General features: G+C 71.6%; 53 protein-coding genes and 1 tRNA gene (2 of these 54 running past the window's edge). 41 read left to right on the top strand and 13 right to left on the bottom strand.

Annotation, left to right across the window (positions count from 1 at the left end; all coding sequences use genetic code 11):
* From ACFVDP_RS12760 to ACFVDP_RS12745, 4 genes are all read left to right on the top strand, one after another.
* Nucleotides 1-985: the 3' portion of a sensor histidine kinase gene (locus tag ACFVDP_RS12760; protein WP_383487675.1), read on the top strand. The gene continues 770 nt to the left of window position 1, outside the view; only the last 985 of its 1755 coding nucleotides appear in the window; its start codon lies off the left edge, out of view; the stop codon is at nt 983-985.
* Nucleotides 982-1620, top strand: a complete 639-nt coding sequence (locus tag ACFVDP_RS12755; protein WP_383488526.1) for a LuxR C-terminal-related transcriptional regulator — start codon at nt 982-984, stop codon at nt 1618-1620. Before ACFVDP_RS12760 ends, ACFVDP_RS12755 begins: the two co-directional genes overlap by 4 nt.
* Nucleotides 1621-1920: 300 nt before the next feature.
* The gene (locus ACFVDP_RS12750; RefSeq protein ID WP_383487672.1) at nt 1921-3108 is read left to right on the top strand and encodes a thiolase family protein; all 1188 of its coding nucleotides are present in this window, start codon (nt 1921-1923) and stop codon (nt 3106-3108) included.
* An 86-nt stretch (nt 3109-3194) separates the two neighbouring features.
* A complete protein-coding gene (locus ACFVDP_RS12745; RefSeq protein ID WP_383487669.1) occupies nt 3195-4712 on the top strand; it encodes a long-chain fatty acid--CoA ligase in 1518 nt (505 codons plus the stop codon).
* Between the two features lie 214 nt (nt 4713-4926).
* On the opposite strand, the gene argG is transcribed toward ACFVDP_RS12745, so the two are convergent.
* Nucleotides 4927-6354: an argininosuccinate synthase gene (gene argG / locus ACFVDP_RS12740; RefSeq protein WP_383487667.1), complete on the bottom strand. Its 1428-nt coding sequence runs from the start codon at nt 6352-6354 to the stop codon at nt 4927-4929.
* A gap of 166 nt (nt 6355-6520) precedes the next feature.
* Between argG and ACFVDP_RS12735 the strand changes: the two genes are divergently transcribed.
* Nucleotides 6521-7285, top strand: a complete 765-nt coding sequence (locus tag ACFVDP_RS12735) for a sulfite exporter TauE/SafE family protein (RefSeq protein ID WP_383487664.1) — start codon at nt 6521-6523, stop codon at nt 7283-7285.
* A gap of 4 nt (nt 7286-7289) precedes the next feature.
* Here the strand turns inward: ACFVDP_RS12735 and ACFVDP_RS12730 are convergent, their stop codons facing one another.
* Nucleotides 7290-9365 (bottom strand): MDR family MFS transporter, encoded by a 2076-nt coding sequence (locus tag ACFVDP_RS12730; protein ID WP_383487662.1) that lies wholly within the window; start codon nt 9363-9365, stop codon nt 7290-7292.
* A gap of 76 nt (nt 9366-9441) precedes the next feature.
* On the bottom strand, nt 9442-9930 hold the full coding sequence (locus ACFVDP_RS12725; protein ID WP_383487659.1) for a DUF309 domain-containing protein: 489 nt from the start codon (nt 9928-9930) through the stop codon (nt 9442-9444).
* Between the two features lie 129 nt (nt 9931-10059).
* Between ACFVDP_RS12725 and ACFVDP_RS12720 the strand changes: the two genes are divergently transcribed.
* The 8 genes from ACFVDP_RS12720 (at nt 10060) to ACFVDP_RS12685 (ending at nt 16847) form a co-directional block, all read left to right on the top strand.
* Nucleotides 10060-10133 (top strand) — tRNA-Pro (locus tag ACFVDP_RS12720).
* 182 nt (nt 10134-10315) lie between these two features.
* Nucleotides 10316-10834 (top strand): GNAT family N-acetyltransferase, encoded by a 519-nt coding sequence (locus ACFVDP_RS12715; protein WP_383487656.1) that lies wholly within the window; start codon nt 10316-10318, stop codon nt 10832-10834.
* Between the two features lie 150 nt (nt 10835-10984).
* Nucleotides 10985-12247 (top strand): flavin-containing monooxygenase, encoded by a 1263-nt coding sequence (locus tag ACFVDP_RS12710; RefSeq protein WP_383487653.1) that lies wholly within the window; start codon nt 10985-10987, stop codon nt 12245-12247.
* 12 nt (nt 12248-12259) lie between these two features.
* Nucleotides 12260-12706 (top strand): RidA family protein, encoded by a 447-nt coding sequence (locus ACFVDP_RS12705; protein WP_383487650.1) that lies wholly within the window; start codon nt 12260-12262, stop codon nt 12704-12706.
* Nucleotides 12703-13377, top strand: coding sequence for a DUF1028 domain-containing protein (locus ACFVDP_RS12700; RefSeq protein WP_383487647.1), 675 nt, complete (start codon nt 12703-12705; stop codon nt 13375-13377). Before ACFVDP_RS12705 ends, ACFVDP_RS12700 begins: the two co-directional genes overlap by 4 nt.
* Nucleotides 13374-14522, top strand: coding sequence for a M20 family metallopeptidase (locus ACFVDP_RS12695; protein ID WP_383487644.1), 1149 nt, complete (start codon nt 13374-13376; stop codon nt 14520-14522). The genes ACFVDP_RS12700 and ACFVDP_RS12695 overlap by 4 nt, the downstream gene beginning before the upstream one ends.
* Nucleotides 14519-15889 carry an MFS transporter gene (locus ACFVDP_RS12690; RefSeq protein WP_383487642.1) on the top strand — a complete coding sequence of 457 codons (1371 nt, stop codon included), beginning with the start codon at nt 14519-14521 and terminating at the stop codon, nt 15887-15889. Before ACFVDP_RS12695 ends, ACFVDP_RS12690 begins: the two co-directional genes overlap by 4 nt.
* Before the next feature lie 40 nt (nt 15890-15929).
* Nucleotides 15930-16847: a LysR family transcriptional regulator gene (locus ACFVDP_RS12685; RefSeq protein ID WP_383487639.1), complete on the top strand. Its 918-nt coding sequence runs from the start codon at nt 15930-15932 to the stop codon at nt 16845-16847.
* Nucleotides 16848-16875: 28 nt separating this feature from the next.
* Here ACFVDP_RS12685 and ACFVDP_RS12680 read toward each other — a convergent pair whose 3' ends face one another.
* On the bottom strand, nt 16876-17487 hold the full coding sequence (locus ACFVDP_RS12680; protein ID WP_383487636.1) for a TetR/AcrR family transcriptional regulator: 612 nt from the start codon (nt 17485-17487) through the stop codon (nt 16876-16878).
* Nucleotides 17488-17666: 179 nt separating this feature from the next.
* Here ACFVDP_RS12680 and ACFVDP_RS12675 point away from each other — a divergent pair, with 179 nt between their 5' ends.
* From ACFVDP_RS12675 to ACFVDP_RS12665, 3 genes are all read left to right on the top strand, one after another.
* On the top strand, nt 17667-19139 hold the full coding sequence (locus ACFVDP_RS12675; protein WP_383487633.1) for an aldehyde dehydrogenase: 1473 nt from the start codon (nt 17667-17669) through the stop codon (nt 19137-19139).
* Between the two features lie 50 nt (nt 19140-19189).
* On the top strand, nt 19190-20542 hold the full coding sequence (locus ACFVDP_RS12670) for an aspartate aminotransferase family protein (protein ID WP_383487631.1): 1353 nt from the start codon (nt 19190-19192) through the stop codon (nt 20540-20542).
* A gap of 135 nt (nt 20543-20677) precedes the next feature.
* Complete coding sequence (locus ACFVDP_RS12665; protein WP_383487628.1) at nt 20678-22177, top strand: APC family permease; 1500 nt, start codon at nt 20678-20680, stop codon at nt 22175-22177.
* 9 nt (nt 22178-22186) lie between these two features.
* Here ACFVDP_RS12665 and ACFVDP_RS12660 read toward each other — a convergent pair whose 3' ends face one another.
* On the bottom strand, nt 22187-22633 hold the full coding sequence (locus ACFVDP_RS12660) for a PPOX class F420-dependent oxidoreductase (RefSeq protein ID WP_383487625.1): 447 nt from the start codon (nt 22631-22633) through the stop codon (nt 22187-22189).
* A 104-nt stretch (nt 22634-22737) separates the two neighbouring features.
* Between ACFVDP_RS12660 and ACFVDP_RS12655 the strand changes: the two genes are divergently transcribed.
* Both ACFVDP_RS12655 and ACFVDP_RS12650 read left to right on the top strand, forming a co-directional pair.
* Nucleotides 22738-23580 (top strand): maleylpyruvate isomerase family mycothiol-dependent enzyme, encoded by an 843-nt coding sequence (locus ACFVDP_RS12655; RefSeq protein WP_383487622.1) that lies wholly within the window; start codon nt 22738-22740, stop codon nt 23578-23580.
* Between the two features lie 63 nt (nt 23581-23643).
* Entirely contained in the window at nt 23644-24102 is a 459-nt protein-coding gene (locus tag ACFVDP_RS12650) for a hypothetical protein (RefSeq protein WP_383487619.1), read from the top strand.
* On the opposite strand, the gene ACFVDP_RS12645 is transcribed toward ACFVDP_RS12650, so the two are convergent.
* Nucleotides 24050-25099, bottom strand: coding sequence for an aldo/keto reductase (locus ACFVDP_RS12645; RefSeq protein WP_383487617.1), 1050 nt, complete (start codon nt 25097-25099; stop codon nt 24050-24052). The two genes, ACFVDP_RS12650 and ACFVDP_RS12645, sit on opposite strands and share 53 nt — an antisense overlap.
* Before the next feature lie 139 nt (nt 25100-25238).
* On the opposite strand from ACFVDP_RS12645, the gene ACFVDP_RS12640 reads away from it, so the two are divergent.
* The gene (locus ACFVDP_RS12640; protein WP_383487614.1) at nt 25239-25676 is read left to right on the top strand and encodes a MerR family transcriptional regulator; all 438 of its coding nucleotides are present in this window, start codon (nt 25239-25241) and stop codon (nt 25674-25676) included.
* A gap of 155 nt (nt 25677-25831) precedes the next feature.
* Here the strand turns inward: ACFVDP_RS12640 and ACFVDP_RS12635 are convergent, their stop codons facing one another.
* Together ACFVDP_RS12635 and ACFVDP_RS12630 are read right to left on the bottom strand one after the other, a co-directional pair.
* Nucleotides 25832-26998: an acyl-CoA dehydrogenase family protein gene (locus ACFVDP_RS12635; RefSeq protein WP_383487611.1), complete on the bottom strand. Its 1167-nt coding sequence runs from the start codon at nt 26996-26998 to the stop codon at nt 25832-25834.
* 102 nt (nt 26999-27100) lie between these two features.
* Nucleotides 27101-28306: a CaiB/BaiF CoA transferase family protein gene (locus tag ACFVDP_RS12630; RefSeq protein ID WP_383487609.1), complete on the bottom strand. Its 1206-nt coding sequence runs from the start codon at nt 28304-28306 to the stop codon at nt 27101-27103.
* A gap of 297 nt (nt 28307-28603) precedes the next feature.
* On the opposite strand from ACFVDP_RS12630, the gene ACFVDP_RS12625 reads away from it, so the two are divergent.
* Nucleotides 28604-29515 carry an arginase family protein gene (locus ACFVDP_RS12625; protein WP_383487606.1) on the top strand — a complete coding sequence of 304 codons (912 nt, stop codon included), beginning with the start codon at nt 28604-28606 and terminating at the stop codon, nt 29513-29515.
* 117 nt (nt 29516-29632) lie between these two features.
* Here the strand turns inward: ACFVDP_RS12625 and ACFVDP_RS12620 are convergent, their stop codons facing one another.
* Nucleotides 29633-29995: a MerR family transcriptional regulator gene (locus tag ACFVDP_RS12620; RefSeq protein WP_383487603.1), complete on the bottom strand. Its 363-nt coding sequence runs from the start codon at nt 29993-29995 to the stop codon at nt 29633-29635.
* A 61-nt stretch (nt 29996-30056) separates the two neighbouring features.
* Here ACFVDP_RS12620 and ACFVDP_RS12615 point away from each other — a divergent pair, with 61 nt between their 5' ends.
* From ACFVDP_RS12615 to ACFVDP_RS12600, 4 genes are all read left to right on the top strand, one after another.
* The gene (locus ACFVDP_RS12615; RefSeq protein ID WP_383487601.1) at nt 30057-31166 is read left to right on the top strand and encodes an alkene reductase; all 1110 of its coding nucleotides are present in this window, start codon (nt 30057-30059) and stop codon (nt 31164-31166) included.
* 230 nt (nt 31167-31396) lie between these two features.
* Nucleotides 31397-32809 (top strand): family 2B encapsulin nanocompartment shell protein, encoded by a 1413-nt coding sequence (locus ACFVDP_RS12610; RefSeq protein ID WP_383487598.1) that lies wholly within the window; start codon nt 31397-31399, stop codon nt 32807-32809.
* Nucleotides 32810-32877: 68 nt separating this feature from the next.
* On the top strand, nt 32878-34128 hold the full coding sequence (locus ACFVDP_RS12605) for a family 2 encapsulin nanocompartment cargo protein terpene cyclase (RefSeq protein WP_383487595.1): 1251 nt from the start codon (nt 32878-32880) through the stop codon (nt 34126-34128).
* A gap of 16 nt (nt 34129-34144) precedes the next feature.
* Nucleotides 34145-35023, top strand: a complete 879-nt coding sequence (locus ACFVDP_RS12600; protein WP_383487592.1) for a geranyl diphosphate 2-C-methyltransferase — start codon at nt 34145-34147, stop codon at nt 35021-35023.
* Between the two features lie 65 nt (nt 35024-35088).
* On the opposite strand, the gene aztA is transcribed toward ACFVDP_RS12600, so the two are convergent.
* Complete coding sequence (gene aztA, locus ACFVDP_RS12595) at nt 35089-35832, bottom strand: zinc ABC transporter ATP-binding protein AztA (RefSeq protein ID WP_383487589.1); 744 nt, start codon at nt 35830-35832, stop codon at nt 35089-35091.
* Nucleotides 35833-35846: 14 nt separating this feature from the next.
* On the opposite strand from aztA, the gene aztB reads away from it, so the two are divergent.
* The 4 genes from aztB to aztD all read left to right on the top strand — a co-directional run bounded on the left by aztB (nt 35847) and on the right by aztD (nt 40237).
* Entirely contained in the window at nt 35847-36743 is an 897-nt protein-coding gene (gene aztB / locus ACFVDP_RS12590) for a zinc ABC transporter permease AztB (RefSeq protein ID WP_383487585.1), read from the top strand.
* A 37-nt stretch (nt 36744-36780) separates the two neighbouring features.
* Nucleotides 36781-38004: a hypothetical protein gene (locus tag ACFVDP_RS12585; protein ID WP_383487582.1), complete on the top strand. Its 1224-nt coding sequence runs from the start codon at nt 36781-36783 to the stop codon at nt 38002-38004.
* Nucleotides 38001-38945 carry a zinc ABC transporter substrate-binding protein AztC gene (gene aztC, locus ACFVDP_RS12580; RefSeq protein WP_383487579.1) on the top strand — a complete coding sequence of 315 codons (945 nt, stop codon included), beginning with the start codon at nt 38001-38003 and terminating at the stop codon, nt 38943-38945. Before ACFVDP_RS12585 ends, aztC begins: the two co-directional genes overlap by 4 nt.
* Before the next feature lie 89 nt (nt 38946-39034).
* Nucleotides 39035-40237 (top strand): zinc metallochaperone AztD, encoded by a 1203-nt coding sequence (aztD, locus tag ACFVDP_RS12575; protein WP_383487576.1) that lies wholly within the window; start codon nt 39035-39037, stop codon nt 40235-40237.
* Between the two features lie 100 nt (nt 40238-40337).
* Here the strand turns inward: aztD and ACFVDP_RS12570 are convergent, their stop codons facing one another.
* Nucleotides 40338-41000: an IclR family transcriptional regulator gene (locus ACFVDP_RS12570; protein ID WP_383488523.1), complete on the bottom strand. Its 663-nt coding sequence runs from the start codon at nt 40998-41000 to the stop codon at nt 40338-40340.
* A 213-nt stretch (nt 41001-41213) separates the two neighbouring features.
* Between ACFVDP_RS12570 and ACFVDP_RS12565 the strand changes: the two genes are divergently transcribed.
* From ACFVDP_RS12565 to ACFVDP_RS12515, 11 genes are read left to right on the top strand one after another with little or no spacing between them, the layout of a single operon-like run.
* Nucleotides 41214-41720 (top strand): nuclear transport factor 2 family protein, encoded by a 507-nt coding sequence (locus tag ACFVDP_RS12565; protein ID WP_383487573.1) that lies wholly within the window; start codon nt 41214-41216, stop codon nt 41718-41720.
* 46 nt (nt 41721-41766) lie between these two features.
* Nucleotides 41767-42636 (top strand): SDR family NAD(P)-dependent oxidoreductase, encoded by an 870-nt coding sequence (locus ACFVDP_RS12560; protein ID WP_383487570.1) that lies wholly within the window; start codon nt 41767-41769, stop codon nt 42634-42636.
* On the top strand, nt 42629-43435 hold the full coding sequence (locus ACFVDP_RS12555) for an SDR family NAD(P)-dependent oxidoreductase (RefSeq protein ID WP_383487567.1): 807 nt from the start codon (nt 42629-42631) through the stop codon (nt 43433-43435). The genes ACFVDP_RS12560 and ACFVDP_RS12555 overlap by 8 nt, the downstream gene beginning before the upstream one ends.
* On the top strand, nt 43435-44856 hold the full coding sequence (locus tag ACFVDP_RS12550) for an FAD-dependent oxidoreductase (RefSeq protein ID WP_383487564.1): 1422 nt from the start codon (nt 43435-43437) through the stop codon (nt 44854-44856). Before ACFVDP_RS12555 ends, ACFVDP_RS12550 begins: the two co-directional genes overlap by 1 nt.
* 41 nt (nt 44857-44897) lie before the next feature.
* Nucleotides 44898-46247, top strand: coding sequence for an MFS transporter (locus ACFVDP_RS12545; RefSeq protein ID WP_383487561.1), 1350 nt, complete (start codon nt 44898-44900; stop codon nt 46245-46247).
* A 53-nt stretch (nt 46248-46300) separates the two neighbouring features.
* On the top strand, nt 46301-47509 hold the full coding sequence (locus ACFVDP_RS12540) for a homogentisate 1,2-dioxygenase (RefSeq protein WP_383487558.1): 1209 nt from the start codon (nt 46301-46303) through the stop codon (nt 47507-47509).
* Nucleotides 47506-48396 (top strand): hypothetical protein, encoded by an 891-nt coding sequence (locus ACFVDP_RS12535; protein ID WP_383487555.1) that lies wholly within the window; start codon nt 47506-47508, stop codon nt 48394-48396. The genes ACFVDP_RS12540 and ACFVDP_RS12535 overlap by 4 nt, the downstream gene beginning before the upstream one ends.
* Entirely contained in the window at nt 48393-49595 is a 1203-nt protein-coding gene (gene fahA, locus ACFVDP_RS12530) for a fumarylacetoacetase (RefSeq protein ID WP_383487552.1), read from the top strand. Before ACFVDP_RS12535 ends, fahA begins: the two co-directional genes overlap by 4 nt.
* On the top strand, nt 49592-50344 hold the full coding sequence (locus ACFVDP_RS12525) for a CoA transferase subunit A (protein ID WP_383487549.1): 753 nt from the start codon (nt 49592-49594) through the stop codon (nt 50342-50344). Before fahA ends, ACFVDP_RS12525 begins: the two co-directional genes overlap by 4 nt.
* Nucleotides 50344-51003, top strand: a complete 660-nt coding sequence (locus ACFVDP_RS12520) for a 3-oxoacid CoA-transferase subunit B (RefSeq protein ID WP_383487546.1) — start codon at nt 50344-50346, stop codon at nt 51001-51003. The genes ACFVDP_RS12525 and ACFVDP_RS12520 overlap by 1 nt, the downstream gene beginning before the upstream one ends.
* Before the next feature lie 14 nt (nt 51004-51017).
* Nucleotides 51018-52493, top strand: a complete 1476-nt coding sequence (locus tag ACFVDP_RS12515) for a PucR family transcriptional regulator (protein ID WP_383487544.1) — start codon at nt 51018-51020, stop codon at nt 52491-52493.
* A 34-nt stretch (nt 52494-52527) separates the two neighbouring features.
* On the opposite strand, the gene ACFVDP_RS12510 is transcribed toward ACFVDP_RS12515, so the two are convergent.
* Entirely contained in the window at nt 52528-53676 is a 1149-nt protein-coding gene (locus ACFVDP_RS12510; protein WP_383487542.1) for an acyl-CoA dehydrogenase family protein, read from the bottom strand.
* A gap of 200 nt (nt 53677-53876) precedes the next feature.
* On the opposite strand from ACFVDP_RS12510, the gene ACFVDP_RS12505 reads away from it, so the two are divergent.
* Together ACFVDP_RS12505 and ACFVDP_RS12500 are read left to right on the top strand one after the other, a co-directional pair.
* On the top strand, nt 53877-55052 hold the full coding sequence (locus ACFVDP_RS12505; protein WP_383487540.1) for a CaiB/BaiF CoA transferase family protein: 1176 nt from the start codon (nt 53877-53879) through the stop codon (nt 55050-55052).
* Nucleotides 55053-55162: 110 nt separating this feature from the next.
* Nucleotides 55163-56524, top strand: a complete 1362-nt coding sequence (locus tag ACFVDP_RS12500; RefSeq protein ID WP_383487537.1) for an aminopeptidase C — start codon at nt 55163-55165, stop codon at nt 56522-56524.
* A gap of 51 nt (nt 56525-56575) precedes the next feature.
* On the opposite strand, the gene ACFVDP_RS12495 is transcribed toward ACFVDP_RS12500, so the two are convergent.
* Nucleotides 56576-56596, bottom strand: the 3' end of a protein-coding gene (locus tag ACFVDP_RS12495) for a benzaldehyde dehydrogenase (protein WP_383487535.1). 1437 nt of this gene lie beyond the right edge of the window; 21 of the gene's 1458 nt are visible here — the last part of the coding sequence; its start codon lies beyond the right edge, outside the window — the gene reads right to left on this strand; it ends in the stop codon at nt 56576-56578.

Raw genomic sequence — 56596 nt, 5'->3', positions numbered from 1 at the left:
GGTCGCCGTGCCCTTCGCCTTCCTTGCCGGTCTGCTCCGCATGCACCTCCAGCGCGCCGAGGTCAGCGGCCTCGTCATAGACGTCGGCACGGACCCCGATCCGGCCCGGGTGCGCGAAGCCCTCGTCCGCGTCCTCGGTGACGCGACGCTGCGCCTCGGCCTGTGGCGCGAGGAGAGGGCGGCCTACGTCGACGGGTCCGGCCGCGAGGTCGGCGCCGACGGCCCCGGGCGCACCCCGGTGCGCGCCGCCGACGGCCGTCCGCTCGCCCTGCTCCACCACGACCCGGCCCTCGACGACGACCCCGAACTCCTCGCGTCCGTCGCCGCCGCGCTCCGCCTCGCCCTGGAGAACGTCTGGCTGCGCACCCGCGCCAAGGACGTGGCCAGCCGGATCGTGCAGGCCGCCGACGCCGAGCGCGGACGCCTGGAGCGCGACCTGCACGACGGGGCGCAGGCCCGCCTGGTCTTCGCCCTCATGTCGGTACGACGGGTGCAGCGCGGCCTCGCCGAACACCCCGACGGCACACTGCGCGCCGCCGCCGACGAGGCCGAGTCGAGCCTGCGCCTGGCCATCGAGGAACTCCGCGGCATCGCCCAGGGCATCCACCCCGCAGTCCTCACCCGCGAAGGACTCGCGCCGGCCCTCAACGCCCTCGCGAAAGAGGCCGCGCTGCCCGTCGTCGTCGCCGCCGAACCGCGCCGCTACGCCCCCCTCATCGAGACCACCGCCTACTTCACCGTCTGCGAGACCCTGTCGAACGCCGCCAAGCACGCGGGCGCCCGCGCCGTCAGCGTCTCGGCCCGGCAGGAGGGCGACCGGCTCGTCGTCGAGACCGTCGACGACGGTGTCGGGGGAGTCGACACCGCCCACGGCACCGGCCTGCGCGGCCTCGCCGACCGGCTCGCCGCCGTCGACGGCGTCCTGCACATCGACAGCCCCGCCGGAGGCGGGACCAGGATCAGGGCGGAGCTGCCGTGCGCGTGATCGTGGCCGAGGACTCGGCACTCCTGCGGCAGGGCATCGTGCGGCTCCTCACCGACGAGGGGATCGAGGTGGCCGCGGCCTGCGGCGACACCGGGCCGCTGCTCGCGCTCGTCGCCGAGCACACCCCCGACGCCGTGCTCCTCGACATCCGGATGCCGCCCACCCACACCGACGAGGGACTGCTCGCGGCGGCCGCGATCCGAGCCGTGCACCCCGGCACCGGCGTCCTCCTGCTCTCCCAGTACGTGGAGACCACCTCGACCGTGCAGGCGCTGGCCCGCGACCCCGAGGGCTTCGGCTATCTGCTGAAGGAGCGGGTCGCCGACATCGACGAGCTGAGCGGCGCCCTCAAGCGGGTCGCGGCGGGGGAGACCGTCCTGGACCCGCTGGTCGTCACCCGGCTGATGGAGGCGCCCCGGCTGCCGGGGCCGCTCGACGACCTCACCGGACGCGAACGCGATGTACTGGCGCTGATGGCCGAAGGACGATCGAACGAGGCCATCGCACAGAAACTCGTCATCGGCGGCAAGACGGTCGAGACGCACGTCCGCAACATCTTCGGCAAGCTGCGCCTGGAACCCGATCTGCTGGAGCACCGCCGGGTCATGGCGGTGCTCACCTACCTGCGCGGCTGACGCCACGGCGTCGCTCAAGAGATCCCGGCTGCCCGCTCCGGAGACGACGCCCGTTCCCCCGTTTCCCCCGTGCTCCCCCGTACGTCGTCCGCGGAGCGGTGCCGGATCTCCAGACTAGGCAGCCGCGCGGCGCGGGACATCAGGGCCAGCCCTGAGATGTGGAATCCCACTTACCTCTTTGGTCACGGCATGCCCCTATTTGGTCACCCCGGACCTCTTCACAGTCGCCTCGACGCGGGTCTATAGTCCAAAACTAGCACTGCTAATTAACCGCGTTCCGGCTGTTCACTGGAGTTGACTGTGCGCCCCGTTCACTTCGCCGCCGCCCGCCGCACCCCGATCGGGAAGCTCCGCGGCGCACTGTCCTCCGTGCGGCCCGACGACCTCGCGGCGACGGTCGTCAGGGCGCTGATCGCCGACGCGCCCGCGCTCGACCCGGCCCGGATCGACGACATCTACTGGGGCGCCGCGAACCAGGCGGGCGAGGACAACCGGAACGTCGCGCGGATGGCCGCCCTGCTCGCGGGCCTGCCCGAGACGGTGCCCGGCGCGACCGTGAACCGCCTGTGCGCCTCGGGCATGGAGGCCGTCACCGCCGCCGCCCGCACGATCGCCGCGGGCGAGGCCGACGTCGTGCTCGCGGGCGGCTCCGAGTCGATGAGCCGCGCCCCGTTCGTGCTGCCGCGCCCCGACGAGGCCCTGCCGCACACGATGCAGACGTACGACACCCGGCTCGGCTGGCGCCTGACCAACCCGAGGATGAAGGACCTGCACGGTGTCCTCGCGATGGGGGAGACCGCCGAAGAGGTCGCCGACCGGTACGGCATCTCGCGCGAGCGCCAGGACGCGTTCGCGCTCCGCAGCCACCAGAGGGCCGCCGCCGCCCGCAAGGACGGCCTGTTCGACGCCGAGATCCTGCCCGTCACCCGCCCCGACGGCGTGGTCGTCGACGCCGACGAATGCATCCGCCCCGATACGTCGCTGGAGAAGCTCGGCGGGCTCAGGCCCGTGTTCCGCAAGGGCGGTTCGGTGACGGCGGGCAACGCCTCGCCGATGAACGACGGCGCCGCGGGCCTGCTGCTGGTCAGCGAGGAGGCCCTGGAGGAGTTCGGGCTCGTCTCGCTCGGCCGCTATGCCGCCGGCGCCTCGGCCGGAGTGCACCCCGACGTCATGGGCATCGGCCCGGTCCCCGCCACCCAGAAGGCGCTGAAGCGCGTCGGCTGGACGATCGCCGACATCGAGGAGGCCGAGTTCAACGAGGCCTTCGCCGCCCAGGCCCTCGCCTGCGTCGACGGCCTCGGCATCGACCCCGACCTCGTCAACCCGACCGGCGGCGCCATCGCCCTAGGCCACCCGCTCGGCTGCTCGGGCGCCCGCATCCTCACCACGCTTCTGCACCGCCTGCGCCGCACCGGCGCGGCCCGCGGCCTCGCCACCATGTGCGTCGGCGTCGGCCAGGGCAGCGCGGTCCTCGTCGAGCGCGCCTGAACGCCCGCACCCCCAAGGGCCCGAGGGCCCCACGACCTGGTTCACCGCAGCACCAGAGTTCAGTACGGAACGGAGCACCACCCGCCATGGCAACCCTCTCCCTCGCCGCGATCCTCGCCGAGAACGCCCGCCGCCGTCCCATCAAGGTCGGCCTCGTCGAGGGCGAACTGCGCCTCACCTTCGAGGAGTTGTGGCTCCAGGCCCGCAAGCAGGCCGCCGCCCTGACCGGCCTCGGCGTCCGCCCGGGGGACCGGGTCGCCCTGATGGCACCCAACACCGCCGAGTTCCCGCGCGCCTACTACGCCGCGCTCGCGGCCGGCGCGGTCGTCGTCCCCGTCCACCTGCTGCTTTCCGCGGAGGAGGTCAGCCACGTCCTGAAGGACAGCGGCGCGACGGTGCTGCTGTGCCACCCGGCGCAGGCGGCGGTCGGCGCGGCGGCCGCAGAAGCGACCGGAGTCCGCATGCTGACGCTCGGCGCGAGCGGCGACCTGGAGCAACTCACCTCCGCCGCCGAGCCGTTGACCTCGTACGTCACCCGTGAGGCCGACGACCCCGCCGTCATCTTCTACACGAGCGGCACCACCGGCGTCCCCAAGGGCGCCGAGCTGACCCACTTCAACCTCGTCATGAACGCCACGGTGTCCGCCTTCGACGCCCACGACGTCGCCGCCGACGACATCGCGCTCGGCGCGCTGCCGCTGTTCCACGCCTTCGGCCAGACCGTGTCGATGAACGCGACCTGGCGCGCGGGCGCGACCCTCGTCCTGCTGCCGCGCTTCGACGCGGCGCGCGCCATCGACCTGATGGTGACGGAGAACGTGAACACGTTCCACGGCGTCCCCACCATGTACGTGAACCTGCTCGCGGCGGCGCCCGCCGCGGACAGGCTCCCCGACCTGAAGATCTGCGTCTCGGGCGGCGCCTCACTGCCGGTGGCGGTCCTCGAAGGCTTCGAGAAGGCGTTCGGCGCCACGATCTTCGAGGGCTACGGCCTGTCGGAGACGTCCCCCGCGGCCGCCGCCAACCAGCCCGTCTTCGGCGCCCGCCCCGGCACGATCGGCCACCCCCTGTGGGGCGTCGACGTGGAGATCGCCCGCGCGGAGGTGGAGGACCGGGTGGAGCTGCTGGCCTCCGGCGAGCTGGGCGAGGTCGTCGTCCGCGGCCACTGCGTCTTCACCGGCTACCTGGGCCGTCCCGAGGCCACCGCGGAGGCCCTGGTGGACGGCTGGTTCCGCACCGGCGACCTCGGCACCAAGGACGCGGACGGCTACCTGCGCATCGTCGACCGCAAGAAGGACATCATCATCCGCGGCGGCTACAACGTGTACCCGCGCGAGGTCGAAGAGGTCCTCATGCGCCACCCCGCCGTCGGCCACGCCGCGGTGATCGGCCTCCCCGACGCCGTCCACGGCGAGGAGATCTGCGCGGTGATCGTCCCGAAGCCGGGCGAGACCCTGGACACCGCCGCCGTCAAGGACTGGTCCAAGAACCACCTCGGCAAGCACAAGTACCCCCGCCGCATCGAACTCACGGACCAACTCCCCCTGGGCCCGAGCATGAAGATCCTGAAGCGAGAACTGAGGGCGACCTACAGCGCCCCGTAAGGGGCGCGGGGAACTGCGCGAGCAACCCCAGGGAACCGTGAGCCGCGAACGAACGGGTCCACCCGCCCCGTCAGGGGCGCGGGGAACTGCGCGCTCAGCCACACCCAACGCGCACTCGCCGACGCAACAGCCGAACCCACCCCCGTAGGCGCAAAAGAGGACCGGGCCGACACCTCCCAGTGCCGACCCGGTCCTCCCTGCTGAACCGACGGAGTCAGTCGGTGCCGAATTCCATGGCGGCCCGGTCCAGAGCCTCGTCCTCCCCGGACACCTCACCGCGAGAGGCGATGGCCTGCGCCCCGCCCTCCGGAAGCGCCCCGATGAGCCCGGCGCCGAGCGCCGAGTCGCCGGCACCGAGCAGCCCGAGACCCGCGTACTGCTCCAGCTTGGCGCGCGAGTCGGCGATGTCGAGGTTGCGCATGGTGAGCTGGCCGATCCGGTCCACCGGCCCGAACGCCGAGTCCTCGGTCCGCTCCATGGACAGCTTGTCCGGGTGGTAGCTGAACGCGGGGCCCGTCGTGTCGAGGATCGAGTAGTCCTCGCCGCGCCGCAGCCGCAGCGTGACCTCACCGGTGACGGCGGCGCCGACCCAGCGCTGCAGCGACTCGCGGATCATCAGCGCCTGCGGGTCCAGCCAGCGGCCCTCGTACATGAGACGGCCGAGACGCCGGCCCTCGGAGTGGTACTGGGCGAGGGTGTCCTCGTTGTGGATCGCGTTCACCAGGCGCTCGTACGCGGCGTGCAGCAGCGCCATGCCCGGCGCCTCGTAGATGCCGCGGCTCTTGGCCTCGATGATCCGGTTCTCGATCTGGTCGGACATGCCCATGCCGTGCCGGCCGCCGATGGCGTTGGCCTCCATCACCAGGTCGACGGCGGAGGCGAACTCCTTGCCGTTGATGGTGACCGGGCGGCCTTCCTTGAAGCCGATGGTGACGTCCTCGGTGGGGATCTCCACCGACTGGTCCCAGAACTTCACGCCCATGATCGGCTCGACCGTCTCCACACCCGTGTCCAGGTGCTCCAGGATCTTCGCCTCGTGCGTGGCACCCCAGATGTTGGCGTCGGTGGAGTACGCCTTCTCCGCGGAGTCCCGGTACGGCAGGTCGTGGGCGACCAGCCACTCCGACATCTCCTGGCGGCCGCCCAGCTCGGCCACGAAGCCCGCGTCGAGCCAGGGCTTGTAGATCCGCAGGTTCGGGTTGGCCAGCAGGCCGTAGCGGTAGAACCGCTCGATGTCGTTGCCCTTGTACGTCGAGCCGTCGCCCCAGATCTGGACGTTGTCCTCGAGCATCGCCCGCACCAGGAGCGTGCCGGTGACCGCGCGCCCCAGCGGCGTCGTGTTGAAGTACGCGCGACCGCCCGAGCGGATGTGGAACGCACCGCAGGTCAGCGCGGCCAGGCCCTCCTCGACCAGCGCCTCGCGGCAGTCGACCAGGCGGGCGATCTCGGCGCCGTAGGCCTTGGCGCGACCGGGCACCGAGTCGATGTCGGGCTCGTCGTACTGACCGATGTTCGCGGTGTAGGTGCACGGGACGGCGCCCTTGTCGCGCATCCACGCGACCGCGACGGACGTGTCGAGGCCGCCCGAGAAGGCGATGCCGACGCGCTCGCCGGCGGGAAGGGAAGTGAGGACCTTGGACATAGGAAGAGTATGCATCACCACTCATGGTTATGCAAAGCCCGGGAGGGTCTTCGTTGGGCCTGCGTCGGGTCTTCGTCGGGTCTGCTTCTTCGCGGAACGCGTGTAGTGCGAAAGTGTCCCGGGACGCGCGGCAGGCGGCGACCCCGGACAGGCGGAGATGGACCACATGCACGAGATATTCGGCGTCACCCCGTGGGGGTTCACGGCGCTGGCCGCCGCGGCCCTGCTGGTGGGCTTCTCCAAGACCGCCGTCAGCGGGGCCAACACCGTCAGCCTCGCCGTCTTCGCCGCGATCCTGCCCGCCCGCGCCTCCACCGGCGTGCTGCTGCCGATCCTCATCTTCGGCGACATCCTCGCGGTCCTGACCTACCGCAGGCATGCGCACTGGCCGACCCTGTGGCGGCTGTTCCCGGCCGTCGCCGGCGGCGTGGTCGTCGGCACCGTCTTCCTCGCCTTCGCCGGTGACGGACTGGTCCGCGGCTCCATCGGCGTCATCCTGCTGGTGATGGCCGCCGTCACCGTCTGGCGGCGCAGGCGTGCCGAGGCGCCCAGGCCCGAGGCGAACCCGACGCGCGCGGCCCGCGTGAAGGCGGGCTCGTACGGCGTGCTCGGCGGCTTCACCACGATGGTCGCCAACGCGGGCGGCCCGGTGATGTCGATGTATCTGCTGTCCGCCGGGTTCAAGAAGCTGGGGTTCCTCGGCACCTCCGCGTGGTTCTTCCTCATCGTGAACTCCGCGAAGGTGCCCTTCAGCGTGGGCCTCGGCCTCATCGACGGCCGCTCGCTCCTGCTGGACGCGGCACTGGTCGCCTTCGTCGTACCGGGCGCGCTCATCGGCAAGGTGGCGGTGAACCGCATCAACCAGCGCCTCTTCGAGCAACTGGTGATCGCGGCGACGGTGCTCGGCGGTCTCCAGCTCCTCCTGCGCTGACCGCTCAGGAGGCCACCGTCGAACGCTCCGGGGCGGTCTGGTGCGGCAGCCCCTGCGCGAGGTCCTCGACCAGCAGCCGCTTGGCGATCGAGTCGACCGCCGCCCGCAGGTCCGCGCCCGGCGGCCGGCCGAGGTCGGCCTCGACCTGCTTGCTCAGCCAGTCGCCCCACGCGCGGTTGAGCACGTCCGCCTCCCGCTCGCCCGCGGCCGTGTGCGAGAAGTACGAGCCCGTACGCGTCAGATAGCCCTCGTCGACCATCCGCTGGAACACCGGCACGAGCACCTCGGGCGGCACCCTGCGGCGGGCCGCGATCATGCCCAGCGAGGCGTGTCCGACCATCCGCGTATAGAACTCCACCTGCATCACGGCCCACGAGCCGGCCATGTCCAGACGGCTGTCGGAGGCGTCGAGGATCCTTCGCGCGGTCTCCAGGTTCGAGGACTTCACGATGTTGCCCACGGCCCGCTCCAGCAGGTGCGACGAATCACCGGTGGAGGGCTGGGCGAAGCCCTCACCCATGTCCGTGGAACCGGCTCGCGCCGTGTCGCGCAGCTGCACCTGCTTGAGGAAGAGCGCCACGACGAACCCGATGACCGCCACCGGCACCGTCCACAGGAACACCGTGTGCAGCGAGTCCGCGTACGCCTGCGCGATCGGCTCGCGCGCCGCCGCCGGCAGCGCGTGCAGCCCCTCCGGGCTCTGCGCGGCCTTGGCGAGCGCCGCCGGATCGATCCCGGTGCCGGAGCGCGCCGCCTCCGCGACGCCGTCGCTCAGGTTCGGCTTCAGGGTGTTGGCGTAGATCGTGCCGAACACCGCGGTGCCGAAGGAGCTGCCGAGCGTACGGAAGAAGGTCACCCCGGACGTGGCCGTGCCCAGATCCTCGTACTCGACGGTGTTCTGCACGGCGATGGTGAGCACCTGCATGGACAGCCCGATCCCGAGACCGAGCACGAACATGTACAGCGACTCCAGCCAGGCCGAGGACGAGGGCCCCATCAGGGAGAGCAGGTACAGGCCGAGACCCATGACGAGCGAACCGACGATCGGGAAGATCCGGTACTTGCCGGTCTTGCTGACGACGTTGCCGGAGAAGACCGACGCGATCAGCAGGCCGATCACCATCGGCAGCGTGCGCACGCCGGAGATGGTGGCGGAGTCCCCGTCCACGTACTGCAGGTACGTCGGCAGGAACGTCAGCGCGCCCAGCATCGCGAAGCCGACGATGAAGCTGAGGATCGAGCAGACCGTGAAGACCGGGTTGGCGAACAGCCGCATCGGCAGCATCGGTTCGGCCGCCCGGGTCTCCACCCAGCAGAACAGGCCGAGCGCCACGAGGCCGCCCGCGAACAGGCCGATGATGACGCCGGAGCCCCACGCGTACTCGTTGCCGCCCCAGCTCGTCGCCAGGATCAGGGCGCTCGCCCCGATCGCGACGAAGGCGATGCCGAGATAGTCGATGACGGGCCGCGCCGCCGACTTCACCACCGGGATGGTGCGGGCCGCCGCGATGACCACCACGATCGCGATCGGTACGTTCACGTAGAACGCCCAGCGCCAGGTCAGATGGTCCGTGAACAGTCCGCCGAGCAGTGGTCCGATGACCGTCGAGACGCCGAACACCGCGCCGATCGCACCCTGGTACTTGCCGCGCTCGCGCAGCGGGATGACGTCGGCGATCAGCGCCATCGCCGTGACCATGAGGCCACCGGCGCCGATGCCCTGCATCGCCCGCCAGATGATGAGCAGCGACATGTTCGTGGCGAGGCCACACAGGAACGAGCCCGTGATGAAGACGATCGCCGACACCTGGAAGACGACCTTGCGGCCGAACAGGTCACCGAACTTGCCGACCAGGACCGTGGCCACTGTCTCCGCGAGCAGGTACGCGGTGACCACCCACGACATGTGGGCCGCGCCGCCCAGATCCGAGACGATCGTCGGCAGGGCCGTGCCGACGATCGTCTGGTCCAGGGCCGCGAGCAGCATGCCGAGCATGATCGTCACGAAGACGACGTTCCGGCGGCGCTTGTCCAGTACCGGTGGGGCCGGGGTGGCGGCTTCAGCCGTGGTGGTGGTCACCCTCGCAGGGTCACATCAGCGTGTCGGGGCCGCATGCGGGTGGGGGCCGGATCGGTGACGCGCCGGTCGCCCGGCCTCAGCCGAGCCGGGGCGCGCAGGCGGCCGCGTCCACGGGGCGGCCCTCCCGCTCCACCCGGTCCGCCAGCGACCGGGCCCAGGCCGCCACCGCCGGCACATCCAGACCGGCCGGCGCGGCCCCCGGCCAGGCGAGCAGCGCGTCCGCGCCCCGGCGCAGCAGCCGGGCCCCGCCCGTCGCGTTCCCGCGGGCCGCGTGCGTCAGCCCCACGGCCGCCTGGGCCAGCCCGCGCCACAGCTCGCGCTGCTCCCGGGGCCCCGACTTCCACGCGTCCTCGAAGACCTCGTGCGCATGAAAGGGCCGCCCGGCGTCGAGCAACGCCTGCGCCTCGGCGACGGTCTCCGCGGGCGTACGCACCACCCCCTCGGGCTGCCGGTCGACACCGGGGGCGCCGTAGGGCAGCGGCCGCCCCAGGCCGTCACGGGGCCGAGCGTTACGGGCCCGGCCCTCGGCGTCGCGGTCCCGGCCTGCGCTGCGATCGGTGCTCATCCCCCGATTCTCGCCCACGGCGCGCAGAGCCCGCGGAACCGGTTTCAAACCACCCTTGAGCTTGGGGTAATGTTCTTCCTGTCGCCGCCGAAGGGGCCCGGAAACAGTGGGCCGCAAGACGATCGACATCGGGACGTGGCGCAGCTTGGTAGCGCACTTGACTGGGGGTCAAGGGGTCGCAGGTTCAAATCCTGTCGTCCCGACTGGAGACAGTCGCAGTTCAGGGCCGGTTTCGGAGAAATCCGAGACCGGCCTTTGATCGTTGTCGGGGATCGGTTGGGGACCTTATTTCCCCGACCTGTGTCAGCGCGGCGTACTCAACACCCCAGCCATGTGCAGGAGATGGCCGGTTCGCGGTCGCGCGCGGCACCTTTAGAGTGACGCGATGAGCGACGAAGCCGTGATTTTGCGTCCAGTGGCCGAGGATGACCTTCCGGTGCTCGAGCGGTTCCTGACCGAACCGGAGGCGGCTGGTCCTTTCCAGTGGCTGGGCTGGTCGGATCCGGGGGTCTGGCGGCGGCGCTGGGCGCAGGACGGACTGCTGAATGCCGACGGCGGTCAGCTGATGGTGGTGGCCGGCACCGACCGGCTCGGCTTCGTGGCATGGCGGAAGGCCACGACCTCACGGAGCTCCTACTGCTGGAACATCGGAGCCCAACTGCTGTCGGAAGCCCGGGGCCGGGGTGCCGGCACACAGGCTCAGCGGCTGCTGACGCGGTACCTGTTCGCGCACACGCCGGTCGTCAGGCTCGAGGCGGACACCGAGCGCGGGAACATCGCCGAGCAGCGCGCACTGGAGAAGTCGGGTTTCACCCGCGAGGGCGTGCAGCGCAGCTTCGTGTTCCGCGACGGGCAGTGGCGGGACGTCGTGCGCTACAGCCTGCTCCGCGACGACCTCGTGTGAGACAGGCGTTTTCGGCCGGCGAACCGCCCTTCTGCATCTGAAAATCAGAACGCTCTCCGCTGAAACAACTGTTGGACAGAACTTCGAGCCTCGCCGAAGGATGTCCACAGCGGCGCCGCGGCATCGGCCGCCGCGTGAGTGGAGGTCGAAATGCCCAGTGAGCAGACGGATGTTGTGGTGGTCGGCGCGGGTCAGGCCGGCATAGCGATGAGCGAGCACCTGGGGGCGCAGGGCATCCCGCACATCGTGCTGGAACGGGACCGGATCGCCGAGCGATGGCGTTCCCAGCGCTGGGACTCCCTGGTCGCGAACGGGCCCGCGTGGCACGACCGGTTCCCGAACCTGGAGTTTCCCGACGTCGCCCCCGACGGCTTCGCCACGAAGGAGCAGGTCGCCGAGTACTTCTCCGCCTACGCGGAGAAGATCGACGCCCCCGTGCGGTGCGGCGTCGAGGTGACGCGCGTACGCAAGAACCAGGGCCGTCCCGGTTTCCGGGTCGAGACGTCCGAGGGCGGCATCGACGCGCGGTTCGTCGTCGCGGCGACCGGACCGTTCCAGCGGCCCGTGATTCCGCCGGTCGTGCCGGACGGCGCGGTCCCGACGCAGATCCACTCCAGCGAGTACCGCAACCCGGACCAACTCCCCGACGGCGCCGTGCTGGTGGTGGGCGCGGGCTCGTCGGGGGTCCAGATCGCCGACGAACTGCGCAGGTCGGGCCGGCGGGTGCTGCTCTCCGTGGGGCCGCACGACCGGCCGCCGCGCCAGTACCGCGGCCGTGACTTCTGCTGGTGGCTCGGTGTGCTCGGGCTGTGGGACCTGACCACGCCGCCGCAGGGCGCCGCCCACGTGACCATCGCTGTCAGCGGCGCCCGCGGCGGGCACACCGTGGACTTCCGCGCGCTGGCGGGCACCGGCGTCGAACTCGTCGGGATGACCGCGTCGTACGACGACGGCGTGCTCCGGTTCGCCCCCGACCTCGCCACGAACATCGCGCTCGGCGACGAGAAGTACCTGGGCCTGCTCCGGGCGGCCGACGCGTACGCCGAGCGCAACGGGCTCGACCTCCCCGAGGAGCCCGAGGCCCATGTCCTCGGTGCCGATCCCGAGTGCCTGACCGACCCCCGGCTCGAACTCGACCTCGCCGGGGCCGGTGTCACGTCGATCGTGTGGGCGACCGGCTTCGCCGCCGACTACTCCTGGCTCGACGTCGACGCGTACGACGAGGACGGCCGGCCCGCCCAGAGCCGTGGGGTCTCCCGCGAGCCGGGCGTCTACTTCCTCGGGCTGCCCTGGCTGTCCCGGCGCGGATCGAGCTTCATCTGGGGCGTCTGGCACGACGCCAAGTACGTCGCCGACCACATCACCACCCGGCGCGGATACCTCGCGTACGAGAGCAACCCCGCAAGCAGCTGAGGAGCACAGAGCATGGCCAACGCCCCGATCGTGGCCGGCGGGCACACCCGGATCCGGCCGTTCAACACCCGTGACACCTATCCCGAGCAGAGCCTCGACAACGACCTCTGCCAGGCCGTCGTCGCGGGCGACACGGTGTACGTCCGCGGCCAGATCGGCCAGGACCTCGACACCAGTGAATCCGTCGGCGTCGGCGACGCCGAGGCACAGGCCGAGCGGGCCATGGCGAACATCAAGATGCTGCTCGAAGAGGCGGGCAGCCGGATGGAACACCTGGTCAAGCTGACGATCTACCTCATCGACCCGCGCTACCGCGAGGCCGTGTACCGCACGGTCGGGCGGTGGACGAAGGGCGTGTATCCGATCTCCACGGGCGTCGTCGTCTCCGCCCTCGCCCGCCCGGAGTGGCTGTGCGAGATCGACGCGGTCGCCGTGCTGCCGAAGGGGGAGCGAGCATGACGTTCTCCCTGGTGGTACGCGACGGTGACCGGTTCGGCATCGCGGCCAGCTCGTCGAGCCCGGCCGTCGCCGCCCGCGTCGTCCATCTGCGGCCCGGCGTGGGCGCCGCGTCCTCGCAGAACATCACCGACCCGACCCTCGGCACGAGCCTGCTCGACGGGCTCGCCGAACACGGCGACGCGGAGCGCGCCCTGGCCGAGGTCACGGGCGAGAAGCGGCATCAGAAGACCATCGCCTACCGGCAGTTGACGGTCCTCGGACGCACCGGCCCCGGGGTCGCCTACAGCGGCCCGCACACGCTCGGCACGCACGCCGCCGTCGCCGTCGACGGCGCGGTGGCCGCGGGCAACATGCTGTCCGGCGAGCACATTCCGCGCGTCCTCGTCGACGCATACGCGGCCGCCACCGGCGAGCTGGAGGAGCGGCTGATCGCCGCCATGAAGGCGGCCGTCGCGGCAGGGGGCGAGGAGGGGCCCGTGCACTCCGCCGGGCTCGCGGTCGTCGCCGACGTGGACTGGCGGGTGACCGACCTGCGCGTCGACTGGGCCGACGACCCCGTCGACCGGCTCGGTGAACTGATCGACGTATGGCTGCCGCAGCGTGACGACTATGTGCGGCGCGGCCTCGATCCGGCCTCTGCCCCGTCCTACGGCGTGCCGGGGGACCGGTGAACGGCCGCGCTCTGAAGAAGGCGGCCCGGCAGGCGGTCGACCGGCACGCCGACGAACTCATCGCGCTCTCAGAGCAGTTGCACGCCGACCCCGAGACCGCGTGGGAGGAACACCGGGCGGCCGCCCGCGTCCCGGAGCTGCTGAGTCGCGCCGGATTCGACGTCACCGCCTCCTACCTCGGGCTCGACACGGCGTTCCACGCACGGTTCGGCAGCGGGCCCGTGCGCGTCGCGCTGTGCGCCGAGTACGACGCGCTGCCCGGCCTCGGCCACGCCTGCGGGCACAACCTGATCGCGGCGAGTTCCGTCGGCGCGGCGCTCGGGCTCGCCGCAGTCGCCGACGACGCGGGGCTCACCGTGGAGGTCTACGGAACCCCGGCCGAGGAAGGCGGCGGCGGCAAGATCGAACTCCTCGAACGCGGCGCCTTCGCCGGCGTCGACCTCGCGATGATGGCGCACCCCGCGCCGGTCGACGTGGCGGAGGCCCGCCCGTTCGCCGTGAGCCATTCCAAGATCTCGTACACCGGGAAGTCGGCGCACGCCGCCGCCTACCCCGAGTCCGGGGTGAACGCGGCCGACGCCTTCACCGTCGCCCAGGTCGCCATCGGCCTGCTGCGCCAGCAACTCCCTTCGTCGGCACGGGTGCACGGCGTGGTGACGCACGCCGGGGACGCCCCGAACGCCATCCCCGAGCGGTCGTCGGGCCGCTGGTACGTGCGGGCCGAGACGCTCGCCGAACTCGCCGAGCTCGAACCCCGCGTGATGCGTGCCTTCGAGGCGGGCGCCCTCGCCACGGGCTGCGCGCTGGAGATCGAACCCGAGAGCAAGCCGTACGCCGAGTTCCGCGCGGACGAGACCGCACTCGCCCACTACCGGGCCAACGCCGTCGCCCTGGGGCGGGAGTTCGCGCCGCCGGGGCAGGCCGCGCGCATGAACCGCGCCTCCACCGACATGGGCAACGTCTCGCAGGTGGTGCCCGCCATCCACCCCTACATCGGCATCGGTTCCCTGCCCGCCACCAACCATCAGCGGGAGTTCGCCGCGCACTGCGTCGGCGACGAGGCACGGCGGGCGCTGCTCGACGCGGCTGTCGCCCTTGCCTGGACCGCGGTGGACCGGGCCGTACCCGAGGAGGCAGCGACGTGACCACGACCGAGACCGAGTCCCCGGCGGTGGACGGGCCCGCCGACCCGGCCACCCTGCGCAGGAGCGTGGCCGCCGGCGCCGTCGGCGTCTTCGTGCACTGGTTCGACTGGGCCGCGTACGCCTATCTCGCCGACACCGTCGCGACCGTCTTCTTCCCCGCCGAGGACCGCACCACCGGGCTGCTCGCCGTGTTCGGCGTCTTCGCCGTCTCGTTCGGCATCCGGCCGGTCGGCGCCCTGGTCCTCGGCCCGCTCGGCGACCGGATCGGCCGCAAGCGCACCCTGTCCCTGGTCATCTTCCTGATGTCGGGCGCGACCCTCACCATCGGCCTGCTCCCCGGCTACGACTCCATCGGCATCGCCGCCCCCGTGCTCCTGGTCCTCCTGCGGCTGGTCCAGGGCTTCGCCGCGGGCGGCGAGTTCGGCAGCGCGGCCAGCTTCCTCGCCGAGAGCGCGCCGCGCCGCCGCCGCGGATTCGGGGTGAGCTGGCTGGAGGTCGGCTCACTGCTCGGCTTCCTCGCCGGATCGTTCGTCTTCCTGCTGCTGTCCACCTGCCTCGACGACGCGCAGCTCACCGCCTGGGGCTGGCGCATCCCGTTCCTCGTCGCGGCGCCGCTCGGCGTGATCGGCGTGGTCATCCGCAACCGGATCGAGGACACCCCCGAATACCGCGCGCTGGAGAGCAACGACACCGTCCCGCGCAGCCCCGTCCGCGAGCTGCTGCGCTCCCACCGCCGCCAACTCCTCCAGGCGGCGGGCCTGATGACCGCGATGCACGTCCCGTTCTACGCGGTCCTGACCTACCTGGTCACCTACGAGACGGACCACCTCGGCCAGTCCGCCGACAGCGCGGCGCTGCTCTCCACCGGCATCTCGCTCCTCGGCCTGGTGCTCGTGCCACAGTTCGGCGCGCTGTCCGACCGGGTGGGACGCAAACCCGTCTTCATCGGCGCGACGGCCGCCCTGTTCCTCCTGTCGACGCCCGCCTTCTGGCTGATGCGGACCGGCCTGACCGGGACCTGGATCGCCGGTCTGACACTCGGCGCGATCCTGGCGGCGATCCTCGGTACGTACGCGGTGTGGTCGGCGGAGACGTTCCCCACGCGCACCCGGCAGAGCGGCCTGTCCATCGCGTACAACGTGACGGCCGCCCTCTTCGCGGGCACCGTGCCCTACCTGCTGACCCTGCTCATCTCCGCGACGGGCAGCACGCTGGTGCCGGGGCCGTACCTCATGATCTTCGCGGCGGGCGGCCTGATCGCCGCGCTCTCCCTGAAGGAGACCGTCGGGTCGTCGCTGCTGCACGCCGAGGACGTGGCCGACGACGTGGCCGAGGACGTGTCGGAGCCCGGTGAGCGTCCGGCTTAGAGTCGGGCCCGTACCCGCTTCACCGGCACAGGGGCCCCGCATGACGACACCACCCGGATTCACCCTCGTTCAGCTGCGCTACTTCCTGGTCGCCGCCGAGCACGGATCGATGACGGAGGCGTCGGCGCAGCTCCACATCGCGCAGTCCGCCGTGTCCGCCGCCGTCACCGGTCTGGAGCGCGACCTCCAGGTGCAGCTGTTCATCCGCCGCCGGGGCCGGGGTCTGACCCTGACCCCCGCGGGTGAGCGCCTGCGGCAGCAGGCCAGGGATCTGCTGGCCCGCGCCCGCGAGATGGAACGGGAGGCGCGCGGCGACGGCCCCGCCCTGTCCGGGCCGGTCAGCGTCGGCTGCTTCGTCACCCTGGCCCCGTACTACCTGCCGCGCCTGTTCAGCGAGTGCACGCGCCGCCACCCCGGCATCGAGATCGACGTCGTCGAGGCGGAGGCGGACCAGCTCGTCGAGGCGCTGACCGCCGGCCGCATCGACTTCGCCCTCACCTACGACCTGGGCCTGTCCACCGAACCGGAGGTGCACAGCGAGACGATCGCCCGCGCCCCCGCCTACGTCATCGTGGCGGCGGACCACCCGCTGGCGGGCCGGGACAGCGTGAGCCTCGCCGAACTCGCCGCGGAACCCCTCGTCCTCCTCGACCTCCCGCACAGCCGCGACTACTTCCGCGCCCTCGTCACCGCCACCGGCACCGCGCCCGACGTCCGCTACCGCACCCGCAGCTACGAGACCGTCCGCTCGATGGTGGCCAGCGGCCTCGGCTACTCCGTGCTCAACCAGCGCCCCACGATCCGGTCGACCTACGGCGGCGGCGAACTCGCGGAACTCGAACTCCGCGACGCCGGACGTCCGTTGGAGGTCAGGATCGCCTCGGTCGACGGGGTGGCGCAGTCGGCCCGCGCCCGCGCCGTGATGGACGTCCTGCGGGACATCGCCGACGGCGGCTGAGCCGCGCAACTGCTGAGCCGCTGAGCCGTCACAGCTCGGGGCAGCCCGTCACCGCCCGCGCCTGGACACGGATCAGACGCTGCGCCTCGGTGCGGGTCAGACCGGCGTTGCGGCTCACGATGTGCAGACCGAAGCCGTCCTCCAGCGCCACCAGGTTCCTGGCCAGGTCGCCGACCGGCGCGCTCAGGGTGAACACCCCGGTCGCCGCGCCCACTTCGAGCACGGTCGTGTACAAGCCCACCTCGCTGGAGAACAGCGACGCCATCAGCGCGGCGTGCCCGGCGCTGCGGTCCGCCCGGCCGTGCAGCTCGTAGAGCAGCCCGTGCGTCGCGTCGTCCGGGGCGGACGGCAACCCGGACGCGATCAGCGCCCGCAGCCGCGCCACCGGGTCGGCCACCTCGTCGGTGACCGCGTGCCGGGCCGCGAGGAAGCGCTCGACCGCGCCCCGGTGCACCTCAAGGACCAGCTCGTCCAGCTCCGGGTAGTAGTAGAGGACCGACCCCGCGGACATGCCGGCCTCCTCCGCGATGTCCTTGATGCGCAGGCCCTCCAGACCCCGCTCCGTGATGGCCCGGCCCGCCGCGTCCACGAGCGCCTCGCGCCGCGCCGTCTGGTTCTTCGGTCTGCCCAGTTTCCCCATGCGGTTAATTCTCTGTTACTTCGTTCAGGTAAATCAAGCGGATCGCGCTCAGGCCATTGACGTACCCCTGACGCATTGTTTGAATCCAGCGTCAAAGAACTAGCCGGAGCCGACGGCGCAGCACTCGGCCCGGAAGGCTTCCGTACGGCGCCCGCGCCGTGCGCAACCGAAGGTCCCGCATGACGACGCACTCGCACTGGCGGCAGCGCGCCGCCGAACTCGTCCCGCGCACCCGCCTCTTCATCGACGGACGCTGGGCCGACCCGGCCGACGGCGGCACGCTCCCCACCATCGACCCCGCCACCGGAAAGACCACCGCGGACGTGGCGGTCGCCACCTCCGCCGACGTCGACCGCGCGGTGTCCGCCGCCCGCACGTCCTTCGACGACGGCCGCTGGTCGCGCGCCGCCCCCGCCGAACGCAAGCGCGTCCTGCTGGAGCTGGCCCGGCTGATCGACGTGCACGGCGAGGAGCTCGCGCTCTGCGACACCCTCGACATGGGCAAGCCCATCGCCGAGTCCTTCGGCACCGACGTGCCCGGCGCCGCCGGCGTCTTCGCCTGGTACGCCGAAGCCGTCGACAAGCTCTATGACGAGATCGCGCCCGCCCCGCCGGGGAACCTCGCCCTGGTGCGGCGTGCCCCGCTGGGCGTCGTCGGCGCGGTGGTGCCGTGGAACTTTCCCCTGGACATCGCGAGTTGGAAGCTCGCGCCCGCACTCGCCGCGGGCAACAGCGTCGTCCTCAAGCCCGCCGAGCAGTCACCGCTCTCGGCCCTTCTCCTCGCCGAACTGGCCGCCGAGGCGGGACTTCCCGACGGCGTCCTGAACGTGGTGCCCGGACCCGGCGAGGTGACCGGCCGTGCGCTCGGGCTGCACCCGGACGTCGACACCCTCGTGTTCACCGGCTCCACCGCCGTCGCCAAGCGCTTCCTCGCCTACTCGGCCGAGTCGAACATGAAGCAGGTGTGGCCCGAGGCCGGCGGCAAGAGCCCCAACGTGGTCTTCGCCGACGCCGACCTCGACGCCGCAGCGGAACGCGCCGCCTGGGGCTTCGCCTACAACGCCGGACAGGTGTGCTCCGCCAACACCCGGCTGCTGGTCGACGCCTCGGTCGCCGAGGAGTTCACCGCCCGCGTCGCCGCGCACGCCCGCACCTGGCTGCCCGGCGACCCGCTCGACCCCGCCACCCGGCTCGGCCCGCTGGTCGACGAGGCGCAGGCCGAACGGGTCCTCGCCGCGGTGCGCGCCTCGGGCGGCACGCTCGCCTGCGGCGGCACCCGGCCCGAGCGCGAGGGCGCCTACGTCGATCCGACCGTCGTCACCGGCCTGACGCCCGGATCCCCGCTCGTGCGCGAGGAGTTGTTCGGGCCCGTCCTGACCGTCCTGCCCTTCCGCGACGAGGCGGAGGCCGTTCATCTCGCCAACGACTGCGCGTACGGCTTGGCCGCGTCCGTGTGGACCCGCGACCTCGGCCGCGCGCACCGCGTCGCCGACGCCCTCCACGCGGGCACCGTCTCGGTCAACACCGTCGACGCGCTCAGCCCGGTCACACCGTTCGGCGGCTTCAAGCAGTCCGGCCACGGGCGCGACCTCTCCCTGCACTCCTTCGACAAGTACACGGGTCTGAAGACCACCTGGATCACCTACGGATGAGCAGCCCGGGTTCCCAGAACAGCACGTCACCGACCACGGAAGGCAGCACCATGACCCTCGACGCCGCAGACCTCGTCCGCCGGGACCGCGCGCACATCATCCACCCCTACCTGCCCGGCAGCGCCACCGAGCGCGTCGTCATGACCGAGGGGTCGGGCTGCCGGCTGACGGATGCCGAGGGCCGCAGTTACCTCGACGCCACCGGCGGGCTCTGGCTGGCCCAGGTCGGACACGGCCGCGGCGAGCTGGCCGACGTCGCCCACGAGCAGATGACCAAGCTGGAGTACTTCACCAGCTTCTGGGAGTTCTCCAACGACCGCGCCATCGAACTCGCCACCCGCCTCGCCGCGCTCGCGCCCGACCCGCTCAACCACGTCTACTTCACCTCCGGCGGCTCGGAGGGCAACGAGGCCGCGATCAAGATGGCCCGCTACTACCACCACCGCCGCGGGGACACGGACCGCACCTGGATCCTGGCGCGCAGCAAGGCCTACCACGGCATCGGCTACGGCGGCGGTTCGGCCACCGGATTCCCGCTGTACCACGAGGGTTTCGCGCCGATGATGCCGCACGTCTCGCACCTCACCCCGCCGTGGCCCTACCGCACCGAGCTCTACGACGGCCAGGACCCGACCGACTTCCTGATCCGGGAGCTGGAGGAGCGCATCGCCGAGATCGGGCCCGGCAACATCGCGGCGATGATCGGTGAGCCGATCATGGGCGTCGGCGGCATGCTCGTCCCGCCGGACGACTACTGGCCGCGCGTGCGCGAGGTCCTGGACCGGCACGGCATCCTGCTCGTCTTCGACGAGGTCGTCACCGCGTACGGACGGATGGGGGAGTGGTTCGGCGCCCAGCACTTCGGCGTCACCCCGGACATCATCGTCACCGCGAAGGGCATCACCTCCGGCTACGTACCGCTGGGCGCCCTGCTCGTCGGCGACCACGTCGCCGAAGTCCTCCTGCGCGACCACGGCTTCCCCATGGGCTACACGTACAACGGCCACCCGGTCGCCACCGCCGTCGCCCTCGCCAACCTCGACCTCATCGAGAAGGAGGGCCTGCTGGCCCGCGCGAAGACCATCGGCGCGAGCCTGCACGCCGAACTCGACGCGCAACTCGGCGACCTGGACATCGTCGGCGAGATCCGCTCCGTCGGGATGATGCTCGCCGTGGAACTGGTCGCCGACCGCGCCACCCGGACCCCGCTCCCGCTGAACCCCGACCGGATGCCGCACGACGTCATCCGCCGCGAGACCGGCGTCATCGTCCGCGACTCCGCCCACAGCCTGGTGCTCTCCCCGCCGCTGATCATGACGGAGACCGAGACCAAGGAGGTGGCGTCCGCCCTGCACGCGGTCCTGGCCCGCACCGAGCCCACCGGTGAGATCCGCCCGGCCTGACCGGACAGGCACCCACTGGCGGGGCCCGGCACCCGCCGGCCCACCGGGCCCCGCCCTCCGCCCGACACGGACCCCCCCGCAACGCGCCCGCACGCCACTGCTCGCAGTCCCCGACCCCTGCCCTAGGAACTGCCCGTGTCCACCAAGCTCACGACCGCCGACCCACAGGCCGATCCCGCCACCTCGGGACTGCGCCGCAGCCTGAAGCGCTTCGACATCACGGCCATGGCCGTCGCCGCGGTGATCTCCTTCGACACCGTCGGCCAGATCGCCACCGGCGGCGGCGAGGCCGCCACCTGGACGGCGGCCATCGCCCTGTTCTTCCTCGTCCCCTACGCGCTGCTGTTCGCCGAGACCGGCGCCGCGTTCCCGCAGGAAGGCGGCCCGTACGTCTGGGTGAAGCTCGCCCTCGGCCGGCCGGCGGCCGCGCTCACCACCCTCTTCTACTGGGTCACCAACCCGATCTGGCTCGGCGGCTCCCTGGTCTTCCTCGCCGCCGAGACGTGGGACGGCTTCGTCTTCCACCTGGGCTCGGGCACCGTCGGCGACTACACGTTCAAGCTGCTCTTCGTGTGGATCGCCATCCTCACCGCGATCGTCTCGCTCAGCCGGGGCAAATGGATCACGACGGCCGGCGCGATCGTGAAGGTCCTCTCCCTGATCCTCTTCACCGTCACCGCGGTCCTCTACGGAGCCGAACACGGCTTCCAGGGCCTGTCCGACGCCCGCTTCACACCGACGACGGCGGGCTTCCTCGGACTCGTCCCCATCCTCCTCTTCGCCTACGTCGGCTTCGAGGCGCCGAACGCCGCCGGTGAGGAGATGCACGATCCGCAGAAGGACGTACCCGCGGCCCTCGGCCGCTCCGCGACGATCGCCGCCGCCTGCTACCTGCTCCCCGTCGTCGCCCTCCTCGCGGTCGTGCCCGCCGACAAGGTCACCGGAATCGGCGGATTCATGGAGGGGGTCCGACTGGTCTTCGGCGTCTACGGCGGAGCGGCCGGCCCGCTGCTCACCCTCACCGCCGTCATGTTCGTCTTCGCCCTCCTCACGCAGGGCAGCGCCTGGATGATCGTCAGCGACCGCATGCAGGCCATGGCGGCGGCGGACGGCGGCTTCTTCGCCCGGAGCCTCGGCGCCTTCCACCCCCGGCTCGGCACACCGGTCCGCACCAACCTGCTGTCCGGCGTGGTGGCCACCGTCTTCATGCTCACCGCGATGCAGTTGGTCAAGGGCGACACGGGCGCCGTCTTCGGCGTCGTGCTCACGGTGGCGGTCACCACGCTGCTGCTGTCATACCTGGCGATCGTCCCCGCCCTGCTCCTCCTGCGCCGGCGCCGCCCGGAGGTCCACCGCCCCTACCGCGTCCCGTTCGGAGACCGCGGATTCGTCGTGTGCGCGGTCCTCGTCTACGCCTGGATCCTGGTCGGCTCCTGGTCCGCGCTGTTCCCCGGAGTCCTGGAGTCCGTCTTCGGCATCGACTACGACTTCCAGGACGTCTGGGGCGTCTCCCGCGCGACCTTCGAGACCTTCACCCTGGGCACGATCGTGGTGCTCTTGCTGGTCGGCGCGGCGGGCCTGACCGTGGCCCGCCGGGCGGTTACGGGGAAGCCGGGGGAAGACACGTACACATAGAGAGGCTGTTCAGCGCTTGGGCTGGCCGTAGGCGCGCTCCACATGAAGGGTGACGAGGACCCGCTTGTCGCGGACCATGGCACGCCGGAAGTCGTCCCAGTCCTCGTGCTCGCCGTTGCGATCGCGGTAGAGGGCGATCAGGGCCTCGACCGTCTCGTCGTACGGGTCCGCGGCGACCGGCGTCAGCTCGGCGGTGCCCTCGACGACGGTCCAGGCCCAGCGATCCTGGCTGGTGATGTGATAGCCGGCCCGGGGATCACGCCGGAGGTTCTTCGTCTTGGCCCGGTCGTCGGTGACGGAGACACGGATCGTCCGGGCGGCGGGGTCGTAGACGTGCCACACATTGGACAACTGCGGGCGGCCGTCACGTTTGAGAGTGACGAGGATGCCTTCCTTGATGTCGGCGGCGAGCTGGAGCAGTACGTCGTCGTGGTCGTGCGCCTGAGGCTCGGTCATGCCCAGCCCAACGCGTGGACGGCGCGGGGGATTCCCCTCGGTGCGCGTCGGGCTCGGGGAGTATTCGATGGCGGCCCCCGCCTCCCGGCTGACAGCCTGTGGCCATGAGCCCCGAGTCCGACGGCCTGTCCGGCATTTCCTGGCTGGGTGATCCGGTCGACGCGCGTGCCCTGTTCGGTCCGGAACTCCGTTCGCTGCTCGGCACGTTGCGTGGTCTGACGGTCTCCGACTGGAGCAGGACGGCCGCCGGGTGCTGGACGGTGCACGACGTCGCCGCGCACCTCCTCGGTGACTACTACGGCCGCCTGGGCCACGATGTCCGGAACGGCTTCGCCGACGGCGAGACGGTCGAGGCGTTCGTCCACCGTACGAACCAGGAATGGGTCGAGCTGCACGCGGACGACAACCCTGCCTCGCTCATCGACGCCCTCGCGACGGCGGGCGCCCGGCTGGCCCGGCACTTCGAGACAGCCGATCTGAACGCGGCTGCCCTGGGTGTGTCATGGGCAGGCGTCGAGCCCGCGCCGGCCTGGCTCGACATCGCCCGGGAGTTCACCGAGCACTGGACCCACCGCCAGCAGATCCGCCACGCCGTCGCCCGCGCCACCGACCCGGAGCCCCGTGCCTTCACCATGGTCCTCGACACCTTCCTGCGGGCCCTGCCCCACACACTCCGGCACACGTGTGCACCGGTCGGGACACAGGTCCAGGTGATCGCCGAGGGTCCTGCGGGCGGTACGTGGACGGCGACGGCCACGGCGGACCGGTGGTCCCTGGCCGAAGCACCGAACGGCCGACCGGCCGCAGCCGTGGTGCTGGACACGGAAACCCTCTGGCGTCTGTGCACACGGAACGTCCATCCCGCGGATGCCGTCTCCCGCGCCCGAGTGCGCGGAGACCGCCAACTCGCCGTAGCCGCATGCCAGATCGTGTCCGTCATCTACTGAAGGGGTTGCCCCCACCGACCTGCGCCCCGACCTCCGCGCCGATGCCCGGTCTAGGCTGACCCGATGGGGGACGAACTGCGCGAGCGGTGGGGAAGACAGCCGGTGTGGGTGCGATGCGCGCTCGCCATGTACGTGATCGGGTTTCTCGTGGGGACACGCACCCATGTCGTCGACGTGGCCCGGGACGGCGTGCACGCGTACGCGATGTTCCCTCAGCTCCCGTTGCGGGTGTTCTTCGTCGGCCTGGTGGTCCTCGATCCGCTGGTCGTCGTGCTGGTGGCACTGGTGCGGCGAGACGGACTCCGGCTGGCGGCCGCCGTGATGCTGCTGGACATGTGCGGTAACTGGTGGGGCAACTGGCACTGGTCGCGCGATGACCCGTCGAAGCTGCTGGTGCTCCTGCCCCTCACACTCTTCGGGGTGTTCGTTCTCGCCTCCGTGGTGCCCCTGCATCGTTCCTTGGGAACTCTCAGGCCGCCGAGCGTTCGGCGAGCGGGCGGCGGCGCAAGGTGGTCTCGGTGAGCGGGCGCGCGGGGAACGAGACCGTGGGGTTGTACAGGTTCGTCCCGGGCGGCACGATGCCGTCGATCCGGTCGAGGGTCGCGTCGTCCAGGGTGAGCGCGGCGCCCTTGAGGAGGTCCTCCAACTGCCGCATCGTCCGCGGTCCGATGATCGCCGAGGTGACGGCGGGGTGGGTCACCGTGAAGGCCACGGCGAGCTGCGGGAGGGTGCAGCCGATGCTCGTCGCGAGTTCGACGAGCTGCTCGACGGCGTCGAGCTTGGCCGCGTTCCCGGCGATCGTGGGGTCGAAGAACGCCGGCCGGATCGCGGCACGGCCTGCTTCCAGGTCGACGGGCCGGTCCTTGCGGTGCTTGCCGGTGAGGAACCCGAAAGCGAGCGGGCTCCAGGTCAGCACCCCCATTCCGTAGCGCTCGCAGACGGGCAGCACCGAGGCTTCGATGCCGCGCGCCAGAATCGAGTACGGCGGCTGGTCGGTGCGGAAGCGTCCGAGGCGGCGCCGCTCGGAGACGTGGTGTGCCTCGACGATCTCCTCGGCCCGGTAGTTCGAGCAGCCGAAGGTGCGGATCTTTCCCTGGCGCACCAGATCGGTGAGTACCGAGAGCGTCTCCTCGATGTCGGTGCGGTGGTCGGGGAGATGGACCTGGTAGAGGTCGATCCAGTCGGTGTTCAGCCGTCTGAGGCTGTCCTCGACCGCGGTGAGGATCCAACGCCGCGAGTTTCCGCCGCGGTTGCGGCCCTCACCCATGGGGAAGTGGACTTTGGTGGCGAGGACGATGTCGTCACGGCGTCCCCGCAGCGCCTTTCCCACGATCTCCTCGGTTTCGCCCTGCCCGTACATGTCCGCGGTGTCGACGAAGTTGACGCCCTGGTCGAGGGCGGCGTGGATGATGCGGGCGCAGTCGTCGTGATCGGGATTGCCGGCGGCCTGGAACATCATGGTGCCGAGGCAGTGGACGCTGACCTCGATACCGGTTCTGCCGAGAGTGCGATAGCGCATGGTGATGCTCCCTACTGGTTCGACTTGCCGGTTCGATCTGCTGGGTCAACTCCGCACGTGGAGCGGCAGATCGGCCGGTCGCAGGACGGACCCTAGGATCTAGACCCGGCTCTAGATCAACCCCGTTACCCTGACCGGCATGGCTGAGATCACCACACGTCTGAGCATCGGCGAGGTCGCTGAACGCACGGGCTTGAGCGTGCACACGTTGCGCTTCTACGAGCGTGAGGGCCTCTTCGTGAACCCCGTACGACGCGGCGCCGGCGGCCGCCGCGTCTACAGCGAGGACGACGTCGACTGGATGACCGTCTGCATCATCCTCCGCGCCTCCGGCATGCCCCTGCCCACGCTCAGCCGGTACGCGGAACTGGTGGGGGAGGGGCCCGGCAACGAGGAGGAGCGACTCGCGCTCATGCGCGAGCACCAGGCACACGTCACCGCCCAGATCGGCAGGCTCACCGAGTCCCTGGACCTGATCCGGTACAAGGTCGGGGTGTACGAGGACCTCGTCGACCAGGACGACGCGGCGCGCCGTCAGTGTCACACCCCGTCCCCCTCGGCCGCCCACCAGGAATGACAGCAGAGCCGCCGCACGGGGTCCGGGCGCAGCGGCTCCGCGATCATCCTGCGTGTGCCGTCGAGTCGGGCGCAGGGGCTTCTCGGATGCGGTTGCGCTCCGCGGCTGATCGCCTCGCTCTCGGGACATCGCGCGCCCCGGTGAGCTTCAGTTCCTCAGACGTCGAGGCCGCCCCGCTTGACCAACTGGCTCGCGATCAGATTCCGTTGGATCTCGTTCGTCCCCTCGCCGACGATCATCAGCGGGGCGTCCCGGAAGTAGCGCTCCACGTCGAACTCGGTGGAGTAGCCGTAACCCCCGTGGATCCGCACGGCGTTGAGAGCGATCTGCATCGCCGTCTCCGAGGCGAACAGCTTCGCCATCCCGGCCTCCATGTCCACGCGGCGTCCCGCGTCGTACTCACGGGCGGCGTGCAGTGTCAGCTGGCGGGCGGCCATGAGTGAAGTGGCCATGTCGGCCAGGTAGTTGCCGATCGACTGATGCTTCCAGATCGGCGTGCCGAACGACTCGCGCTCCTGCGCGTAGGCGAGGGAGTCCTCCAGTGCGGCACGTCCGACGCCCAGGGCGCGCGAGGCCACCTGGAGGCGGCCGGTCTCCAGGCCCTTCATCATCTGCGCGAAGCCCTTGCCCTCCACGCCGCCGAGGACGGCGTCGGCCCGGGCCCGGTGGTCCTCGAACGACAGCTCGCAGCTCTCGACACCCTTGTAACCCAGCTTGGGCAGGTCGCGGGAGACGGTGAGGCCCGGACCGTGTTCGACCAGCAGGATCGAGATGCCCCGGTGCGCCGGGCTCGCGTCCGGGTCCGTCTTGCACAGCAGCGCGATCAGTTGAGAGCGGCGGGAGTTGGTGATCCAGGTCTTCGACCCGTTCACGAGGTAGCCGTCGGCGTCCTTGCGCGCCACGGTCCGCATCGCCTGGAGGTCGGAGCCGCCGCCCGGCTCGGTCAGCGCCATCGTGGCACGGACCTCACCGGTGGCCATCCGGGGCAGGTAGTGGCTCCTCTGCTCCTCCGTGCCGAACATCAGAAGCAGCTTGGCGACGACCGTGTGGCCGCCCATCGCACCGGCCAGGCTCATCCAGCCACGCGCCAGTTCCTCGGTGACCATGACGTAGCACGGCATGGAGACGGGGGAGCCGCCGTACTCCTCGGGGACGGCGAGACCGAAGATGCCGAGCCCCTTCATCTGCTCGATCAGGGCTTCGGGGTAGGTGTTGGCGTGTTCGAGCTTCTGGACGACCGGCTTCACCTCCTTGTTCACGAAGTCGTGCACGGTCTTCACGACGAACCGTTCGTCGGGCGACAGGGCGTCCAGGCTGCTCACGGGCTCCTCCTCGTTCGTTGACCGGTGGTGAGGACATGTGTGTGCGGGCTCGGGTGCAGGTGTCATCAGGCGTCATCCGGTGTCAGCGGGTGTCGGTGTGTGTCAGACGACGCCGTCCGCCCTCAGGCGCGCGATCTCGGCGGGCGTACGGCCCTGGGCGGCCAGGATGTGCTCGGTGTGTGCGCCGAGCGCGGGCACCGGTCCCATGCGTGCGTCGAGGCCGGCCAGGTCCGCCGGTGGGCGCAGGGCCCGGATCATGCCGCCAGGAGTGACGACGTCCGCCCAGCGTTCCCGCCCCGCGAGAACCGGGTGGTCGACGAACTCGGCGACGTCATTGACGCCCGCGTTGGCGACGCCCGCCTCGTCCAGGGCCTTCGCGATGTCGTCGCCGGTGGAGCGGGCGAACCGTGCGTCGATGATCGCGTTGAGTTCCTCGCGGTGGGCCACCCGGTCCGGACCCGTGGCGAACCGGGGATCGGTGGTCAACTCCGGCTGCTCCAGGAAGCGTTCGCACAGGGCGGCCCACTCGCGCTCGTTCTGGATGGAGAACAGCACCTGCCTGCCGTCGCCCGCGGTGTAGGCGCCGTACGGGGCGATGGTGGCGTGCTGCGTACCGATGCGCGGCGGCTGCGTGCCCCCGTACCGGGTGTAGTAGGCGGGCTGGCTCATCCACTCCGCGAGCGCCTCGAAGAGAGACACCTCCACGGACCGTGCGACACCCGTGGTGGCCCGAGTGAACAGCGCCGTCAGGATGCCGGTATAGGCGTACATACCTGCGGCGATGTCGGCGACCGACACCCCGACGCGGGCGGTGCCGTCCGGTGTGCCGGTGAGCGAGACGAGTCCCGTCTGGCACTGCACCAACAGGTCGTACGCCTTGCGGTCGGCCCACGGACCGGAGGTGCCCCAGCCCGAGACCGTGCAGGCGATCAGCGAAGGGTGGCGCTCGGCCAGGGTCCGAGCGTCGAGACCGAGCCGGGCGGCCGCGCCGGGGCCGAGGTTCTGGACGAAGACGTCCGCGCCGGACAGGAGTTCGTCGAGGATCTCCCGCCCCTCGGGGGACTTGATGTCCAGGGTCAGCGACTCCTTTGAACGGTTGAGCCACACGAAATAGCTGGACTCCCCGTTGACCGTCGTGTCGTAGCGCCGGGCGAAGTCGCCGCCGTCCGGGCGCTCGATCTTGATCACCCGGGCCCCCAGGTCGGCCAGCTGGCGTGTGGCGAACGGCGCCGCCACGGCCTGCTCGATGCTGACCACGGTGATCCCGGCGAGCGGCAACGCGGCGGCACGATCGGTCGATTCGGTCATACGGTGGCCTCCAGGTCGGTGGGCCGGACAGGTGGGCCGGGCGGGTGGGTCGGCAGCCCCTGGACGAGCTACCCACCCGCCGCGCATACGTGCCTGCGTGCCCGCCGGAGACTCGGCCGCCAAGGTCGACGGCCGACCGGCCCGTATCCGAACGGGCCCGGCGCGTAGGGGATTTGGTGGCGCCGGCCAGCACGTGACCCTGGTTCGCGGCCCGGCCACTACCATCTGCCCGGTGAGCCGGGCCGAGGCGGACCGACGCGCCGGGCAGGCCCGGAACGAGCCGAGGAAGGGTGAACCGTGACCGAGGAATTCGCGCTGCTCGGAGTGCCGTCCTGCGCGGGGACGCACGGGCCGGGCCAGGAAAAGGCCCCGGCGGCCCTGCGCTCCGCCGGCCTCGTGGACCGGCTGCGGGCGGCCGGGGTGAAGGTGACCGACCACGGCGACCTGCCCGCGGTGCCGTTCACGACCGATCCCGCTCACCGCGACCGGCAGAACCTCCCGAAGGTGGTCGAGGTGGCCCGCGCCGTGGCCGACCGGGTCGGAGCCATCCTCGACTCCGGCGCGATCCCGCTGGTGGTCGGCGGCGACTGCACCATCACGCTCGGCGTGCTCGCCGCGCACATCGCCCGCCGGCCCGACACGGGACTCCTCTACTTCGACGGTGACCTGGACCTCTCGGTGCCCGGGACCAGCCGGTCCGGGATCCTCGACACGATGGTGCTGTCCCACCTGCTGGGCGACGGCGCCCCGGAGCTGCGGGACATCGGGCCACGCACCCCGCTGATGCCGGTCTCCGCCGTCGCCGCGTTCGGCTACGAGCCGGCGGAGCTGAGCCCGTCCGGGCGGGAACGCCTTGCGTCGTACGGGCTGCGGGCCAGGTCCTGCACCGAGATCACCGCGCCGGGCACCGACCCGGTCGCCGAGGCGCGCGCGTTCTGGCGCGAACTCGCCTCCGGCCACGAGCGGTTCGTCCTGCACTTCGACGTCGACGTCATCGACTCGGTGGACTTTCCGCTGGCCGACTTCCCGCACTTCAACGAGGGACTGCCGGTCGGGACCGCGTTCGACTGCCTCGCCGAGTTCGGCTCCGCGCCGCCGCTGGCGACCCTGGTGGTCACCGAGGTCAACCCCCACCGTGACCCCGCCGGAACGATGGTGGACGCGCTGGTCGAGGCCCTGGTACGGGCGCTCGGTTCACGTCCCGCGTGACACCGGGGCCCGCCGGCGGCGGACGCGGCACCGGACGTTCGGGGTCGCGCCCCTCACACCACGCCGCCCCTCACGCCACACCGCCCCACCCTCACACCACGCCGCCCTCCTCGCCGGTCAGCGTGGCGCGGAGGCGTTGTCGATGACCGTGTTCAGGAGGGAGCGCGAGCGCCGCAGGTCCTCGATCATCCGGTCGATGCGGTCCCGCTCGACCGTCAGCTCGGCCACGAGGAACGCGTCGGCCGTCTCCGCCGGACCGCCGTCGCTGTCCCGCATGCACGGCAGCAGCTTCACGATCTTCGCGCTGCACAGGCCCGCGGCGTAGAGCTCCTGGATCCGCCGCACCCGGGCCACCGCCGCGTCGTCGTACTCCCGGTGGCCGCCCGGGGTGCGTTGGGCCGAGAGCAGACCCTCCTGCTCGTAATAGCGCAACGAGCGCTCGCTGACGCCCGTGTGCCGGGCCAGCTCACCGATCCGCATGACGCACATCACACCCTGTCGGCTTGATTCTCACATTGATGTCAAGTTCTACGGTACCCGCATGACATCCGAGACGACGCCCCTTTCCCCGCTCCTGGCCCCCGCCCGGCTCGCCGGCCACGACCTCGCGAACCGTCTGGTGATCGCCCCGATGACCCGCAATCGCGCCGACAGCGACGGCACGCCCACCGCGCTGATGGCCGAGTACTACGCCCAGCGCGCCACCGCCGGAGCGATCATCGCCGAGGCGTCCACCCCGAACGAGGTGGGTCGGACCTACCCGAACATCACCGCCCTGCACACCGACGCCCACACCGCCGGCTGGCGCCGCGTCACCCGGGCGGTCCGGGACGCGGGCGGCGGGCCGATGTTCCTGCAGATCCAGCACGGCGGGCGCGTCGGCCACCCCGCCACCAGCGGCCGCACCCCGATCGCCCCCTCACCGATCCCGCTGCCCGAGCCGATCCACACGCCCTCCGGTCGCCAGGCGGCGGTCACCCCGCGCGAGATGACGTCCGACGACATCCGGCGGACGATCGCGGACTTCGCGGCCACCGCCCGCCGCGCCGTCGACGCGGGCTTCGCGGGGGTCGAGGTCCACAGCGCCAACGGCTATCTGCTCCACCAGTTCCTCGCCACCGACTCCAACCGGCGCACCGACGGCTACGGCGGCAGCGTCGCGGGCCGCATCCGTTTCACGACCGAGGTCGTCGACGCCGTCGCCACCGCGATCGGCGCGCACCGCACCGGCCTGCGCATCTCGCCCGGACACACCGTCAACGGCATCACCGACACCGATCCCGACGAGCTGTACCCGGCCCTGTTGAGGGCCAACGCGGAGAAGGGGCTGGCGTATCTGCACCTCGCGTTCGCCGACCCCGCGCAGCCGCTGTTCGCCCGGCTGCGCACGCTGTGGACCGGCACCCTGATCGCCAACCCGGTCCTGCCCGCCGACCGGATCCCCGCCGACGGAGGCCGCGCCGCCGCCGAACGGCTCCTGGGGTCCGGCGCCGACCTCATCGCCCTCGGCCGCCCCTTCCTCGCCAACCCCGACCTCGTACACCGCATTCGAACGGGCGCCCCGGTCAACGCCGTACGCGCCAAGTACGCGATGTACACCGGAGGCCCCACCGGCTATACCGACTACCCGCGCCTGCTGACACCCAGCTGACTCGGCCGGGGCTCGGTCCGTTCCGTGGGGCGAAGGACCGGCCGAGCGGCGCGCAAACATTCATCGCCCGCGATCATCGGATCGAGTTAATGTCACCCGGTTCTCCTGGAACCGTGCCGTCAGGGGCACTTACCGTTCACGTGCATTCCGGATCAACCGGCCGTAACTCCCCTTTGAGCGACGGCATTTACCGCTGATTCTCCGCACCTCTGAACTTGGAGCGCTTCCCGTTGACTGTTGACTCGATCCCGGAGGCCCGGCAGGAGCCGCCCCGACAATCCAGTCTGGGCACGGCGGCTGCCCGCAACCTCTCCACCACGACCAAGTCGGCCCCGCAGATGCAGGAGATCACCTCCCGCTGGCTGCTGCGGATGCTGCCCTGGGTGGAGACCACGGGCGGTACCTACCGGGTGAACCGCCGCCTGACCTACACGGTCGGCGACGGAAGCGTGGAGTTCGTCCAGGACGGCTCCCGCGTGCGCGTCATCCCGCGCGAACTCGGTGAACTGGCGCTGCTGCGGGGCTTCGACGACGTGGACGTGCTGACCGCGCTCGCCGAGCGGTGCGTGCAGCGCGACTTCCGGGTCGGCGAGACGCTGGTCGAGCGCGGGACATCGGCGGACCGGCTCCACCTGATCGCCCACGGGCGCATCAGCCAGCTCGCCGCCGGAGAGTTCGGCGACGAGGTCCCGCTCGACGTCCTCGCCGACGGCGACCGTTTCGGGGACGAAGCCCTGCTGGACGAGGATGCCCGGTGGGAGACGTCGGCGGTCGCCGAGACCTCCGGCACCCTGCTCACCCTGTCCCGCGCCGACTTCGCCGCCATCCTGGCCACCGCGCCGAACCTGCGGGACCACGTGGACGAGTTCCGGTCGCGGTCGGGCCGGCGCCAGAACCATCGCGGCGAGGCGGAGATCGCCATGTCGGCGGGCCACCGTGGCGAGCACGAGCTGCCCGGCGCCTTCGTCGACTACGAGGAGAAACCGCGCGAGTACGAACTCTCGGTCGCCCAGACCATCCTGCGCGTCAACACCCGGGTCGCCGACCTCTACAACGTGCCGATGAACCAGACGAAGGAACAACTCCGGCTCACCATCGAGGCGTTGCGCGAGCGCCAGGAACACGAACTGGTCAACAACCGCGAGTTCGGCCTGCTGCACAACGCCGACTTCAAGCAGCGCATCCAGACGCACGCGGGACCGCCGACGCCGGACGACCTCGACTCACTGCTCACCCGCAGGCGCGGTTCGAAGTTCTACCTCGCCCACCCCCGCACCATCGCGGCGATCGGCCGCGAGTTCAACGCGCGCGGGCTCTACCCGGAGAACATGGACCTCGACGGCCATCAGGTCATGAGCTGGCGCGGGGTCCCCATCCTGCCCTGCGACAAGATCCCCATCACCAAGGAACGCACCAGCTCGATCCTCATCATGCGTACCGGTGTGGAGGAGCAGGGCGTCATCGGGCTGCGGCAGACCGGGCTGCCCGACGAGTACGAGCCGGGACTCTCGGTCCGGTTCATGGGCGTCGACGAGAAGGCCATCACCTCGTACCTCGTCAGCACCTACTACTCGGCGGCGATCCTCGTGCCGGACGCGGTCGGCGTCCTGGAGAACGTGCAGATCTCCCGCTGGCCCAGGTAGCGGCAGCGGCAGTCCGTACAGGGAACGCCCGGTGCCCCGACACGCAAGGAGCCCTCAAGGAGTCATGGATGCCCCCGCCTGAGCAGACACCTCCGCAATCGAGCCTGCCGGAAGCGGTCTCCCGCTACGGAGCGCAGGCCCTGGCCGACGCCGCCGCCCGCGCGCGTGACATCAGCGCCGCGTTCGGCGGTACGGCTCCCTCCGGCGTCACGGCCGTCGAAGTACCGCTGCCCGAGGTCGACTTGGCGCGCATCCTGAGCGGCCCCAGCGGCATCGGCACGGCGGGCCTGCGCCTGAGTCTCCCGGACGAGGCACCTGCGGCGACGCCGCCCGCCGAGACGGGCACGCCGATCCCCGGCCTCTACTACCACCCGATCCCCGAGCCCGACCCCGTACGCGTCGACGAGGTCAGCCGCAGGATCAAGTCCTGGGCGCTGGACGAGGTCTCCCTCTACCCCGACGACTGGGCCGAGGAGTTCGACGGCTTCTCCGTGGGCAGTTACATGGTCGGCTGCCACCCCGACGCCCCCACGATCGACCACCTGATGATCGCGACCCGGCTGATGGTGGCCGAGAACGCCGTGGACGACTGCTACTGCGAGGACCACGGCGGCTCGCCCGTCGGACTCGGCGAGCGCCTGCTCCTCGCCCACACCGCGCTGGATCCCCTTTACACGACGGGGGAGTACCAGGCGGACTGGGCGAAGTCCCTGCACGCGGACGCTCCACGGCGCGCCTACCGCTCCGCCATGGAGTACTTCGTCCAGCAGGGCAGCGACTCGCAGGCCGACCGCTACCGGCACGACATGGCCCGGCTGCACCTCGGCTACCTCGCCGAGGCCGCCTGGGCCCAGGAGGACCGCGTACCGGAGGTGTGGGAGTACCTGGCGATGCGCCAGTTCAACAACTTCCGCCCCTGCCCCACCATCACCGACACCGTCGGCGGCTACGAACTGCCCGCGGACCTGCACGCCCGACCGGCCATGCAGAAGGTCATCGCCCTCGCCGGGAACGCGACGACCATCGTCAACGACCTGTACTCGTACACCAAGGAACTCGACGCTCCGGGGCGGCACTTGAACCTGCCGGTCGTGATCGCGGAACGGGAAGACCTCTCCGACCGGGACGCCTATCTGAAGTCGGTCGAGGTCCACAACGACCTCATGCACGACTTCGAGACCGCGGCCGCGGCCCTGGCCGCCGAGCTGCCCCTGCCGAGCGTCCAGCGCTTCCTGCGCGGCGTCGCCGCGTGGGTCGACGGAAACCACCACTGGCACCAGAACAACACCTACCGCTACAGCCTGCCCGACTTCTGGTAAGAGATTGGACCCATCTGTGCTCAGCACCGAACTCACCGTCCCCTCCAACGGCCGCTCGCTGCACATCCCCAACCCGGCCACGCCCTACCAGGGGGACATCGCCCGCTACTGGGACGGCGAAGCCCGTCCCGTGAACCTGCGGCTCGGTGACGTCGACGGTCTCTACCACCACCACTACGGCATCGGAGAAGTCGACCACGCGGCCCTCGGTACCGACGGCGACGAACAGAAACTCATCGCCGAGCTCCACCGCCTGGAGTCGGCCCAGGCCGACGTCCTCCTGAAGCACCTCGGCGACATCGGGCCCGACGACACCCTGATGGACGCCGGCTGCGGCCGCGGCGGCTCGATGGTGATGGCCAACCAGCGCTTCGGCGCGTCGGTCGAGGGCGTCACCCTGTCGGCCAAGCAGGCCGACTTCGCGAACGGGCGCGCCGCCGAACTCGGCATCCAGGACCGGGTGCGGGCCCGCGTGTGCAACATGCTCGCCACCCCGTTCACCACCGGGCAGATGGCGGCCTCGTGGAACAACGAGTCGAGCATGTACGTCGATCTGCACGACCTCTTCGCGGAGCACTCCCGCGTACTGAAGGTCGGCGGCCGCTACGTCACCATCACCGGCTGCTGGAACCCGCGCTACGGCCAGCCCTCCAAGTGGGTCTCCCAGATCAACGCCCACTTCGAGTGCAACATCCACTCGCGCCGTGAGTACCTGCGCGCCATGGCCGACAACCGCCTCGTCCCGCAGGCCGTCATCGACCTCACCCCCGACACGCTGCCCTACTGGAAGCTGCGCGCCACCTCGTCGCTGGTGACCGGGATCGAGGAGGCGTTCATCAAGTCCTACGAGGACGGCTCCTTCCAGTACGTCCTGATCGCGGCCGACCGCGTCTGACCCGACCGCCCGCACACCGAGAGGGCCCGGACGAACCGTTCGGGCCCTCTTCGTGATGCCGTGGATCACGCCGGCTGCCAGATCCGGGACAGCGCTGTCGGGGTGAGGAGGTGCTCCGGCGGGCCCTGAGCGACCAGCCGTCCGTCGCTGAGGAGCAGGCAGGTGTCCGCCGAGCGGGCGGCGGTCAGGTCGTGCGTGGCCTGGACGACGGTCGTGCCGTCGGCGACCAGCTCCGTCAGCAGTGCGGTGATCCGTTCCCTGGCCTCGGGGTCGAGCCCGGTGGTCGGCTCGTCCAGGAGCAGCAGGTCGGACTCCTGGGCCAGTCCCTGGGCGATGAGGACGCGCTGACGCTGACCGCCGGACAACTCGCCGAGCTGGCGGGCGCCGAGCCCGGCGACGCCCAGCCGCTCCATGGCGGAGTCGACCACGCGCCGGTCGTACGAGGTCGGCCGCCGCCACAGTCCGCGCTCGCCCCAGCGGCCCATCTCCACCGTCTGCCGTGCCGTCAGGGGGAGTGCGTCCCCGACGGCGCCGCGCTGCGGGACGAAAGCGGGCGGGCGGCCCTCCGCGTACCGGAGCTGCCCGGATGTGGCCCGGATCACCCCGGCGAGAACGCCGAGCAGCGTGGACTTCCCGCTCCCGTTCGGTCCGACGAGTGCCGTCATCGCCAAATCCGGTATGTACGCGCCGAGTTGATGCAGTACCGGACGGCCGGGATAGCCCGCGTCCAGGGCGCTGAATCGGACGCGCCACGTCCTCGGCTCGTTGTCGGGCGACGCTCGGGGGTCTTTGTTGAACATGATTGTCATTGTAGTGTCCTCGCATGGAGTGGTTGACGGCCCCCTTCGAGGCGGCCTTTGTGCAGCGGGCCCTGTGGGCCGGGATCCTGGTGTCGGTGATCTGCGCCCTCGCGGGCACGTGGGTGGTGCTCCGGGGAATGGCCTTCCTCGGCGACGCCATGTCCCACGGACTGCTGCCGGGCGTCGCGGTCGCCGCGCTGCTCGGGGGCAATCCGCTGGTGGGGGCGGTGGTCAGCGCGGCCGTCATGACGGCCGGAGTCACCGCACTCGGCCGCACGCCCCGGCTGTCCCAGGACACCGGTATCGGCCTGCTCTTCGTCGGCATGCTGTCCCTCGGCGTCATCATCGTGTCGCGCTCGCAGTCCTTCGCGGTGGACCTCACCGGGTTCCTCTTCGGTGACGTCCTCGCCGTGCGCGAGAGCGATCTGATCCTTCTCGCGGGGGCGCTGCTCCTGGCGCTGACCGTCTCGACGCTCGGTCACCGCGCCTTCCTGGCCCTGGCGTTCGACGAGCGCAAGGCGACGACGCTCGGCCTGCGTCCCCGGGCGGCCCACGCCGTGCTGCTCGCGCTGCTGGCCCTGGCCATCGTCGCCTCCTTCCACATCGTCGGCACCCTGCTCGTCCTCGGCCTGCTCATCGCCCCGCCGGCCGCGGCCCTGCCCTGGGCGCGCCGCGTGAGCGGAGTCATGGCCCTGGCCGCACTCCTCGGTGCGACCGCCACCTTCGGCGGCCTGCTCCTCTCCTGGCACCTCGGTACCGCGGCCGGCGCGACCGTCTCGGCCCTCGCGGTCAGCCTCTTCTTCCTGTCCCACCTGGCGTCCGGAGCCCGGCAGCGCCGCCGCACGCTCCACCCCGAACTCGGTTCCCCCGCAGCCGAGTTCACCGCGCACGCCCCCACGACCCGACCGAACGAAACCTGAGGCGATCTCCTTGCTCGTCCGAATACACGTCACATCCATGGCTCCGGCGCTGCTCGCCGCGGTCCTGCTGACCGCGGGCTGCGCGGGCCGGGACGACGCCAAGTCCGCCTCCGAGAGCCCTGGTTCGACGTCCGCCACCCGGCACGGCTACGTCGAGGGCGCCACCGAGGCGGCCGAGCAGCAGTCCCGGCTCCTCCTCGGCGACCCCGGCACCGGTGGCACCCGGGTGCTGGACCTGAGCACCGGTAACGTCCACGAGACGGCACGAAAGACAGGTCTCACCGGCCTCACCACGGACGGCCGCTTCGGCTACTTCCACGGAGCGGACGGCGTCCAGGTCCTGGACAGCGGCGCGTGGACGGTCGACCACGGAGACCACGTGCACTATTACCGCGCGAAGATCAGGGACGTCGGCACGCTTTCCGGTGGGGACGGCGGCGACGACACGAACATCCGCGGTGACGCGGGCGTCACGGTGGCCACGGACGCCGACGGCAGAGCGGCCGTCCACCCTCGTGCCGACCTGGAGAAGGGCGCGCTCGGCACCCCCGCCCGGCTCCCGGGAACGTACGAGGGGGCGGTCGTGCCCTACGCGGAACACCTGATCGCCCTCACGCGCGACGGCGACGGCCCCGCGAAGGTCGTCGTGCTCGACCGGTCCGGCAAGCGCGTCGCCGCTCCGGAGTCCGCGTGCGAGGAGCCCCGCGGTGACGCGGTCACCCGGAGGGGAGTCGTCCTCGGCTGCGCCGACGGCGCCCTGCTCGTCCACGAGGAGGACGGCACGTTCACCGCCGACAGGATCCCGTACGGCGAGGACGTGCCGAAGGCGGAGCGGGCCACCGAGTTCCGGCAGCGGCCCGGCGGCAGCACGCTCACGGCACCCGCGGGGAAGGAGGCGGTATGGGTCCTGGACGTGACCGAGCGGGCCTGGACCCGGATGGAGACCGGTCCCGTCGTGGCCGCCAACACCGCCGGTGAGGGATCTCCGCTGGTCGTGCTGGAGAGCGACGGAGCCCTGCACGGCTACGACATCGCGACCGGTGAGGAGACCGCGGTCACCGAGCCCCTGCTGAAGGACGTATCAACAGCCTGCTCCAGCAACGCCGTTGACCCGGTCGTCGAGATCGACCGCAGCCGCGCCTACCTCAACGACCCGGCGGGCAAGCGCGTGTACGAGATCGACTACAACGACGGACTCCGCGTCGCCCGCACCTTCGACCTGGACGTCCGGCCGTCCCTGATGGTGGAGACGGGCCGATGAGCGTACGGGTACGGACCGCGCGGCTGCGCGCCCTGCTGCTGACCCTGGTCACCTTCTTCGTCGTGGCCGCCACGGCGACCGGCTGCGCGGGCGGCGACGAGCGGCCCCGGGTCGTGGTGACGACCAACATCCTCGGTGACATCACCCGCGAGATCGTCGGCGACGAGGCGGACGTCAGCGTGCTGATGAAGCCGGGCGCCGACCCGCACTCCTTCGGTCTTTCGGCCGTACAGGCGGCCGAGTTGGAGAACGCCGACCTGATCGTCCACAACGGGCTCGGCCTTGAGGAGAACGTCCTGCGGCACGTGGCGGCCGCCCGCGCGTCGGGTGTCGCCACCTTCGCGGCGGCCGAGGCGGCGGACCCGCTCACCTTCCACGCAGGCGCCGACGGGGCCAAAGAACCCGACCCGCACTTCTGGACCGACCCCGACCGGGTGCGCACGGCGGCCGGCCTGATCGCCGACCAGGTCGTCGAGCACGTCGAGGGCGTGCGCGAGAAGGCCGTTCGGGACAACGCCCGACGCTACGACGGACAACTCGCCGACCTCACCACCTGGATGGAGAAGACCTTCGCCGCGATCCCCGAGGACCGGCGCGCCCTGGTGACCAACCATCACGTCTTCGGCTACCTCGCCGACCGCTTCGGCTTCCGCGTGATCGGCGCCGTCATCCCCAGCGGCACCACACTCGCCTCGCCCAGCTCCTCCGACCTGCGCTCCCTCACCCGGGCCATGGAGCGGGCCGGGGTGCGCACCGTCTTCGCCGACTCCTCCCGGCCGACCCGGCTGGCCGAGGTCCTGCGCCAGGAGATGGGCGGCGACGTGGACGTCGTCCCCCTGTACACCGAGTCGCTGACCGGCAAGGGCGAGGGCGCCGCCACCTACCTGGACATGATGCGCGCCAACACCACGGCCATGGCCGACGGTCTCGTCGGCGACTGAACGAACCCGTCCCGCGGGCCGGCGCACCGGACGCCGGCCGTTCCACCACACAACCCCGTGCCCCCAGGGCCGGAGAGGAAAGACACGCGATGAACAACAGGTCGACACGCGCCAGAACGCTGACGGGCACGGCACTCGCCCTGGCGGCATCGATGGCGCTGACCGCCTGCGGCGGGAACGACGACGCCGCGTCCGAAGCCGAACCGACGCAGACGACCCGCGGCAAGGCCACCGCGGTCGAGAACCCGCTGGTCGCCTCCTACGACGGCGGACTGTACGTCCTCGACGGCGACACCCTGAAGCTCGCGAAGACGGTTGAACTGGCCGGCTTCAACCGGGTCAACCCGGCGGGCGACGAGGACCATGTCGTCGTCTCCACCGACACCGGCTTCCGCGTGTTCGACGCGACCCGGCAGACGTTCACGGACGCCGAGTTCAAGGGCGCGAAGCCCGGGCACGTCGTGCGGCACGCCGGCCGGACGACCCTGTTCACCGACGGCACGGGCGAGGTGAACGTCTTCGACCCCGCGGACCTGGCCGGCGGGAAGCAGCCCGAGAGCCGGGACCACACCTCCGCCGAGCCGCACCACGGCGTCGCCATCGAACTCGCCGACGGCCGGCTCGTCACCACCCTCGGCACCGAGGAGACGCGCACCGGCGCCCTCGTCCTGGACAAGAAGGGCACGGAGATCGCCCGCGCGGAGAACTGCCCCGGCGTGCACGGCGAGGCGGCCGCCGAGGGCGAGGTGGTCGGTCTCGGCTGCGAGGACGGCGTCCTGCTCTACAAGAACGGCGCGTTCACCAAGGTCGACGCCCCCGACGACTACGCCCGCACCGGCAACCAGGCGGGCAGCGACGCCTCCCCGGTCCTCCTCGGCGACTACAAGACCGACGCCGACGCGGAACTGGAACGGCCGACCCGCATAGCGCTGATCGACACCCGAACGGCGAAGATGAAGCTGGTCGACCTCGGCACCAGCTACTCCTTCCGCTCGCTCGCCCGCGGCCCGCACGGCGAAGCCCTCGTGCTCGGCACCGACGGCATGCTCCACGTCATCGACCCGGAGACCGGAAAGACGGAGAAGGAGATCGACGCGGTCGGCGACTGGACGGAACCCCTGGACTGGCAGCAGCCCCGGCCCACCCTCTTCGTCCGTGACCACACGGCGTACGTCTCCGAGCCCGGCAAACGCCAACTGCACGCGTTCGACCTGGACTCGGGGAAGAAGCTGACGTCCGTGACGCTGCCGAAGGCCACTAACGAACTGTCCGGGACGGTCGCCGGACACTGACCGCTTCCTCCTGGGACATGCCTGAGGAACGCCCGCCGGTCCGGCGGGCGTTCCGTGCTGTCCGGGGGAAGGGGGGGGACGGGGGGAGGAGGGCGGATGATCAGCCGAGCAGCTCGCCCAGCCGCGCCGCCGTCGCCGCCACGGTCCGGCCCAGCTCCTCGACGCCGGCCCGCTCGAAGACCGAGACGCCGATGCTGGTCGTGGGGTCGCCGCGGTGGGTCGGGACGGCCGCCGACACGCCGATGACGGCCGGGATCACCTCGCCCTCGGTGACCGCGAATCCCTGGGTCCGGGCCTCGGTGACCTCCGGGCGCTCGCCGTCGCGCGGCGGGCCGACGGCCAGCAGCGCGAGACCGGCCGAGCCCTGCTCGATCGAGTGCGTCTGGCCGGGCCTGAACGACACGTGCACCCGCGCCCCGCGCGGCTCGACCACCATCAGCGCCCGCATGTCACCGGCGCCCTCGCGGACCATGAGGTGGACGGTGGCGCGGGTCGCCTCGGCGAGTTCGTCGAGCAGTGGCCGGGCGAGCGTGCGCAGATCCTGCTCCACCGGCTCGGCGAGGGTCACCAGGCCCGTGCCCAGCACGATCCGCCGGTGATGGTCCCTGCGGCACAGCTGGTGCGCCTCCAAGGTCCGCACCAGGCGGTGCGCGACCGTCCGGTGCACCCCGATGCGCTCGGCGATGTCCGCCACGGTCAGACCCCCCGGGTGCTCCGAGAGGAGCCGCAGGATCAGCAGCCCGTGATGGAGGGTCTTCGACATCCCCTGGTCGAGGACGATCCCGGGCGGAGTCCAGGGCTCACCTGTGTGGTTCACGCATTCATCCCTTGACGGTATTCGGCCAACCTGCATACGCTCACGTTATTCGCACTGCTGGTGCGATTATCGCACAGGGCGCAGTGCCCAGACAACCTCCCCGCCCAGGCCGCTCGGGACAGCGGCCCACCGGGGAAGGCCGAGCCGAAGGGACGCCGCATGGAACCGCGCGCACCCGCCGAATCCTCCGCACCGGACAGCGCCGAGCCGGACAGCGCCGACCTCGCGCGCATCCACCAGCTCTACAACCGGCAGAGCCACCTCATCGACGGCGGACGGGCCGCCGCGTGGGCCGCGACCTTCACCGCGGACGCCACCTTCGACTCCCCGAGCTACCCCGCCCCCGTCACCGGCACCGCCGCCCTCACCGCGTTCGCCGAACGGTTCACGGCCACCGCCGAGGCCGACGGCGTGGTCCGGCGGCACGTCGTCACCAACCTGGTCGCGGAGACCGAAGGACCGGACGCCCTGCGCGTACTCGGCTACCTCCAGATCGTCGCCACACCGCGCGGCGGAGAGCCCCGCACCGAACGGCTGACCACGCTCACCGACCGCGTGGTCCGCGACGGCGGCACCTGGCGGATCGCCGCCCGCCGGATCCGCCGCGACGACACCGGCGCCACCGACGGCACCGACGAAACCCCGGCCCCCGGCGGCGGCTCCTGACCCCGCCCGCCCACGGCCCCGTACTTCAACGACGAAGGAACCCCTCATGAGCAGCGCCAGCACGCCCTCCGCCACCCCCGCCGCAGCGGACGACCACCGCACCGGGCCCGGCCGGGTCGACCCCCGCCGCCCCACCGCGCACTACCCCGAACTGGCGGGCACGGCCGCCGTGGTGACCGGCGCCGCGCGCGGCATGGGCGCCGTCTTCAGTGAGGGCCTCGTCTTGCGCGGAGTCGACGTGATCGCCGCCGACATCGACCTCGACGCCATGAAGCGCACCGCCGAGGAGATCAACGCCGACACCGCCACGCTGCCCGAGGGCGGCCGGCGCGGCCGGGTCGTGCCCGCCGCCGTCGACGTCACCGACGCGGCCGGACACGAGGAACTGGCCGCCCTCGCGGAAGCCGAGTTCGGCCGCCTGGACCACTGGGTCAACAACGCGGGCATCTTCCCGCACGCCTTCGCCCAGGACATCTCGCCCGAGCAGATCGACGCCGTGCTGCGCGTCAACGTCCAGGGCGTGCTGTTCGGTTCGCAGAGCGCCTCCCGGCATCTGCGGCCCGGCGGCGCCATCGTCAACATGTCGTCCGTCTCCGCCGTCCGGGTCCGCAAGGGCCGCGCCGCCTACTGCGCCTCCAAGGCCTCCGTCGCGCACCTCACCGAGTCGCTCGCCGTCGAGTTCGGCGACCTCGGACTGCGCGTCAACTCCATCGCGCCCGGCTACATCGACACCGAGATGACCCGCTGGGTGCAGGAGGACCCCGCCGCCCTCAAGCACGCCCTGGAAAGCGTGCCCCTCCACCGCATCGGCTCCCCGCAGGAAGTCCTCGGCGTGCTGCTCTTCCTGCTCTCCGACAGCGCCCGCTACGTCACCGGGCACAGCATCGCCGTGGACGGCGGCTCCCGTCATGTCTGAGCCGGCCACCACCCCGTACGCGGAGCCGGTGCGCTACCCGTCCACGGTCCTGATCACCGGGGCCGCGGGCGGCATGGGCGCCGAGCACGCCCGCGCGCTGGCCCGCCGCGGCAGCCACGTACACCTCGCCGACGTGGCCGACTGTGCGCCCGTCGTCCGGCAGATCACCGAGGAGGGCGGCCGTGCCACCGCCCACCGTCTGGACGTCACGGACTCCGCCGCCTGGCGCACCGTCACCGACGCCGTGCGCAGCGCCGACGGCCGGCTGGACGGGCTGGTCAACAACGCGGGCATCTCCCGGCGGCTGCTCTTCATGGACACCACCGAAGAGGTCTGGGACCGCGTCGTCGGCATCAACCTCACCGGCGCGTTCCACGGCATGCAGGCCGTCGCGCCGCTCATGCGGGACTCCGGCGGCGGCGCGATCGTCAACATCTCCTCCATCTCCGGGCAGATCGGCTACTTCTCGCCGTCCTACTCCGCGAGCAAGTGGGGCCTGACCGGCCTGTCGAAGTCCGCCGCCGGAGAGCTGGCCGCCTGGGGCGTCCGCGTCAACTCCCTGCACCCCGGCCTCGTCGACACCGGACTGCTCGCCGGATCCGACGCATTCGTCGACTCCGCCCGGCGCAGCATCCCCGCCGGCCGCCTCGCCACGCCCGCCGAGATCACCGACGCCGTGCTGTTCCTGCTGAGCGACCGCAGCGCCTACATGACCGGCGCCGAGGTCACCCTCGACGGCGGCCTGGTCTCCAACGGCCTCTACCACCGCATCGTCGCCGACGCCGAAGGAGCCCTGTGATGACCGACCTCGACGACCTCGACGTCATCGTGGTGGGCGGCGGCGGCGCCGGACTCGCCGCCGCCGTGAGCGCCGCCGAACAGGGTTCGAGCGTCCTCGTGTTCGATTCCGAGAAGGAACTCGGCGGCTCCACCCAGCTGTCCGCAGGACTCATCACCGCCGCTGGCACCAGCGTGCAGCGCGCCCTCGGTATAGAGGACACCGCCGAGCGCCACTTCCAGCACTACATGGACCTCAACCAGTGGCAGCTCAACCCCGGCCTCGTGCACGCCTTCTGCGCCGCGGCGGGGCCGATGCTGGAGTGGATGATCGGCCTCGGCCTCGACGTGCCCGCCGCCCTCTCCTCCGACGCCCACACCCCGGGCCTGTCCCGGGCCGGTGTCGAGGATGTCTGGCGCGGACACGTCCCGCGCGACCAGGGCTACGGCCTCGTCCAGGTCCTCGACAAGGCCCGCAAGAGCCACGGTGTCGAGGTCGTCCTCAACACCCGCGTCGAGCGCCTCCTTCACGAGGACGGCCGCGTCGCCGGCGTCGAGGCCGACGGCATCGAGGTGCGGGCCCGCGCCGTCGTCGTCGCCAGCGGCGGCTTCGCCCAGAACCCCGAACTGCTGCGCCGCCACTACCCCGAGGCGCTCGACGCGGGCGACTCCCTGTTCGTCGTCGCCGCCCCCGGCAGCCGCGGCGACCATCTCGCCTTCGCCGAGCAGACCGGCGGCGCGGTGACCGGCGACGGCTGGGGCCTGATGCTCCCCACCGCCTACTTCCAGCGCCACCACCACTGGCAGGCCGGATTCCCGCCCGTCTCCCGGATCAACGTCAACACCACGGGCCGCCGCTTCATGGACGAGGACGCCTCCTACGCCGTCTCGGGCGGCGCCATCCTCGCCCAGGACGGCCCCGTCTGGACGGTGTTCGACGAGAAGGCACGGCTCGGCCTGCCCACCGGCTACGCCGACTGGACCCCCGACGGAGTCGCCGCCGAAGCGGCCGCGGGCCGTCTGGCCATCGCCGGGGACCTGCCGGCGCTGGCCGCCGCCATCGGCGTACCCGCCGACGCCCTCACCGCCACCGTCGCCCGCTGGAACGCGGGACTGCCCGCCACCGGCACGGACCCCGAGTTCCGGCGCGAGCAGACCCTCGCCGCGAAGGGCGCGGACCAGCGCCCCGACCCCGTCGCGACCGCCCCCTACTACGCGGCCCGCGTCCTGCCCGCCGAACTGGTCTGCACCCACGCCGGCCTGGAGATCGACCCGCAAACCGCCGTGCTCGACCGCACCGGCACCCCCATACCCGGACTGTTCGCCGCCGGTGAGGCCGGCGGCGGCGTCCTCGGCATGCGCTACGTCGGCGGCGGCAACGCCGTCGCCAACGCACTCACCATGGGCCGCATCGCAGGCGTCAACGCGTCCCGGACCGCCTAGCCCCTCTATCGGATCTCCGCCCTCATCCCCTTGGAGCCGTCATGGCGAACCTCAACGTCGAGGCCAGCGACCCCGGCACGAGAACCATCCGCAAGGTCACGCTCCGGATCTTCCCGATCGTCGGCCTGCTCTACGTCTTCAACTACATGGACAGGTCCAACATCAGCTATGCCGAACTCGGCATGCGGGACGACCTGGGCATCACCACCGCCACCTTCGGCGCCGTCGCCTCCGTCTTCTTCCTGGCGTACGTCGTGCTGGAGATCCCCAGCAACATGATGCTGAAGAAGGTCGGAGCGCGGCTCTGGCTCGCCCGCATCGCCATCAGCTGGGGTCTGGTCACCGTCGTCACGGGCTTCGTGGACAGCGTCACCCACCTGTACGTCGCCCGGATCGCGCTCGGCATCGCCGAGGCGGGACTCTTCCCCGGTCTGCTGCTGTACCTGACGTTCTGGTACCGCGGGAAGGAACGCGGACAGGCCATCGCCATGATGGCGCTCGCCCAGCCGATCGCGATGATCCTGGGCAGTATGACCGGCGGCTGGATCCTCGACCACGCCCACTGGCTCGACCTGAGCAGCTGGCGCTGGGTGTTCATCCTCCAGGGCGCGCCCGCCATCCTGATCGGCATCGTCACCTTCATCTGGCTGCCGGACAAGCCCGCCGACGCCCGCTTCCTGACCCCCGACGAGCGGACCTGGCTCCAGGCGGAGATCGACAAGGAGTACGTCGGCGAGAGCGCCGAGAAGGAGACCGTCCGCGGTCAGCTCAGCGCCCTGAAGAACCGCAAGGTCCTCTACATGGCCGCCGCCAACTTCTTCGCCGCCTGCGGTCTGTACGGTTTCACGTTCTTCCTGCCGAAGATCGTCCAGCAGCTCGACCCGTCGTACTCCTCCACGAGCATCGGTCTGCTCGGCGCCATCCCGTTCCTCGTCGGCGCCGTCGGCATGCTCATCGTCGCCCGCACCTCCGACCGCACCGGGGAGCGCCGTCTCCACGTCATCGGCCTGATGCTGCTGGCCGCCCTCGGGCTGTTCGGCACCATCGTCTTCCGGCACACCCCGGCGATGGCCCTGATCTGCCTGAGCATGGTCGCCGTCGGCGTCCTCGGCTACATGGCGCCCTACTGGGCGCTCGCCGCCCGCGTCCTGCCCCGCAAGGAGACCGCGGTCGGCCTCGCCGGGATCAACTCCATCGCGGCGCTGGGCGGTTTCGTCAGCCCGTACCTGATCGGCAAGAACGCCACCGCCGACGACGTCACCGTCGGCCTGTACTTCCCGATCGGCTGCCTCGTCGTGTGCGCCGTGATGCTCCCCTTCCTCAAGGTCCCCCGCGAGCGCGAGCCCGGCGCGGACACCGCGGCCCCGACGCCCGCCACGACCGCCGCCTGAAGCCCCGGGGCCGCCCCGCGCGCCCCGGGCATCCACCGAACCGAGGACCCACCATGCCGCACTACCGCAGCGTCGGCGACGTACCCCCCAAGCGCCACACCCAGCACCGCGACGCGGACGGCCGGCTGCGCTACGAGGAGCTGATGGGAGAGGAGGGCTTCTCCGCCGACTCCTCCCTCCTCTACCACCGCGAGATCCCCTCCGCGATCACGGACGCCCGCGCCTGGGACCTCACCGGGCAGGACACCGTCGCCAACCACCCCCTCAAGCCCCGGCACCTCAAACTCCACACGCTGACGGACGGGACGGACTGGCGCACCGCCGACGCCGTCACCGGCCGCCGCCTGCTGCTCGGCAACGCCGACGTGCGGATCTCCTACGCGGTGACCGGCACGCCCTCCCCGTACTACCGCAACGGCATCGGCGACGAGTGCGTGTACGTCGAGAGCGGCACCGCACGCGTGGAGACCGTCTTCGGCGTCCTCGACGCCCGCGCCGGCGACTACGTGATCCTGCCGCGCGCCACCACCCACCGCTGGGTGCCCACCGGCGACGAGCCGCTGCGCCTCTACTGCGTCGAGGCCAACTCGCACATCGCGCCCGCCCGCCGCTACCTCTCCCGCTACGGCCAGCTCCTCGAACACGCGCCGTTCTGCGAACGCGATCTGCACGGCCCCGACGGGCCGTTGCTCGCCGAGGGCGACGACGAGGACATCGATGTACTGGTCAAGCACCGCGGATCACGCGGAGAGATCGTCGGCACCGTGTTCACCCAGGCCACGCACCCCTTCGACGTCGTCGGCTGGGACGGCTGCCTGTACCCGTACACGTTCAGCATCCACGACTTCGAGCCGATCACCGGCCGCGTCCACCAGCCGCCGCCCGCCCACCAGGTCTTCGAGGGCGACAACTTCGTCATCTGCAACTTCGTGCCCCGCAAGGTCGACTACCACCCCCTCGCCATCCCGGTGCCGTACTACCACTCCAACGTCGACAGCGACGAGGTGATGTTCTACTGCGGCGGCGACTACGAGGCCCGCAAGGGCTCCGGCATCGGCCAGGGCTCCGTCTCGCTGCACCCCGGCGGCCACGCCCACGGCCCGCAGCCCGGCGCCTACGAACGCAGCATCGGCGCCGAGTCCTTCGACGAACTCGCCGTCATGGTCGACACGTTCCGCCCCCTCGAACTCGGCGAGGGCGCCCGCGCCGCCGACGACCCCGGCTACGCCTGGACCTGGGCCGGACGGGGGCCCGCCGCGTGACCGGGCTCCTCGACCGGCTCGTCGACGACGCCGGACTCTTCCCGCCGACGGCGCTCGCACCGGCCGACGCGGTCCGCCGCCACCGCGCGGACCTGGCCGCCGGACACCCCCTGCACAGTCACCGACTCCTCGTCCCGGCGGGCCGGTTGGACGAGATCCGGGACCACCTCGACGCGCAGGACCGCTTCGCGCTCGGCCTGATCGCCGACGGCGGCCCGACGGACGACCCGGGCGCCCGGCTCGCGCGGGCCGTCGCCACGATCGCCGCCGACCCCCGGCTCACCCTCGCCCTCGTGGAGGCCCCGGTGACGGTCTTCGGCGCGGATCCAGCCGACGCCGTGCCCGCCGTCCTCGACGCGCTCCGCGACAACTGTGTCCCCGATGTATCCGTCTTCCTCGAACCCGCCAAGCCCGCAGGCGTCGACGCGCTCCTCGCCGCCCTGCCCCGCCCACCGGCCCGTACGGCCGGGGTGAAGCTGCGCTGCGGCGGCGTCCGCGCCGACCTGTTCCCGAGCACCGCCGACGTCGCCCGCTTCCTCGTCGCCTGCGCCGACGCCCGCGTCCCCTTCAAGGCCACCGCCGGACTCCACCGCGCGGTCCGCCACCACGACCCGGCCACCGGCTTCACCCACCACGGCTACCTCAACCTGCTGCTCGCCACCGCGACCGCCCGCACCACCGGCGACGCGGCCGCCGTCCGCGCGGACCTGGAGATCACCGACCCGGACCGACTGGCCGCCGCTGTAAGGGAGTTGGAGGACGTGACCGGCGTGCGCGAGCTGTTCGTCTCCTACGGCTCCTGCTCCACCGCCACCCCGGTGACCGAGGCCACCGCCCTTCTCGACCCCGCCGTCCCCGACCCCGCCCGAAAGGACCCGACCCGATGACCCCCGACAGCTGGGTACCGATACCCGACGGCTCGCCGTTCCCCCTGCACAACCTGCCGTACGGGGTGTTCGCACCCGCCGACGGAGTCCGCCGGGTCGGTGTCGCCGTCGGCGACCACGTCCTCGACCTCGCCCAGGCCCTCGGCGACGACACCTTCGCCCGGCCCGCGCTCAACGCGTTCCTCGCCCAGGGCCGGGCCCGCTGGCAGCGGGTGCGCGCCGACATCGTCGCCCTGCTCACCGACCCCGCCCGCCGCGTCGACGCCGAACCCGCACTGCACCGCCGCGCCGACGTCGACCTGTTCCTGCCCTTCGAGGCCGCCGACTACGTCGACTTCTACGCCTCCGAGCACCACGCCGCCAACATCGGCCGGATGCTGCGCCCCGGGCAGGAACCGCTCACCCCGCAGTGGAAGCACCTCCCGATCGGCTACCACGGACGCGCCGGCACCCTCGTCGTCTCCGGCACCGACATCACCCGCCCGCACGGCCAGACCCGGCCGCCCGGCACGGAGGCGCCCGTCGTCGGACCCAGCCGCAAGCTCGACATCGAGGCCGAGGTCGGCTTCGTCGTCGGCACCGGCACCCCGCTCGGCACCTCCGTGTCCGTCGACGACTTCGCCGACCACGTCTTCGGCGTCTGCCTCGTCAACGACTGGAGCGCCCGCGACCTCCAGGCCTGGGAGTACGTGCCGCTCGGCCCCTTCCTCGCCAAGTCCTTCGCGACCTCCGTCTCCCCCTGGATCGTCCCGCTCGACGCCCTGCGCGCCGCCCGCGTCGCGCCGCCCACCCGCACCGCGCCCCTCCAGGAGTACCTGCGCGACGGCGAGGACTGGGGCCTCGACCTGGCCCTCGAAGTCCGGCTCAACGGACACCTCGTCGCCCGGCCGCCGTTCACCGCCATGTACTGGACCCCGGCCCAGATGCTCGCCCACCTCACCGTCAACGGCGCGTCCCTGCGCCCCGGCGACTTCTACGCCTCCGGCACCGTCAGCGGACCCGACCCCGGCCAGCGCGGCTCCCTGATGGAGCTGAGCTGGAACGGACAGGAACCCCTCACCCTCCCCGACGGCACCACCCGCACCTTCCTGGAGGACGGCGACGAGGTGACCATCACCGCCACCGCGCCGGGACCCGGCGGCAGCCGCATCGGGTTCGGCGAGGTCACCGGGCGGATCACGGGCGGTGAGCTCCGGTGAACAAGGTGACCGACGCGGCGACCGCCGTCGCCGACATCGCCGACGGGGCGACCCTCGCCGTCGGCGGCTTCGGCCTCTGCGGCATCCCGACGGCGCTGATCCGCGCCCTGCACCAGGGCTCTGCCACCGGTCTGGCCGTCGTCTCCAACAACTGCGGGACCGACGGCCACGGCCTCGGCGTGCTGCTCGCCGACCACCGGATCAGCCGGGTCACCGCCTCCTACGTCGGCGAGAACAAGGAGTTCGCCCGCCAGTACCTCGCGGGCGAGCTGGAGGTCGAGCTGATCCCGCAGGGCACCCTCGCCGAACGGCTGCGCGCGGGCGGCTGCGGCATCCCCGCCTTCTACACCCCGGCCGGTGTCGGCACCCAGATCGCCGACGGCGGACTGCCCTGGCGCTACGCCCCCGACGGCAGCGTCGCCGTCGCCTCACCGCCCAAGGAGCGTCGCGACTTCGGCGACCGCTCCTACATCCTGGAGCCCGCCGTCACCACCGACTTCGCCCTCGTGCGGGCCGCGCGCGGAGACACTCACGGCAACCTCGTCTTCCACCGCTCGGCCCGCAACTTCAACCCGCTCGCCGCGATGGCGGGCGCCGTGACGGTCGCCGAGGTCGAGGAACTCGTCGAACCCGGAACCCTCGACCCCGACGAGATCCACCTCCCCGGCGTCTTCGTCCAGCGGGTCGTCCCGCTGACCCCCGCCGAGGCCGCCGACAAGTCCATCGAGAAGGCGACGGTGCGCTGCTGATGCCCTGGAACCGAGACGCGATGGCCGCACGGGCCGCCGCCGAACTGACCGACGGCAGTTACGTCAACCTCGGCATCGGCCTGCCGACCCTCGTCCCCAACCACCTCCCGCCCGGCGTCGACGTCGTCCTGCACTCCGAGAACGGCATCCTCGGCGTCGGCCCCTACCCCTACGAGCACGAGGTCGACCCGGACCTGATCAACGCGGGCAAGGAGACCGTCACCCTCGCGCCGGGCGCCTCCTTCTTCGACTCCGCGCTCTCCTTCGGGATGATCCGCGGCGGCCACATCGACACCGCGATCCTCGGCGCCCTCCAGGTCTCCCGACGCGGCGACCTGGCCAACTGGTCCGTCCCCGGCAAGATGATCAAGGGCATGGGCGGCGCCATGGACCTGGTGCACGGCGCCCGCCGCGTCGTCGTCCTGATGGAACACACCGCCCGCGACGGCAGCCCGAAGATCGTCCGCGACTGCACACTGCCGCTCACCGGACAGGCGTGCGTGCACCGGCTCATCACCGACCTCGGCGTCTTCGACATCACCCCCGACGGGATCGCCGTCGCCGAACTGGCACCCGACGTCACCCTCGACGAGGTGCGCGCGGCCACGGGGGCCGAACTGGTGGTGGGGGAGCGGGTGCCGGCGGCGCGGACCCGCTGATGCACAATCGGCGGATGGCCGTCTCCGTACCCGACCTCGTGGCCCAGCCCGACCTCCGGCTCACCGCGCTGACCAGCCACTGCGACGACACGGAGCGGCGGATCCGCTGGGTCTCCACGACGGAGCTGCCCGACCCGCTGCCGTTCCTGCGCGGCGGCGAGCTGGTGATGACCACCGGTCTCCTCGACCGGGCCGAAGCCGACTGGGTCAGCCTGCTCGGCAGGCTCGCGGAGCTGCCCGTCGCCGCGCTGTGCGTCGGCACCGGGCTCGTGCACCAGACGGTTCCGCCGGTCGTCGTCGAGACCGCCGAGCGGGTCGGGCTGGCACTCCTGCGGTCGCCGGTCGAGGTGCCGTTCGCGCAGATCAGCCACTGGGTGGCGGAGCAGACGTTCGCCGAGCAGTACGACGCCGTGCGCGCCGCCTCCGCGCTGCAGGACGAGCTGATGCGGGAACTGCTCTCCGGACACGGGCTGCGCGGGCTGCTCCGCCGGCTCTACCGGCAGCTCGGCGCCGGCCCGGTGGCCGTGCTGGAGCCGGGCGGCAGGATCCTGGCGCGCCACCCGGCATCCTCCGCATGGCCGGGCGCGGAACCGGCCGCCGAGAACCCCGGCGCGTCCGTGCCGATCGAGGTCGACGGACGCCCGGTCGCCCTGCTCTGCACCCGCCGGGCCACCCCGCGCGGCGACCTGCTGTCGTTCGCGACGAGCATCCTCGGCCTGGAGGTGGCCCGCCACCAGGCCGTGCTGACCGGCCGCCGGGAACTCCTCGGGCAGCTCCTCGAAGACGTCCTGCACCGCACGATCCCGGACGCCGACGCCCGCCGCCGGCTCGCCGCGCACGACCTGGCCGTCGACGGGACGAACGCGGTCGTGGTCGCCCGCGTCGGCGGCGACCCCGCCCGGCTGCGCAGCCTGCCCTGGACCCTGGGGCCGCTCCTCGAACGCGAGGGCGACCGGCTGCCCACCGCGCTCATCGACGACACGGTGACGGTCGTCGTACCGGACGGCGTCGACGCCGAGGCCGCCGCCCGCACCGTCGCCGGCCATCTGACCCTCATCGACCCGCAGGTCCGCGTCGGGGTCGGATCACCCCGGCGCGGGGTGACCGGGCTGCGGCTCGGCTACTTCGAGGCCCGCCAGGCCGCCCAGACCGGGCCCGGCGTGCACCGGGCCGCACCGCTCAGCCTCGCCGGCCTGCTGATGGGCAACCTCGACCTGCCGCTGCGCGAACTGGGCACCGGCGTACTCGCCCCGCTCCTGCGGCACGACGAGGCCCAGCACGCCGACCTCGTCACCACCCTGCGGACCTACCTCGCCCACGACTGCGCCTCCGCCGCCACCGCCGCGGCGCTCACACTGCACCGCAACAGCCTGCGCTACCGGCTCCAGCTGATCGAACAGCTCACCGGCCGCGACCTGGACCGGCTGACCGACCGTCTCGAACTGTGGCTGGCCCTGACGGCCCTCGACGCGGACCCGGCAGGAAACTGATCCCTCTCACTGGCCTCTCTCACTGACCCCGCGTTCAGCGCGTGCGCAGCAGCTTGCGCGACACCACGATCCGCTGGATCTGGTTCGTGCCCTCGTAGATCTGGGTGATCTTCGCGTCGCGCATCATCCGCTCGGCCGGGAAGTCCTTGGTGTAGCCGTAGCCGCCGAGCAGCTGCACCGCGTCCGTGGTGACCGACATCGCGGTGTCGGAGGCCAGACACTTGGCGGCCGCGCCGAAGTACGTCAGGTCATCGGCGTTCACGCTGCTGCGCGCGGCGGCCGCGTACACCATCTGCCGGGCCGACTCCACCTTCATCGCCATGTCGGCGAGCATGAACTGCACCCCCTGGAAGTCCGCGAGGGCCTGCCCGAACTGGCGTCGCTCACGCACATAGCCGGTCGCCAGATCGAGGGCGCCCTGCGCGATGCCCAGCGCCTGCGCGCCGACCGAGACCCGGGTGTGGTCCAGCGTGCCCAGCGCCAGGCGCAGCCCCTTGCCGCGCTCGCCGAGCAGCCGGTCGCCGGGGATCCGGCAGCCGTCGAAGTACACCTCGCGGGTCACCGAGCCCTTCAGGCCCATCTTCCGCTCCGGCTCGCCGTACGAGATCCCGGCGTCGTCCGCGTGCACGACGAACGCCGAGATACCGCGCGAGCCCGCCTCCGGGTCGGTGACCGCGAACACGATCAGGTACTTGGCGACGCCCGCCGAGGTGATCCACGTCTTCACCCCGTCCAGCACCCAGCCGTCCCCGTCGGCGGCGGCCCGGCAGCGCATCGCGCCGACGTCACTGCCCGCCTCCCGCTCACTGATCGCATAGGCCATCAGCGCCTCGCCCGAGGCGACCTCCGGCAGATAGCGGCCGCGCTGCTCCGGCGTACCGGCCAGCAACAGCGGTGTCACGCCCAGCTTGTTGGACGTCTGGATCGTCGACGAGGACGCGCAGGCCCGCGCCACCTCCTCCACCGCGACGGCCGCGGCGATCGCGTCCATCCCGTCGCCCCCGAACTCCTCCGGGACACCGGGCGCGTGCAGGCCCGCGGCGACGAGCCGCCGGTAGTTGTCGTGCGGGAACTCGGCGCGCTCATCGGTCTCCGCCGCCCTGGGCGCCAGCTCCTTCTCGGCGAAGGTGCGGGCCGCGGTGCGGAACTCGTCGTACATCGGGGGCAGCAGGAACGGCGTCATGCCGGGCTCCTTCATGGATCGGGGAGTAAGGGGCGCGTCCATTGCCGCCCACCGCGCCGCCCCGCGCCAAGGTGCACGCGCACGACGATCGGCGCGTCCTTCGTGCACGTGCACATCGACTCCCCGGACGACGCCCGCATACGTTCCCGGTGCCGCGGGTCGTCACCGCCGCGGCCCCACGAACGGAAAGGCGCAACGCGATGACTGTCTTCCAGGGCCTGCGGGTGCTCGACCTCAGCCGGGTGCTGGCCGGCCCGTACTGCACCTCCCTGCTGGCCGACCTCGGCGCCGACGTCGTCAAGGTCGAACCGCCGGCCGGCGACGACGCCCGCCACCTCGGCCCCTTCCGCGACGGCGAGAGCGTCTACTTCGCCCAGCTCAACCGGGGCAAGCGCAGCATCGTGCTCGACCTGAAGAACCCCGACGACCACGCGCTGCTGCTGCGCCTCGCCGCGCAGGCCGACGTCCTCGTCGAGAACTACCGCCCCGGCGTCGCCGAACGCCTCGGCATCGACCATGCCGCGCTCGCCGCCGTCAACCCGCGCCTGGTCTACGCGAGCATCTCCGGCTTCGGGCAGAGCGGGCCGATGCGGTCGTATCCCGCGTACGACCTGATCGTGCAGGCCATGTCCGGGCTCATGGCCGGCACCGGCACCCCCGATGGGCCGCCGACCAGGGTGGGCGAGTCCGTCGGCGACCTGATCGCCGGGCTGTTCGCCTCCTGGGCCGTCGGCGCCGCCCTCTACGACCGGGAGCGCACCGGCCAGGGCCGGCACGTCGACGTCGCCATGCTCGACTCGCTCGTCTCGTTGCAGGTGACGGCGATGAGCCTGCTCACCGCGACCGGCAGCCTGCCCGGCCGGGTCGGCAACCGGCATCCCGTCTCCACCCCGTTCGACACCTACCGCACCGCCGACGGCCTGCTCGCCGTCGCCGTCGCCGGAGAAGGCGTGTTCGCCCGGTTCGCCCGGCTCGTGGGCCGCCCCGACCTGCCCGCGGACCCCCGCTTCCACGACGACACCGCCCGTACCCGCAACAGGGACGAGGTGCGCCGGATCACCGAGGAATGGTCGGGCGGACTGACCACCGAGGAGGCGCTGAAGCTCGCCCAGGCGGAAGGCGTACCGGCCGCCCCGATCCAGGACCTCGCCCAGGCGATCGACAGCGAGCAGATCCAACAGCGCGGCCTGATCGGCGAGTTCGACCATCCCGTGCTCGGCCGCACCCCCTACCTCCGCCAGCCCGCGCACTTCGGCGCCCTCGGCCAGGGGGCGGTCCCGGACGCGACGGCTCCGGCCCCGACGGCCCCGAGCCCGGCCCTCGGCGCACACACCGACCAGGTCGTGGGGGATTGGCTGGGCACGAACGGTGCCTGAACGCCGTTGACTGGGAAAGAAAAGCCGTGGAACGGTGAAAGCGCGTTCCCTCCTGCCTGCCCCAGGCCCGCGCGATCACGGGCCGAGAAGAAAACTGGAAGCGGTTCACTGTGACGCTCGGAAACTCTCATTCCCCTCAGGCCGTCGACGCCAGCCTCACCCCGGCACGGATCGAGGTGTTCGAGAAGGAGTTCGCCTCCCGGCCGGCGAACCGGCTGATGCAGAACGCCGTGACCCAGACGCCCGTGGACGACATCGCCCTCGACCGGCGGATCGTGACCGCCGCCGACCACTCGGTCTCCCACCACCTGGACGACTGGAAGGTCACCAACCAGAAGAAGAGCGGCCGCTGTTGGATGTTCGCCGGGCTCAACCTGCTGCGGGTCGGCGCCGCCCGGAAACTCGGTGTGAAGGACTTCGAGTTCTCCCAGAACTACGTGCTGTGGTGGGACAAGTTCGAGCGGGCGAACTACTTCCTGGAGTCCATGATCGAGACGTCCGGCGCCGACGTCGACGACCGGACGGTGGCACATCTGCTCGGCGACCCCATCAGCGACGGCGGCCAGTGGAACATGTTCGTGGCGCTGGTCGCCAAGCACGGACTCGTACCGAAGACGGCCATGCCGGAGACGGAGAGCTCCTCGGCCACCGGGCCGATGAACCGGGCCCTGAAGGGCCTGCTGCGCCGGGGCGCCCGTGACCTGCGCCGACTGGCCGCCGACGGGGCGGAGGCGCAGCGCGAGCACAAGGCCGAGGTGCTCGCCGCAGTGCACCGCGTGCTCAGCGTCCACCTCGGCACGCCCCCGCAGCGGTTCCTGTGGCAGTGGCGGGACAAGGACCAGGAGTTCCACCGGGAGGGCTGGATGACCCCGGCCGAGTTCGCCGCCGAGTACGTCCAGATACCCCTCGACGAGTACGTGTGCCTCGTCCACGACCCGCGCGAGTCGAGCCCGGCCGGCCGGACCTTCACCGTCGAGCACCTCGGCAACATCGTCGAGGCCCCGCCCGTGGTCTATCTGAACGTGGAGATGGACCTGCTCAAGCGGCTCACCATGGACGCCGTCGTCGGCGGCGAGCCCGTCTGGTTCGGCTGCGACGTCGGCCGGATGATGCGCGCCGACATCGGCCTCTGGGACGCCGACCTGTACGACTACGAGGCCGTCTACGACGCGTCGTTCGCGATGGACAAGGCCGAGCGGCTGCTCCACCACGAGACGCAGATGACGCACGCCATGCTGTTCACGGGCGTCGACGTCGTCGACGGCGCGCCGCGCCGCTGGCGCGTCGAGAACAGCTGGGGCGGCGAGAAGGCCGACAGCGGCTTCTGGACGATGAACGACTCGTGGTTCGGCGAGCACGTCTTCGAGGTCGCGGTGCGCCGCTCCGCGCTGCCGCCGGAGCTGGCCGAGGCCCTCGCCGGCCCGCCGATCGTCCTTCCGGCCTGGGACCCCATGGGCGCCCTCGCGCAGTGACGTCCGCCGTCCGCCGGGCAGCCCGTCGCTGCCCGGCGGACGGCGAACCGCTCAGAAGGGGTACGTGGCCGG

It is taken from the genome of Streptomyces sp. NPDC057694, from assembly GCF_042799415.1.
GTDB lineage: Bacteria > Actinomycetota > Actinomycetes > Streptomycetales > Streptomycetaceae > Streptomyces.
This window is presented reverse-complemented; position numbering and strand designations above follow the sequence as displayed.

Bases quoted from the DNA above. Each gene is read 5' to 3' on its own strand.
- ACFVDP_RS12505 (WP_383487540.1), top strand. From the start codon at position 53,877: ATGACTGTCTTCCAGGGCCTGCGGGTGCTCGACCTCAGCCGGGTGCTG.
- ACFVDP_RS12660 (WP_383487625.1), bottom strand. From the start codon at position 22,633: ATGACCGAGCCTCAGGCGCACGACCACGACGACGTACTGCTCCAGCTC.
- ACFVDP_RS12655 (WP_383487622.1), top strand. From the start codon at position 22,738: ATGAGCCCCGAGTCCGACGGCCTGTCCGGCATTTCCTGGCTGGGTGAT.
- ACFVDP_RS12605 (WP_383487595.1), top strand. From the start codon at position 32,878: ATGCCCCCGCCTGAGCAGACACCTCCGCAATCGAGCCTGCCGGAAGCG.
- ACFVDP_RS12620 (WP_383487603.1), bottom strand. From the start codon at position 29,995: ATGCGGATCGGTGAGCTGGCCCGGCACACGGGCGTCAGCGAGCGCTCG.
- ACFVDP_RS12570 (WP_383488523.1), bottom strand. From the start codon at position 41,000: ATGTCGAAGACCCTCCATCACGGGCTGCTGATCCTGCGGCTCCTCTCG.
- aztB (WP_383487585.1), top strand. From the start codon at position 35,847: ATGGAGTGGTTGACGGCCCCCTTCGAGGCGGCCTTTGTGCAGCGGGCC.
- ACFVDP_RS12670 (WP_383487631.1), top strand. From the start codon at position 19,190: ATGACCCTCGACGCCGCAGACCTCGTCCGCCGGGACCGCGCGCACATC.
- ACFVDP_RS12645 (WP_383487617.1), bottom strand. From the start codon at position 25,099: ATGCGCTATCGCACTCTCGGCAGAACCGGTATCGAGGTCAGCGTCCAC.
- ACFVDP_RS12560 (WP_383487570.1), top strand. From the start codon at position 41,767: ATGAGCAGCGCCAGCACGCCCTCCGCCACCCCCGCCGCAGCGGACGAC.
- aztD (WP_383487576.1), top strand. From the start codon at position 39,035: ATGAACAACAGGTCGACACGCGCCAGAACGCTGACGGGCACGGCACTC.
- aztA (WP_383487589.1), bottom strand. From the start codon at position 35,832: ATGACAATCATGTTCAACAAAGACCCCCGAGCGTCGCCCGACAACGAG.
- ACFVDP_RS12540 (WP_383487558.1), top strand. From the start codon at position 46,301: ATGCCGCACTACCGCAGCGTCGGCGACGTACCCCCCAAGCGCCACACC.
- ACFVDP_RS12550 (WP_383487564.1), top strand. From the start codon at position 43,435: ATGACCGACCTCGACGACCTCGACGTCATCGTGGTGGGCGGCGGCGGC.
- ACFVDP_RS12510 (WP_383487542.1), bottom strand. From the start codon at position 53,676: ATGACGCCGTTCCTGCTGCCCCCGATGTACGACGAGTTCCGCACCGCG.
- ACFVDP_RS12685 (WP_383487639.1), top strand. From the start codon at position 15,930: ATGACGACACCACCCGGATTCACCCTCGTTCAGCTGCGCTACTTCCTG.
- ACFVDP_RS12710 (WP_383487653.1), top strand. From the start codon at position 10,985: ATGCCCAGTGAGCAGACGGATGTTGTGGTGGTCGGCGCGGGTCAGGCC.
- ACFVDP_RS12735 (WP_383487664.1), top strand. From the start codon at position 6,521: ATGCACGAGATATTCGGCGTCACCCCGTGGGGGTTCACGGCGCTGGCC.
- ACFVDP_RS12515 (WP_383487544.1), top strand. From the start codon at position 51,018: ATGGCCGTCTCCGTACCCGACCTCGTGGCCCAGCCCGACCTCCGGCTC.
- ACFVDP_RS12745 (WP_383487669.1), top strand. From the start codon at position 3,195: ATGGCAACCCTCTCCCTCGCCGCGATCCTCGCCGAGAACGCCCGCCGC.
- ACFVDP_RS12705 (WP_383487650.1), top strand. From the start codon at position 12,260: ATGGCCAACGCCCCGATCGTGGCCGGCGGGCACACCCGGATCCGGCCG.
- ACFVDP_RS12555 (WP_383487567.1), top strand. From the start codon at position 42,629: ATGTCTGAGCCGGCCACCACCCCGTACGCGGAGCCGGTGCGCTACCCG.
- fahA (WP_383487552.1), top strand. From the start codon at position 48,393: ATGACCCCCGACAGCTGGGTACCGATACCCGACGGCTCGCCGTTCCCC.
- ACFVDP_RS12520 (WP_383487546.1), top strand. From the start codon at position 50,344: ATGCCCTGGAACCGAGACGCGATGGCCGCACGGGCCGCCGCCGAACTG.
- ACFVDP_RS12565 (WP_383487573.1), top strand. From the start codon at position 41,214: ATGGAACCGCGCGCACCCGCCGAATCCTCCGCACCGGACAGCGCCGAG.
- ACFVDP_RS12675 (WP_383487633.1), top strand. From the start codon at position 17,667: ATGACGACGCACTCGCACTGGCGGCAGCGCGCCGCCGAACTCGTCCCG.
- ACFVDP_RS12715 (WP_383487656.1), top strand. From the start codon at position 10,316: ATGAGCGACGAAGCCGTGATTTTGCGTCCAGTGGCCGAGGATGACCTT.
- ACFVDP_RS12640 (WP_383487614.1), top strand. From the start codon at position 25,239: ATGGCTGAGATCACCACACGTCTGAGCATCGGCGAGGTCGCTGAACGC.
- ACFVDP_RS12725 (WP_383487659.1), bottom strand. From the start codon at position 9,930: ATGAGCACCGATCGCAGCGCAGGCCGGGACCGCGACGCCGAGGGCCGG.
- aztC (WP_383487579.1), top strand. From the start codon at position 38,001: ATGAGCGTACGGGTACGGACCGCGCGGCTGCGCGCCCTGCTGCTGACC.
- argG (WP_383487667.1), bottom strand. From the start codon at position 6,354: ATGTCCAAGGTCCTCACTTCCCTTCCCGCCGGCGAGCGCGTCGGCATC.
- ACFVDP_RS12545 (WP_383487561.1), top strand. From the start codon at position 44,898: ATGGCGAACCTCAACGTCGAGGCCAGCGACCCCGGCACGAGAACCATC.
- ACFVDP_RS12700 (WP_383487647.1), top strand. From the start codon at position 12,703: ATGACGTTCTCCCTGGTGGTACGCGACGGTGACCGGTTCGGCATCGCG.
- ACFVDP_RS12585 (WP_383487582.1), top strand. From the start codon at position 36,781: ATGGCTCCGGCGCTGCTCGCCGCGGTCCTGCTGACCGCGGGCTGCGCG.
- ACFVDP_RS12630 (WP_383487609.1), bottom strand. From the start codon at position 28,306: ATGACCGAATCGACCGATCGTGCCGCCGCGTTGCCGCTCGCCGGGATC.
- ACFVDP_RS12615 (WP_383487601.1), top strand. From the start codon at position 30,057: ATGACATCCGAGACGACGCCCCTTTCCCCGCTCCTGGCCCCCGCCCGG.
- ACFVDP_RS12650 (WP_383487619.1), top strand. From the start codon at position 23,644: ATGGGGGACGAACTGCGCGAGCGGTGGGGAAGACAGCCGGTGTGGGTG.
- ACFVDP_RS12680 (WP_383487636.1), bottom strand. From the start codon at position 17,487: ATGGGGAAACTGGGCAGACCGAAGAACCAGACGGCGCGGCGCGAGGCG.